At 67.4% G+C, this 54,605-nt stretch carries 47 protein-coding genes (1 of these 47 running past the window's edge); 15 read left to right on the top strand and 32 right to left on the bottom strand.

Annotated elements, in window-relative coordinates:
* On the top strand, positions 1 to 1,263 hold a 1,263-nt coding region (locus tag V9K97_RS04280; protein WP_337316463.1), incomplete at its 5' end, for an autotransporter family protein.
* Positions 1,264 to 1,287: 24 nt separating this feature from the next.
* On the opposite strand, the gene V9K97_RS04275 is transcribed toward V9K97_RS04280, so the two are convergent.
* Positions 1,288 to 1,941: an FABP family protein gene (locus V9K97_RS04275; protein WP_258501714.1), complete on the bottom strand. Its 654-nt coding sequence runs from the start codon at positions 1,939 to 1,941 to the stop codon at positions 1,288 to 1,290.
* A gap of 66 nt (positions 1,942 to 2,007) precedes the next feature.
* The gene (locus V9K97_RS04270) at positions 2,008 to 3,318 is read right to left on the bottom strand and encodes a hemolysin family protein (protein WP_337297813.1); all 1,311 of its coding nucleotides are present in this window, start codon (positions 3,316 to 3,318) and stop codon (positions 2,008 to 2,010) included.
* 23 nt (positions 3,319 to 3,341) lie between these two features.
* Between V9K97_RS04270 and V9K97_RS04265 the strand changes: the two genes are divergently transcribed.
* Complete coding sequence (locus V9K97_RS04265) at positions 3,342 to 4,184, top strand: symmetrical bis(5'-nucleosyl)-tetraphosphatase (RefSeq protein WP_337316460.1); 843 nt, start codon at positions 3,342 to 3,344, stop codon at positions 4,182 to 4,184.
* 12 nt (positions 4,185 to 4,196) lie between these two features.
* Here V9K97_RS04265 and V9K97_RS04260 read toward each other — a convergent pair whose 3' ends face one another.
* From V9K97_RS04260 to V9K97_RS04225, 8 genes are all read right to left on the bottom strand, one after another.
* Positions 4,197 to 5,183, bottom strand: coding sequence for an ABC transporter substrate-binding protein (locus V9K97_RS04260; protein ID WP_337316458.1), 987 nt, complete (start codon positions 5,181 to 5,183; stop codon positions 4,197 to 4,199).
* 34 nt (positions 5,184 to 5,217) lie between these two features.
* A complete protein-coding gene (locus V9K97_RS04255; RefSeq protein WP_337316456.1) occupies positions 5,218 to 6,381 on the bottom strand; it encodes a c-type cytochrome in 1,164 nt (387 codons plus the stop codon).
* A gap of 1 nt (position 6,382) precedes the next feature.
* A complete protein-coding gene (locus tag V9K97_RS04250) occupies positions 6,383 to 7,177 on the bottom strand; it encodes an ABC transporter ATP-binding protein (protein ID WP_337316454.1) in 795 nt (264 codons plus the stop codon).
* A complete protein-coding gene (locus V9K97_RS04245; protein ID WP_337316452.1) occupies positions 7,171 to 8,253 on the bottom strand; it encodes an ABC transporter permease in 1,083 nt (360 codons plus the stop codon). The genes V9K97_RS04250 and V9K97_RS04245 overlap by 7 nt, the downstream gene beginning before the upstream one ends.
* Positions 8,250 to 9,251 (bottom strand): ABC transporter substrate-binding protein, encoded by a 1,002-nt coding sequence (locus tag V9K97_RS04240; protein WP_337316450.1) that lies wholly within the window; start codon positions 9,249 to 9,251, stop codon positions 8,250 to 8,252. The genes V9K97_RS04245 and V9K97_RS04240 overlap by 4 nt, the downstream gene beginning before the upstream one ends.
* Before the next feature lie 25 nt (positions 9,252 to 9,276).
* Complete coding sequence (locus V9K97_RS04235; protein WP_258501721.1) at positions 9,277 to 10,101, bottom strand: class II aldolase/adducin family protein; 825 nt, start codon at positions 10,099 to 10,101, stop codon at positions 9,277 to 9,279.
* Positions 10,102 to 10,248: 147 nt separating this feature from the next.
* Positions 10,249 to 11,358, bottom strand: a complete 1,110-nt coding sequence (locus V9K97_RS04230; RefSeq protein WP_337316447.1) for an LLM class flavin-dependent oxidoreductase — start codon at positions 11,356 to 11,358, stop codon at positions 10,249 to 10,251.
* Positions 11,359 to 11,393: 35 nt separating this feature from the next.
* The gene (locus tag V9K97_RS04225) at positions 11,394 to 12,395 is read right to left on the bottom strand and encodes an ABC transporter substrate-binding protein (protein ID WP_337316445.1); all 1,002 of its coding nucleotides are present in this window, start codon (positions 12,393 to 12,395) and stop codon (positions 11,394 to 11,396) included.
* A 109-nt stretch (positions 12,396 to 12,504) separates the two neighbouring features.
* On the opposite strand from V9K97_RS04225, the gene V9K97_RS04220 reads away from it, so the two are divergent.
* Genes V9K97_RS04220 through V9K97_RS04205 form a run of 4 tightly spaced genes read left to right on the top strand, consistent with a single transcriptional unit; the run spans position 12,505 to position 16,965 of the window.
* On the top strand, positions 12,505 to 13,749 hold the full coding sequence (locus tag V9K97_RS04220; protein WP_337316443.1) for an acyl-CoA dehydrogenase family protein: 1,245 nt from the start codon (positions 12,505 to 12,507) through the stop codon (positions 13,747 to 13,749).
* Positions 13,746 to 14,729, top strand: a complete 984-nt coding sequence (locus V9K97_RS04215; protein WP_258501726.1) for an ABC transporter substrate-binding protein — start codon at positions 13,746 to 13,748, stop codon at positions 14,727 to 14,729. The genes V9K97_RS04220 and V9K97_RS04215 overlap by 4 nt, the downstream gene beginning before the upstream one ends.
* Positions 14,726 to 15,346, top strand: a complete 621-nt coding sequence (locus V9K97_RS04210; protein ID WP_337316441.1) for a cysteine dioxygenase — start codon at positions 14,726 to 14,728, stop codon at positions 15,344 to 15,346. The genes V9K97_RS04215 and V9K97_RS04210 overlap by 4 nt, the downstream gene beginning before the upstream one ends.
* The gene (locus tag V9K97_RS04205; protein ID WP_337316439.1) at positions 15,343 to 16,965 is read left to right on the top strand and encodes a rhodanese-related sulfurtransferase; all 1,623 of its coding nucleotides are present in this window, start codon (positions 15,343 to 15,345) and stop codon (positions 16,963 to 16,965) included. Before V9K97_RS04210 ends, V9K97_RS04205 begins: the two co-directional genes overlap by 4 nt.
* A 96-nt stretch (positions 16,966 to 17,061) precedes the next feature.
* Here the strand turns inward: V9K97_RS04205 and V9K97_RS04200 are convergent, their stop codons facing one another.
* The 5 genes from V9K97_RS04200 to V9K97_RS04180 form a co-directional block, all read right to left on the bottom strand.
* Positions 17,062 to 18,528 carry a DEAD/DEAH box helicase gene (locus V9K97_RS04200; protein WP_337316437.1) on the bottom strand — a complete coding sequence of 489 codons (1,467 nt, stop codon included), beginning with the start codon at positions 18,526 to 18,528 and terminating at the stop codon, positions 17,062 to 17,064.
* 131 nt (positions 18,529 to 18,659) lie between these two features.
* Positions 18,660 to 19,538, bottom strand: coding sequence for a KPN_02809 family neutral zinc metallopeptidase (ypfJ, locus tag V9K97_RS04195; protein WP_337316435.1), 879 nt, complete (start codon positions 19,536 to 19,538; stop codon positions 18,660 to 18,662).
* 149 nt (positions 19,539 to 19,687) lie between these two features.
* Entirely contained in the window at positions 19,688 to 20,254 is a 567-nt protein-coding gene (gene dcd / locus V9K97_RS04190; protein WP_018905384.1) for a dCTP deaminase, read from the bottom strand.
* A 77-nt stretch (positions 20,255 to 20,331) separates the two neighbouring features.
* Complete coding sequence (gene guaD / locus V9K97_RS04185) at positions 20,332 to 21,618, bottom strand: guanine deaminase (RefSeq protein ID WP_337316434.1); 1,287 nt, start codon at positions 21,616 to 21,618, stop codon at positions 20,332 to 20,334.
* A 133-nt stretch (positions 21,619 to 21,751) separates the two neighbouring features.
* Positions 21,752 to 22,357: a short chain dehydrogenase gene (locus V9K97_RS04180; RefSeq protein ID WP_337316432.1), complete on the bottom strand. Its 606-nt coding sequence runs from the start codon at positions 22,355 to 22,357 to the stop codon at positions 21,752 to 21,754.
* A gap of 102 nt (positions 22,358 to 22,459) precedes the next feature.
* Between V9K97_RS04180 and V9K97_RS04175 the strand changes: the two genes are divergently transcribed.
* The gene (locus tag V9K97_RS04175; RefSeq protein ID WP_337316430.1) at positions 22,460 to 23,341 is read left to right on the top strand and encodes a LysR family transcriptional regulator; all 882 of its coding nucleotides are present in this window, start codon (positions 22,460 to 22,462) and stop codon (positions 23,339 to 23,341) included.
* A gap of 10 nt (positions 23,342 to 23,351) precedes the next feature.
* On the opposite strand, the gene V9K97_RS04170 is transcribed toward V9K97_RS04175, so the two are convergent.
* Positions 23,352 to 24,452: a BMP family ABC transporter substrate-binding protein gene (locus V9K97_RS04170; RefSeq protein ID WP_337316428.1), complete on the bottom strand. Its 1,101-nt coding sequence runs from the start codon at positions 24,450 to 24,452 to the stop codon at positions 23,352 to 23,354.
* Between the two features lie 88 nt (positions 24,453 to 24,540).
* Positions 24,541 to 25,485 (bottom strand): LysR substrate-binding domain-containing protein, encoded by a 945-nt coding sequence (locus V9K97_RS04165; RefSeq protein WP_337316426.1) that lies wholly within the window; start codon positions 25,483 to 25,485, stop codon positions 24,541 to 24,543.
* A gap of 96 nt (positions 25,486 to 25,581) precedes the next feature.
* On the opposite strand from V9K97_RS04165, the gene V9K97_RS04160 reads away from it, so the two are divergent.
* Positions 25,582 to 26,892: an MFS transporter gene (locus V9K97_RS04160; protein WP_337316424.1), complete on the top strand. Its 1,311-nt coding sequence runs from the start codon at positions 25,582 to 25,584 to the stop codon at positions 26,890 to 26,892.
* Here the strand turns inward: V9K97_RS04160 and V9K97_RS04155 are convergent.
* Positions 26,853 to 27,914, bottom strand: coding sequence for an adenosine deaminase (locus tag V9K97_RS04155; RefSeq protein ID WP_337316422.1), 1,062 nt, complete (start codon positions 27,912 to 27,914; stop codon positions 26,853 to 26,855). The two genes, V9K97_RS04160 and V9K97_RS04155, sit on opposite strands and share 40 nt — an antisense overlap.
* A 116-nt stretch (positions 27,915 to 28,030) precedes the next feature.
* Here V9K97_RS04155 and V9K97_RS04150 point away from each other — a divergent pair, with 116 nt between their 5' ends.
* Positions 28,031 to 28,927, top strand: coding sequence for an amidohydrolase family protein (locus V9K97_RS04150; protein WP_337316420.1), 897 nt, complete (start codon positions 28,031 to 28,033; stop codon positions 28,925 to 28,927).
* Here the strand turns inward: V9K97_RS04150 and V9K97_RS04145 are convergent.
* Complete coding sequence (locus V9K97_RS04145; protein ID WP_337297836.1) at positions 28,914 to 30,614, bottom strand: PAS domain-containing sensor histidine kinase; 1,701 nt, start codon at positions 30,612 to 30,614, stop codon at positions 28,914 to 28,916. The genes V9K97_RS04150 and V9K97_RS04145 overlap by 14 nt on opposite strands.
* 146 nt (positions 30,615 to 30,760) lie before the next feature.
* Here V9K97_RS04145 and V9K97_RS04140 point away from each other — a divergent pair, with 146 nt between their 5' ends.
* Together V9K97_RS04140 and V9K97_RS04135 are read left to right on the top strand one after the other, a co-directional pair.
* Positions 30,761 to 31,405 carry a TetR/AcrR family transcriptional regulator gene (locus V9K97_RS04140; RefSeq protein WP_337316418.1) on the top strand — a complete coding sequence of 215 codons (645 nt, stop codon included), beginning with the start codon at positions 30,761 to 30,763 and terminating at the stop codon, positions 31,403 to 31,405.
* The gene (locus tag V9K97_RS04135) at positions 31,402 to 32,640 is read left to right on the top strand and encodes a glycosyltransferase (protein ID WP_337316416.1); all 1,239 of its coding nucleotides are present in this window, start codon (positions 31,402 to 31,404) and stop codon (positions 32,638 to 32,640) included. Before V9K97_RS04140 ends, V9K97_RS04135 begins: the two co-directional genes overlap by 4 nt.
* A 14-nt stretch (positions 32,641 to 32,654) precedes the next feature.
* On the opposite strand, the gene V9K97_RS04130 is transcribed toward V9K97_RS04135, so the two are convergent.
* Together V9K97_RS04130 and V9K97_RS04125 are read right to left on the bottom strand one after the other, a co-directional pair.
* Entirely contained in the window at positions 32,655 to 34,205 is a 1,551-nt protein-coding gene (locus V9K97_RS04130; protein WP_337316414.1) for a serine hydrolase domain-containing protein, read from the bottom strand.
* 44 nt (positions 34,206 to 34,249) lie between these two features.
* Complete coding sequence (locus V9K97_RS04125) at positions 34,250 to 35,152, bottom strand: LysR family transcriptional regulator (RefSeq protein WP_337297840.1); 903 nt, start codon at positions 35,150 to 35,152, stop codon at positions 34,250 to 34,252.
* A 139-nt stretch (positions 35,153 to 35,291) separates the two neighbouring features.
* On the opposite strand from V9K97_RS04125, the gene V9K97_RS04120 reads away from it, so the two are divergent.
* On the top strand, positions 35,292 to 36,305 hold the full coding sequence (locus V9K97_RS04120; protein WP_337316412.1) for a zinc-dependent alcohol dehydrogenase family protein: 1,014 nt from the start codon (positions 35,292 to 35,294) through the stop codon (positions 36,303 to 36,305).
* A gap of 1 nt (position 36,306) precedes the next feature.
* Here V9K97_RS04120 and V9K97_RS04115 read toward each other — a convergent pair whose 3' ends face one another.
* A complete protein-coding gene (locus tag V9K97_RS04115) occupies positions 36,307 to 37,491 on the bottom strand; it encodes an amylo-alpha-1,6-glucosidase (RefSeq protein ID WP_337316408.1) in 1,185 nt (394 codons plus the stop codon).
* Positions 37,478 to 38,476, bottom strand: a complete 999-nt coding sequence (locus V9K97_RS04110; RefSeq protein ID WP_337316406.1) for a GlxA family transcriptional regulator — start codon at positions 38,474 to 38,476, stop codon at positions 37,478 to 37,480. The genes V9K97_RS04115 and V9K97_RS04110 overlap by 14 nt, the downstream gene beginning before the upstream one ends.
* A 41-nt stretch (positions 38,477 to 38,517) precedes the next feature.
* Here V9K97_RS04110 and V9K97_RS04105 point away from each other — a divergent pair, with 41 nt between their 5' ends.
* Complete coding sequence (locus V9K97_RS04105; protein ID WP_443302554.1) at positions 38,518 to 39,663, top strand: DJ-1/PfpI family protein; 1,146 nt, start codon at positions 38,518 to 38,520, stop codon at positions 39,661 to 39,663.
* 69 nt (positions 39,664 to 39,732) lie between these two features.
* On the opposite strand, the gene V9K97_RS04100 is transcribed toward V9K97_RS04105, so the two are convergent.
* From V9K97_RS04100 to V9K97_RS04060, 9 genes are all read right to left on the bottom strand, one after another.
* A complete protein-coding gene (locus V9K97_RS04100) occupies positions 39,733 to 40,908 on the bottom strand; it encodes a BMP family ABC transporter substrate-binding protein (RefSeq protein WP_337316402.1) in 1,176 nt (391 codons plus the stop codon).
* 50 nt (positions 40,909 to 40,958) lie between these two features.
* Complete coding sequence (locus V9K97_RS04095) at positions 40,959 to 41,879, bottom strand: ABC transporter permease (RefSeq protein ID WP_337316400.1); 921 nt, start codon at positions 41,877 to 41,879, stop codon at positions 40,959 to 40,961.
* Between the two features lie 195 nt (positions 41,880 to 42,074).
* The gene (locus V9K97_RS04090; RefSeq protein ID WP_337316398.1) at positions 42,075 to 43,220 is read right to left on the bottom strand and encodes an ABC transporter permease; all 1,146 of its coding nucleotides are present in this window, start codon (positions 43,218 to 43,220) and stop codon (positions 42,075 to 42,077) included.
* Positions 43,213 to 44,742: an ABC transporter ATP-binding protein gene (locus V9K97_RS04085; protein ID WP_337316396.1), complete on the bottom strand. Its 1,530-nt coding sequence runs from the start codon at positions 44,740 to 44,742 to the stop codon at positions 43,213 to 43,215. The genes V9K97_RS04090 and V9K97_RS04085 overlap by 8 nt, the downstream gene beginning before the upstream one ends.
* A 102-nt stretch (positions 44,743 to 44,844) precedes the next feature.
* Complete coding sequence (locus tag V9K97_RS04080; RefSeq protein WP_443302579.1) at positions 44,845 to 46,128, bottom strand: NCS2 family permease; 1,284 nt, start codon at positions 46,126 to 46,128, stop codon at positions 44,845 to 44,847.
* Between the two features lie 176 nt (positions 46,129 to 46,304).
* Positions 46,305 to 47,288 carry a LysR family transcriptional regulator gene (locus V9K97_RS04075; RefSeq protein WP_258501765.1) on the bottom strand — a complete coding sequence of 328 codons (984 nt, stop codon included), beginning with the start codon at positions 47,286 to 47,288 and terminating at the stop codon, positions 46,305 to 46,307.
* Between the two features lie 226 nt (positions 47,289 to 47,514).
* Positions 47,515 to 49,965 (bottom strand): xanthine dehydrogenase molybdopterin binding subunit, encoded by a 2,451-nt coding sequence (gene xdhB / locus V9K97_RS04070; RefSeq protein WP_337316392.1) that lies wholly within the window; start codon positions 49,963 to 49,965, stop codon positions 47,515 to 47,517.
* A gap of 2 nt (positions 49,966 to 49,967) precedes the next feature.
* Positions 49,968 to 51,581 carry a xanthine dehydrogenase small subunit gene (gene xdhA, locus V9K97_RS04065; protein WP_337316390.1) on the bottom strand — a complete coding sequence of 538 codons (1,614 nt, stop codon included), beginning with the start codon at positions 51,579 to 51,581 and terminating at the stop codon, positions 49,968 to 49,970.
* Positions 51,582 to 51,774: 193 nt separating this feature from the next.
* Positions 51,775 to 52,680 carry a LysR family transcriptional regulator gene (locus tag V9K97_RS04060; protein ID WP_443302549.1) on the bottom strand — a complete coding sequence of 302 codons (906 nt, stop codon included), beginning with the start codon at positions 52,678 to 52,680 and terminating at the stop codon, positions 51,775 to 51,777.
* A gap of 128 nt (positions 52,681 to 52,808) precedes the next feature.
* On the opposite strand from V9K97_RS04060, the gene V9K97_RS04055 reads away from it, so the two are divergent.
* On the top strand, positions 52,809 to 54,008 hold the full coding sequence (locus tag V9K97_RS04055) for a PQQ-dependent sugar dehydrogenase (RefSeq protein WP_337316386.1): 1,200 nt from the start codon (positions 52,809 to 52,811) through the stop codon (positions 54,006 to 54,008).
* Between the two features lie 44 nt (positions 54,009 to 54,052).
* Positions 54,053 to 54,605 carry the 5' portion of a c-type cytochrome gene (locus tag V9K97_RS04050; protein WP_337316385.1) on the top strand. The gene runs 59 nt beyond the window's last position, so only the first 553 of its 612 coding nucleotides appear in the window; it begins with the start codon at positions 54,053 to 54,055; its stop codon lies beyond the right edge, outside the window.

Below are 54,605 nucleotides of genomic sequence, written 5' to 3'. Positions count from 1 at the left end.
CTGGCCGGTGGCCATGTGGATGCGGGGGCCTACGAGTACCGGCTGCATGCGGCCGATGCCTCGGGGGCGGGGGAGAATTGGTATTTGCGGTCCGGCATCATCATTGCGCCGCCGCCCCCTCCGCCCCCTCCGCCACCGCCCCCTCCGCCTCCTCCTGCGCCTCCTGCTCCCCCTGCGCCTCTGGGACCACCAGCGCCTGCACCTGCACCTGCACCTGCGCCGGCACCGGACGACGGCAACCCGCTGAGCGGCGACGGCGGCTCTCCCAACGCGCCGGCGGGCATCACGGTGCCTACCTACCGCGCCGAAGTGCCGCTCTACGCCGCGCTGCCCGAGCAGTTCCGCCAGTCCAACCTGGCCATGGTGGGCAACCTCCACCAGCGCGTGGGCGACGAGAACGCGGGCGGCGTCGGTATTGCCACGCCCAACCAGGGCCTGCGCCAGGGCTGGGCCCGCATCATCAGCATGGACCGCACCGTGAGCCAAGGCGGCACCGTCAGCCCCACCAGCGAAGGGCGCCTCACGGGCTTCCAGGCCGGCAACGACCTGTGGGCCGATCCGAACTGGCGCGTCGGCATCTACATCGGCCAGCTCGAGGGCGACGTGCGCGTGAGTGGCTTTGCACGCGGCGTGCAGGGCTACGCGGCCGGCTCCAACGACCTGCGCAGCCAGTACCTGGGCGCCTATGCCACCTGGAAGAACGACAGCGGCCTGTACCTGGACGGCGTGCTGCAAGCGGGCCGCCACCGCTACACCACGGCAACGGACCTGGGCGCCGCCAGTTCGGGCAAGGGCCGCAGCCTGCTGGCTTCGATCGAGGTGGGCCAGGCCTTCCGCATTTCACCGGAGTGGATCGTCGAGCCGCAGCTGCAACTGGTGCACCAGCGCGTGAGCCTGGACGACACCGGCATCGTCGGCGCCGTGGTGCAGCAGGACAGCCACAGCGGCTGGCTGGTGCGCGCCGGCGTGCGCATCAAGGGCGAGCTGACCACCGCCGCAGGGCCGCTGCAACCTTATGCGCGGCTCAACGTTTACCGCAGCAGCAGCGGCACCGACGTGACGCGCTTCACAGGGCCCGCGGCCTACACCGACATTGCCAGCCGCACGGGCGGCACGAGCACCGAACTCGCGGCCGGCGCCACGCTGCGGCTGACCCAGAACATGAGCCTGTACGGAGAGCTGGGCAAGTACTGGGCGTCAGGCGGCGGGGCGCGCACGAAGAGCGGCGTGAACGGCAGCGTGGGCGTGAAGATCCGCTGGTAGGGCTTGCCGACGCTCCTTGGGCCGTTATCGGGGAGAGACCACCACCGCAGCAGGCGCGTCGGGCATCGCCAACGGGTTGAGCCCCGGCTCCGCCACCCGCGTAAGCGTGTTGCGGTCGGTGTGATGGAAAGGCTCGGCCCGCCCCTGGATCTGCATCACGGTGTCCTGGTCGTAGGACCAGGTGCCGTCGGCGTTGATGGTGACCGTGATGTTCCACGCGAGCGTGGTGAAGGCTTCTTCGATGAACGGGTTGGACACGATGCCGTTCACCAGGCTGCCGCGCTCGGCGCTGAGCGTGAAGCGCGTGTCGCCGGCCTTGGCATGGCCGCTGGCCATGGCCACCTGGCCGCGCGGAATGGCCAGCGTGTGCATCACCGTGCCGGTGGCCGGCTCCCAGAGCCAGTAGCCCACCTGGTCGTGGTACATCTTGGTGAGGCCGGGCTTGTGGATGTAGGTGTGGTAGCGCAGGCCGTACAGCAGCTGCGGGCCGTTGGTCTGCGGATCGATGGGCTGCAGCTCGTAGCGCTCGACATAGACCTGCGTCTTGGGGCCTTCGCGCTTGGGCTTCACGTCCACGCCGCGGCTGCCCTCCCAGATGCCTGCCATGGCGCGCAGCGGCCCCAGGTTGGCAAGGGTGTCGGGGTCGGCATTCGGCTCGGTGTAGATGTCTTCGGTCATGGTGGGGCTGGCGATCAATGCGATCGCTTGGTGGTCTTCTTGAAATTCTGATGGGGCGGGCAGGCGCTAGTCGCCGTGCGCCGCCGACTTGTCGGGCGCGGCCAGCACGCGGTCGATGCGGCGGCCCTCGAGCGCGGCGATTTCGAAATGCCAGCCCGCGCATTCGATCACCTCGCCCGCCTTGGGCAGATGGCCCGAAACGGCCATCAGCAAACCTGCCACGGTGTTGTAGCGCCCGCGCTCTTCGTCGGGCAGCTCGCGAATGCCGAGCCGCGCGCGCAGTTCCGAAACCGGCATCAGCCCGTCGAGCTCCCACACGCCATCGGGCCGCTCGCGGGCCCAGGCGTCGGTAAGGGTGCCGGGCTGCAGCTCGCCGGTAATGGCCTCGAGCATGTCGCGCGGCGTCATGAGGCCCTGCACCACGCCGTATTCGTCGACCACGAACACCAGGCGGCCGCCGCGTTCGCGGAACTGCTCGAGCAGTTCCATGCCGGTAAGGGTTTCGGGCACGAACACGGCCGGAGCGGCCTCTTGCCCGAGCACGCCCGCGTGCTCGGTGCCCAGCCGCAGCAGATGCGCCACGCTGATCACGCCGACCACGTCGTCGAGCGAATTGCGGCACACCGGGTACCACGAATGCACGATGTTGAGCGCGCCCGCATCGGCCACCTTCTTCAGCGCCTGCGCCACGGTGTCCGAGGCGTCGAGCCACTCGATGTCGGCGCGCGGGATCATCAGCGACGACAGGCGCCGGTCGTCCAGGTGGAACACGTTGCGCACCATCTGGTGCTCGTGCTGCTCGATCACGCCGGCATCCACGCCCTCTTCCAGGCTGGCCGAAATTTCTTCCTCGGTCATGGAGCGGGCGGCGTTGGCGTCGATGCGCAGCAGCTTCAGCACGGTGGCCGTGGCGCCCGCCAGCAGCCACACGAACGGCTTGGCGCCCTTGGCCAGCCCGCGCATGGGGCGCGACACCCAGCGCGCCACGGGCTCTGGGTAGAGCTGGCCGATGCGCTTGGGCACCAGCTCGCCGAAGATGATGGTGAAGAAAGTGATGCCGGTCACCACCACCGCGGTCGAAACCACGCTGGCCGTGCCGCGGCCCATGCCCAGGTTTTCCATCCAGAGCGCGAGCGGCGCGGCAAAGGCCGCCTCGCCCACGATACCGCTGAGCATGCCGATCGACGTGATGCCGATCTGCACGGTCGAGAGGAAGTGGGTGGGTTCCTCCATCAACCGGAGCGCGGCTTCCGCGCCGGTATCTCCCGTCTCGGCCAGCGCGGCAAGGCGCGCGCGCCGGCTGGTTGAAAGGGCCATTTCGGACATTGCGAACAACGCATTCAGCGAAGTCAGCAAGGCCAGCAGGAGAACATCCATGAACAGGGGGTGAAAATAAGGAAATGGCACTTTACTTGATCGGCGACATCCAGGGCTGCGACGCCGCCCTCCAGAAACTGCTCGACAAGATCGGTTTTTCTCCCAGCCGCGACACCGTCGTGCTGCTCGGCGACCTGGTCAACCGCGGCCCGGATTCAGCGGCGGTGCTGCGCCGCGTGCAGGGCTACGGCGCGTCCGCGCTCAGCCTTCTCGGCAACCACGACCTGCACCTGCTGGGCGTGGCGCACGGTGCACGCAAACCCAGCCGCAAGGACACCCTGGCCGGCCTGCTCGAGGCGCCCGACAGCGAAGCCCTGCTCGAATGGGTGCGCCAGCAGCACATGGCGCTGCACATGCAAATCGACGGCGGCGACCTGCTCATGGTGCACGCGGGCGTGCTGCCGCAGTGGACGGTGGGCGACACGCTGGTGCTGGCGGCCGAGGTCGAATCGGTGCTGCGCGGCCCGGCGCTCGGCGAGTTCCTGCTCACCATGTACGGCAACGAGCCCGCGCAGTGGAGCGACACGCTCACGGGCAGCGCGCGGCTGCGCGCCATCGTGAATGCGCTCACGCGCATGCGCTTCTGCTCGGCCGAGGGGGTGTTGGAGTTCGAGAGCAAGGACGGCGCCGCCACCGCGCCCGAGGGCTTCATGCCCTGGTTCGACGTGCCCGGCCGCAAGACCGCGAACGCCACGGTCGCGTTCGGCCACTGGTCCACGCTGGGCTGGCTTTCGCGGCCCGACCTGCTTTCGACCGACACCGGCTGCGTCTGGGGCGGCTGCCTGAGCGCGGTGCGCATCGGCGCCACGCTGCATGAGCGCGAGCTGATCCAGGTGAAGTGCGAGCAGGCGCAGAAGCCGGGCTGACCGTCCGCGCGGCTAGGCGCCCGCGGCGGTCGCCACGCCAAAGCCCGTATCGAACGTGCCCTTCACATCGAGCGGCTGCTTGATGAGCCCCACCTGCCGGTAGAAATCCGCCGTGCCCTGCTGGTCTGCAATGACCTGCGCATCGATCGGTATCCACTTCTGCCGGCGGCGCTCGAACTGCAGCTTGGCCGCCTCGGGCGGAATGCCGATGATGCGGGCGAGCGCGGCCGAATAGGCATCGACGTTGCGGTACGACCAGAGCTGCGCCTTCACCACGCGCTGCAGAAAGTCTTGCAGCACCGGGCGCTTGGCGGCAATGGCCGCATCGGTGGCCGCCAGGTAGCTGAGGCCCGGCAGCAGCCCGCGGCCGCTGACGAGCACGCGCGCATGCTGGCTGACCTCCGCCATCGCGGTGTAGGGCTCCCAGGTGGCCCAGGCGTCGACTGAGCCCTGCGTGAGTGCGAGCTTGGCATCGGCTGGTGCAAGAAAGCGGATGTTCACCTCTTCGGGCTTGAGGCCGGCCGCCGTGATGGCCTTCAGCGTGATGTAGTGGCCGATGGACCCGCGGTTGGTTGCAATGCTCTTGCCCTTGAGATCGGCCGCGGTCTTGAGCGGTGAGTCGGGCCGCACCAGCACCGCCGTGCCGTACGAGTCCGAACGGTTGGCGCCGATGGCCTTGACGCGCGTGCCCGCGGCCAGCGCAAAGATGAGCGGCGCATCGCCGATGGGGCCCGAATCGACAGCGGCCGCATTGAGCGCTTCAGCCAGCGGTGCGGCCGCGGGAAATTCGGACCACTGGATGTCGTAGCCGAGGCCTTCGAGGCCGTTGGCCGCTTCGAGCAATGCACGCAGGCCGCCCTTCTGGTCGCCGGCCTTGAGCACCTGCCGGCCTTGTGCATTGGCCTGGAACGAAATGGCGGGCAAGCTGATGGCCGCGGCGGCAGCGAGGCTGTGCGTCAGCAGCCGCCGGCGCGATCGGTCGAGGTGTGGTGAGTTCATGGGTTCTCCGTGTGTATTGCGGGTAAAAAAACGGTCAGTGGATGAAGCCGCCCTTGATGAAGCGCACCGGCTCCGCGTCCATGCGGGCGATGAGCGCGCCCAATCCATCGGTGGGCGATGCCGCGCCCTGCCCTGGCTCCGCCGGTGTGCGTTCGCTGCGGCAGACCAGGTCGTCGTCGGACCAGCCGGCGTTGCCTGGCTCGCCGCGCACGCGCAGCCAGCCGTCGCGGTCGGCGATGAGTTGCGTGCCCGCGAGGCGGTCGGTCCCGGTGATCAAGGCCAGCGCCTCCCATGCGGCGGCGGACTGCACAACGCAATCGGCGCTGGCGCCCGATGCCATTGGCGACGGCGGCACCAGCAGCACCGTCACGAGCCGCGGGTCTTCAGCCGGCGCTGCATTGCCGGCGACGATGCGCACGCGCTGCCCGCGCCAGCTTGCGAGCGACCGCGCAGGCTGCGAGCCGCAACGCACCGCCATGTCGGGCAGGCCGATGGGCTGCGGCCAGTTGCCGAGCGCGCGCAGGCTCTGGCCCGCGCCCAGCGCCTTCATGTAGTCGATGAGCGCCCAGGCATCGGACACGCCGATGTTCGCGCCGAAGCCCGGCATCGTGGCCCTGCCATGCTGCGCATCGCGCGTGCCGTGAAGAATGCGCCAGAGCAGGTCGCCGTCGGCACGCCGCCACAGCAAGGGGCCGCTCAGGTTCGGCGGCCACACCGCCAGCGAGGCCGCAAGCGGGCCTTCGCCCCTGCCATCCACGCCGTGGCACGCGACGCAGTTCTGTTCGTAGAGTACGCGGCCCTTGGCGATGGAGGCGGCCGTGAAACCGGTCGGCGATGTCTGGAAACTTGTGGGCGTTGCCGGCACCAGCACCACATGCGCCGCCGGCCATGGCGCGGCGATCAGCAGCATCGGCACCACGCCCAGAAGGTAGAAGCGCGGGCGCCGCCACAGCAGCGCGAGGAGTAGCGCAAGCAGCGCTGCGGCAACAAAGACCAGCGTCCACGCGAGGCTGCGCGCCTGGCCCAGGTCGATCAGCAGGTTCTCGCCAGAGAGGCGCTGCGACCAAGGCCAGGCCGGCTGGCCGTGCACCTGCCGTGCGAGCCCGAGCGCATCGAGCACGCGCAGCAGCTGCAGCTGGGCGCCTTGCAGCAGGCCGATCAGCAGGTTGAGCCAATCGGCCTCGGGCGTGCTGTTCATGTCACCAGGTGGCGTCGAGCCCCAGGTGCCTGAGCGCCTCGTGACGCAACTCGGCGAGCCTCGCATGGCCGCGGTGGCGCGGATACGGCAGGTCGACCACGATCTCTGCCGCAACGCGCGCAGGCCGGTCGCTCAGCACGATCACCCGGTTGGCAAGGAACAGCGCTTCTTCCACATCGTGCGTGACCAGCAGTGCCGAAAAGCCCGCGCGCTGCCACAGGTTGACGAGCTCGCTCTGCATTGCGATGCGCGTGAGCGAATCGAGCTTGCCGAGCGGCTCGTCGAGCACCAGCAGCTGCGGGTCGTTGACGAGTGCGCGCGCCAGTGCCACGCGCTGCGCCATGCCGCCCGAAAGCTGGTGCGGAAAGACCTTTGCAAAGTCACTCAGGCCCACGAGCTTGAGCGCCTCGTCGACGCGCCCGCGCTGCGCCTTGAGCACGCCGCGCGCCTGCAGACCGAGCGCCACGTTGTCCCACACGCTGCGCCAGGGATAGAGCGTCGGGTCCTGGAACACGACGATGCGCGACGGGTCGGGCCGCGTGATCGGCGCATCGTCTTGCGTGATGCGCCCGGCCGTGGCGGGCTCGAGCCCGGCCACCAGCCGCAGCAAGGTCGACTTGCCGCAACCGCTCGGACCCAGCAGCGCGACAAATTCGCCCGGCCTCACGGTAAGGTCTATGTCGTCGAGCACCTGCAGCGGCCCCGCGGGCACATCGAACCAGTGGCTCACACCGCGAATGTCGATGTGCGCGCCGGCCTGGCGCACACCGGGTTCTGCGACAACGGTGGCTACCATTTGACGGTTCCCTTCTGCCACGACAGCACGCGATCGCGCACCTTGAACAGCAGCGTGATCAGGCCCGAGCACAGCACGGCCATCACGATCAGCGCGGCGTACATGTTCGAGTACGAAGCCCAGCCCTGAGCCCACGAGAGGTAGAAGCCCAGGCCGGCCTTCACACCCATCATCTCGGCCGTAACGAGCACCGAGAAAGCCGCGCCCAGCCCCATGAAGAGACCCACGAACACCTGCGGCAGCGCAGCGGGTATTGCCACGCGCAGCACCAGGAAGCGCTCGCTCGCGCCCATGGTGCGCGCCACGTCGTAGTAGTTGCGGTTCACTGTTGCCACGCCCGACCAGGTGAGCACCGCCACGGGGAAGCCCGTCGCCAACGCAATCAGGAACACCGCGGCCGCATAGCTCGATGGAAAGAAGAAGAACGCGAGCGGCAGCAGTGCCGAGGCCGGCACCGGCCCCACGAAACGCAGCACCGGATGCACCCAGTAGCCCGCAATGCGCGACCAGCCGATGGTCACGCCCGTGAGAAAGCCCGCGAGCGCGCCCAGCACGAAGCCGTGGGCGAGCAACCGGGTCGAATGCAGCAGGCTTTCGCCAAGGCGACGCCAATCATCGATGTAGGTTTCGATCAGGCTTTGCGGCGGTGCGAAGAACGGCGTGGGGAGCAAGGCAAGCTTGGCGGTCACGATCTCCCAGATGGCGAAGAGCACCGGCAGTGCGACGAGCCACGGGCCGGCGGGCCAAAGCAGGCGAGGGGCGCGGCCGGCGCGCGAGCCGAGCAATGCGATGGCAAGCAGCAGCGCACCGACTGCAATGGCGGCGATGCCGAACTCGGCGGTGTAGGCCCAGTCGCTGAAGCCCACGGCCTGGTTCGGCCAGTAGATGGTGAGCAGGCCGAGCGCAAGCCATGTCGCAGCGGCGGCGAAGCCGATGCGCCACACAGGTAGGGTTGTTGGGGTGCGGGCCGGTGTCGAAGCAGGAGCCAGCGGGCGTTCGGGCGCCGCTGCCGCCACCCTGGCCCTCCCCCGGAAGGGGAGGGAATCGAAGCCCAATGCGGGGTCGGGGGTGCTCATGCCAGCGGATCGAAGGAAACGTGTTCGGCAAAGCGCACCGGGTCGGTGGTCTTCTTGAGCACACCGACGCTGCGGAAATCGCGCGCATAGAACTCCACTTCGTCGCGCAGGTTCTTGCCAAGCGGATGGTGGCTGTGGGTGAGGGTGCCCAGCAGCGCGCGCAGGTCTTCCACCGGCACCTTGGGCGAATACTTGGCAAAGAGCCTTGCCGATTCGTTCGGGTTCTCGGCCACGTAGTCCGACGCCTGCGCAATGGCGCGCACGAGCGCCGCGACGGTCGGCTTGTCTTTGCGCACCAGCTCGCCGCGGGCGCCCACGATGCAGCAGACCTTGTCCTTGTATTCGCCGGAGAGGTTGCTTGCAATCTCCACGAAGGCGCCCTTGTTGCGCTTCTCGATCAGGTAGACGTTCGGGTCGCCGTCGGCAATCGCGTGGATCTCGCCCTTCTGCACCGCAATGTCGAGCAGGTCGGCCGGGTACTGGCGCCAGGTCACGTCCTTCTCGGCATCGATGCCGTTCTTCGCAAGCAATATGGAGAAGAAGTTCTTGCCCGGGCTTGCGATGTCCGAGACGCCGATGATCTTGCCCTTGAGGCTTGCAAGGCTGGTCGCGCCCGCGCTCTTCGCGCCCACCAGCCGCACGCAGCCGCCGTGCGAGCTGCCGACGATCTTCACGTCGAAGCCCGACTCCAGCGGCTTGAGCCAGCGGTGGATCATGCCCACCGCCGCATCGGCCTTGGCGGTGGCGAGCGATTCGAGCAGCTGGTCGGTGGAGCCGGTGTAGTTGATCAGGTCCACCTGCAGGCCGTTGCGCTCGAAGTAGCCGCGCTCTTGCGCCACCACAACTGGCGAAAGGCAGAACGCGGCGGCGTTCCAGGCAAAGGTGAGCTTGCGCGCCTGCTGCGAAAAAGCCTGCGAGGCGATCAGCCCGCCCGAGGCGACCACGGCGGCGGCACCGCCGGCGCGCAAGACGCTGCGGCGTGAAAGGGATGCGGTCATCGAGAACTCCGTTGGTTTTCTATCTTCAGTCCAGCAGCTCAGGTTCCGCTTCGACAAGGCCTTGGTAAAGACTGTCGAAGGAATGGATGGCCCCCTCCGGACCGCCGATCTGGCTGTGGGTGTGGCGTGCCGTGGCTTCGTCGATGGGCTGCGGCTTGCCGGCGGCTTCGGCCAGCAGTTGCGTGTGGCAGGCGTTGTCGAGCGCGATGTACCACCACGCGGCAGCCTCCACCGTGGGCCCCGCGGTAAGGATGCCGTGGTTCTTGAGAATGGCGCCCTTCTTGTCGCCCAGCGCCTGTGCAATGCGATCACCCTCGCTGGTGTCGACCACCATGCCGGTGAAATCGTCGAACAGCGCCACGTCTTCATGGAACACGCAGCTGTCCTGCGTGATGGTGTCGAGCTTGCGGCCCAGCGTGGACCAGGCCTTGCCGTAGGTCGAATGCGTGTGGGCCGCGGCAACGATCTTCGGGTTGTGCTCGTGGATGGCGGCGTGAATGGCAAAGGCGGCCTTGTTGAGCGGCCTGTCGCCGATCACGGTTTCGCCTTTCGAGTTGACGAGCAGCAGGTCGGACACCTTGATGCGCGAGAAGTGGATGCCTAGCGGGTTGACCCAGAAGTGATCCGTAAGCTCCGGGTCGCGCGCGGTGATGTGGCCGGCAAGCCCCTGCGCAAAGCCGAAACGTGCGAACAGGCGGAAGGCGCCGGCGAGGCGCTCCTGCCGGTGGCGGCGCTCGGCCTGCACGCTGGTGCGCGGTGGGATGGGGTCGAACCAGTATTTTTGCTGCGGGTTCGGGTTGCGCCGAAGCGCGAAGCCGGCATCCCAGTCGATCGACAGAACTGCACTCATGAAGATTTCCTCGTGTTGGGTATTGCTCCTTCCCCCTCTGGGGGAAGGCTGGGATGGGGGCAAGCGGCGCTTGAAGAGCCGCGGCGCGTTCAAAGGCCGCTTGCCCCCACCCCTGCCCTCCCCCGGAAGGGGAGGGAGAAAGTCAGGTCATGCAGCCTTTCGAACCGAGGCTGCGCGCTGCGCCACCAGCTCTCGCGTGCGCGGAATCAACTCGCGCCCATAGTCCGTCGCGTCCTCCAGCGGATCGAAGCCCCGGATCAAGAAGGTGGTCACGCCCAGGTCGTAGTAATCGAGCAGCGCATCGGCCACCTGCTCGGGCGTGCCGACCAGCGCCGTGCTGTTGGAGCGGCCGCCGATCTCTTGCGCGACGGCAGTCCACAGCCGCTTGTCCACACGCGGGCCCTTCTCGGCCGCAGCCAGCAGGCGCTTGGCGCCTTCGCTCTGCTGCGGGCCGCCGCGGTTGTAGCCCTGCACCACGCGAAGCCGCTTGGTCTCGGCCAGGATGCGGTCGGCGCGCACCCACGCGGCCTCTTCGGTCTCCGCGAGAATCGGCCGGAACGACACCGAGAAGCGCACGCTGCGCCCGTGCTTCGCCGCCTCGGCGCGCACGCGGGTGGTGAGCTCGCGCGCCTGGTCGAGCGATTCGCCCCACAGCGCATACACGTCGGCGTACTTGCCTGCGACGGGAATCGCAGCTTCCGACGCACCACCAAAATACACCGGCACATGCGGCTTGCCGTTGCGCGTCTGCACCGGCTTCACTTCCGAGAACGCATTCTGGAAGCGGTAGTGCGCACCCTCGTGGTCGAAGGGCTTCTCGCTGGTCCACACCTTGTGCAGCACCTCCAGGTATTCGTCGGTGCGGGCATAGCGCTGGTCGTGATCGAGCCAGTCGCCGTCGCGGCGCTGTTCCTCGTCGGAGCCGCCCGAGATGTAGTGCACGCCGAGCCGGCCGCCGCTGAACTGGTCGAGCGAGGCGAACTGTCGCGCAGCCAGCGTGGGCGCCACAAAGCCGGGGCGATGCGCCAGCATGAAGTGGATGCGCTCGGTGACCGACGCGGCGTAGGCCACCGTCAGCGTTGCGTCGGGGCTGGTGGAATGGTGCGGCACCAGCACGCGGTCGAAGCCCGCGTTCTCATGCGCCTGCGCGAACGCGCGCACATAGTCGCGGTCGATCGCGGGGCCCTTGGCTGCATGGATCTCCGAGACCTTCTGGCCCTGGATCATGCCGATGAATTCAACGTCGTTCTGGCTCATGGTGTCCTCGTGTTTTCAGGTGGATGCGTGGTTGTTCAGGCGGCGGGCAGGCGCAGCACGCTTTCGAAGCTGCGATCCCACAGGGGCTTCACGTCGGCCGGGCCATCGAGCACGCCGATCTTCAGGAAGGTGTCGGCCACCTGCTGGTGGCCGCGCACCACGGCATCGGTGACCGGGCCCAGGCTGTAGTCGCCGCTGCGGCCATTGAAGAGTTCGACCAGGTCGCCGACGGGCACGCGCGTCTCGGCCGATTGAGCGCGCGCATAGGCCAGGAAGTTGCCGTTGATCCATGCGAAGGAGCGCTGCAGGCGCTGAAGCAGGTCACTCAATGCCGCGCGGCGCAGTGCGTCGTCCAGCGCGCGCGGGTTGGCGTAGATGGGAAAGTTGCCCGAGAGATAGCCCACGCCGGTCTTGATGGTGCGCGCGCCGTACTGCGTGCGTGCCAGCTGGCCGTTGTAGCCGTAGATGGCCCATGCATCGAGATCGCCGCGCGCAAAGGCCGAAAGGCCGTCCGACGGCGTGAGGCTCACGGCCTGGATGTCGCTGAACGAGAGCCCCGCCTCGGCCAGTTGCCTGGCCAGGTAGTAGTGCGAAGTGGTGGCGCGCACATAGCCCACGCGCTTGCCCTTGAAGTCCGCAATGCTGCGGATCGGTGAATCCTTGCGTGCGAGCGTGGCCTGGTTGTTCAGGTCTTCATGCGTTACGGCCACCAGCTTCACGCTGGACTTCTGGCGCGCGGCGAATACCGGCGGAATCTCGCTCCCCGAGCCCAGGTCGAGTGCGTCGCCGTTGATAGCCTCGATGTGCAGCACGCCGTTGTTGAGCTCGCGCCAGTCGATCTTGTAGGGCGTGTCGGCTTGGCCCGAGGCCGTGAGCAACGGTCGCCACAGGCCCTTGTAGGTGCCCACGCGCAGGGTCACGCCGGAAAGGTCGCGTGCCGGTGCCGCGGCCTGTGCGGCGCCGGTTGCAGCCATGGCGCTCCATGCTGCGGCGGCCTGCAGCAGGCGGCGCCGATCGAGTGGGAATTCAGGTTTCATGCACCGGACCGTACCTGCGCACACGGCAAAAGCGAACGCAGAAAAACGAGTTTGCATATGCGGGATGCGTCGTTTCCGGCGCGGCACGGGGCCGGTACTGTGCGCAACCATGAGTGCACTCCCCTTGCGCCGCCCGTCGGCCACCAATGAATTCCCCACATCAAGCGCCGCTCCGGCCGCGGTCGACGGCGCCCTCTTGGCACGCCTGTCGACCCAGTTCGCGGCCACGGCAGCCGACCACGACCGAAGCGGCGCCTTGCCGCGCCAGAACTTCGAGGCGCTGCAATCGCACGGCCTCATCGGCCTGGTGGCACCTGCGGCGTACGGCGGCGCCGGTGCCAGCCTGGCCACCGCGCGGCGTGTGATTGCCGCGGTGGCGCGCGGCGAGCCTGCTACTGCCTTGATCCTGACGATGACCTACCTGCAGCACCATGCCCTTGCGCGCAGCGACAGCCGCTGGCCGCTGCATCTGCGCGAACGCGTGCTGCGCGACGCAGTGGAGCACGGCGCGCTCATCAATGCGCTGCGCGTGGAGCCCGCGCTCGGCTCGCCGGCGCGTGGCGGGTTGCCCGCGACAATCGCCCGCCGTGAAGGCAACGGCTGGAAGATCGACGGCCACAAGCTCTACACGACCGGCATCGAGGGGCTCTCCTGGCTCGCTGTATGGGGGCGCACCGATGAGGCCGCGCCGCGCACCGGCGTGTTCCTGGTGCCGCGCCATGCGCCCGGCGTGCGCGTGATCGCAAGCTGGGACCACCTGGGGCTGCGAGCCTCGGGCAGCCATGAAGTGGTGTTCGAGAACGTCGCGATCGACCTCGACCATGCGGTCGACCTGCGCGCCCCGGCCGACTGGGCACCCGACGCGGGCAGCCAGACGGACATCGACGCACACGCCACGCAGCAAGCGTGGATGACCGTGCTGCTCGGCAGCCTGTACGACGCGGTGGCGCAGGCCGCGAATGACTGGTTGACCGGCTTCCTGAACCAGCGCGCACCCGGCAGCCTGGGCGCGTCGCTGGCAAGCCTGCCGCGCGTGCAGGAGCACGTGGGAGAAATCGCCGCGCTGCTGCGCACCAACCGCGTGCTGCTCGACGATGCGGCCCGAGCCGTCGACGAAGGGCGCGCGCAGCCGGCCACCGAGAGTGGATTGCTGAAGTACACCGTGACGGGCAACGCAGTGCGCGCCGTCGAAATCGCGCTGCAACTGAGCGGCAACCACGGCCTCGCACGGCAGAACCCGCTGGAGCGGCATCACCGTGACGTGCTGTGCAGCCGCATCCACACCCCGCAGAACGACGCCATCCTGGTTGCGGCGGGCGCTCGCGCATTGCAGTCTTCGGGAGCCGCCGCATGACCGACCTTCTCTTCTCCAGGGCTTCGCGCCGAAGCTGGCTCAAGCAGGGCACCGCTCTTGCACTGGCAGCTGCCGGCTCCATGCGTGCATGGGCGCAGCAGCCGCAGACCACGCTGGTGCTCGGCGACCAGGCCGGAGGCTTGCGCGCCCTCTTCGAGGCATCGAAGGCGCTCGACGACGCGCCCTTCGCTTACCGCTGGGCCAACTTCCAGGGCGCCGCGCCGCTGTTCGAAGCGCAGCGCAGCGCGGCGGTGGACACCGCCGTGGCCGGCGACCTGCCGGTGCTGGCCGCGGCCGTCGGCCGCACGCCGCTGAAGATCGTCGCCACGCGTGTGGGCAAGGCCGATGCGCTGGGCATTGTGGTGCAGCCCGATTCACCCCTGCGCACTGTGGCCGACTTGCGCGGCAAGACGGTCATCGTTTCGTCCGCGCGCGGCAGCATCTCGCAATACCAGCTGTACGGCGCGCTCGAAGAAGCCGGCGTACCGCGCAGCGAGGTCACGGTGAAGTTTGTGCTGCCCACCGATGCGGCCGCGGCCTTTGCGTCGAAGCAGATCGATGCCTGGGCCGTGTTCGACCCCTACTACACGATCGCGCTGCAGCAGGGCGGGCGCATCTTGCGCGACGGGCGCGGCATCAACACGGCCCTGGGCTTCATCACTGCCAGCGAGCCTTCGCTGGCGGACCCTGCCAAGCGCATTGCCATCGTGCAGTTTCTCGACCGGCTGGCGCGCGCGGGCGAATGGGCGCTGGCCAACCCCGAGGCGTATGCGCAGGCCTACAGCAAGCTCACGCGCCTTCCGATCGAGTCGGCCCGCATCATCACCGCGCGTGCCTCGGTCACGGGCCGGCCGGTGGCCGAAGCCGACATCGTTGCACTGCAGGCGGTGGCCGACCGCTCGGCGCGCGACGGCATCCTGCCGGTGCGCGTGGACGTGCGCGCCATCACCGATGCGCAACTCTGGAAACGGCCCGCATGACGGCACCCGAAGTTGCCGCCATCGCACCGCTGCGTGAATTCGTCGGCGCATTCGGCCGGCTGCTCGACAGCGCACCCGACGAGCCGCGCATTCTTTCCGAAGGCCGCGCGCTGCTTCGCACGCTGGTCGCGCGAGACGACTGGCTGCCCGACGCGTTCGCGCAGCCCGACCCGGTGCACTACCGCCAGTTCCTGCTGCATGCCGACAGCACCGAGCGCTTTTCGGTCGTGAGCTTTGTGTGGGGGCCGGGGCAAGCCACGCCGGTACACGACCACACGGTGTGGGGCCTGATCGGCATGCTGCGCGGTGCCGAATACAGCCAGGGCTATGCGGTCGGCAGCGACGGCCGGGCACGGGCGCAAGGCGATGCAGTGCGGCTCGACGCCGGCGACGTGGAGGCCGTGTCGCCCACCGTGGGCGACCTGCATCGCGTGCACAACGCGCATGAAGACCGCGTTTCCATCAGCATCCACGTCTACGGCGCCAACATCGGCGCCGTGCGGCGGCATACTTACCCGGCCGAGGGCGGACGCAAGCCCTTCGTTTCGGGTTACTCCAACACGCTTCTTCCCAACCTCTGGGACCGCTCCGCCGAACTCCGATCGACATCCGCATGACGACCACCGCCTTTCCCCTGCTGCCCTTTGCCGCCGTGCGCGAGCGCCTGCTCGCACGCGAAGAAACCGCGCTGCTCGACGTGCGCGAAGAAGATCCCTTCGCGCAGGAACATCCGCTGTGGGCAGCGAACCTGCCGCTTTCGCGCATCGAGATCGAGGCGTGGCGGCGCATTCCGCGGCGCAGCACCTTCATCGTGCTCTACGGCACGCACGACGGCATCGACCTGGCGCCGCTCGCCGCGCAAACACTGGCCGCGCTCGGCTACACCAACGTGCACCTGCTCGAAGGCGGCCTCGAAGGCTGGCGCGCGGCCGGCGGCGAGCTGTTTCGCGACGTGAACGTGCCGAGCAAGTCTTTCGGCGAACTGGTCGAGCATGAGCGGCACACGCCATCGCTTTCCGCGCCCGAAGTGAAGGCACTGGTCGAGGGCAAGGCGAACGTGGTGGTGCTCGATGCGCGCCGCTTCGACGAATACCAGACCATGAGCATTCCCTCGGCCACCAGCGTGCCCGGCGCGGAGCTGGTCCTGCGCGTGCGGGAGCTCGCGCCCGACCCGGCCACGCAGGTGATCGTCAACTGCGCGGGCCGCACGCGCAGCATCATCGGCACGCAATCGCTGGTGAACGCCGGCATTCCGAACCCGGTGGCTGCCCTTCGCAACGGCACCATCGGCTGGAAGCTCGCGGGGCAGGTGCTCGACCATGGCGCGAGCCGCCGCGCGCCCGGCGCGGTGACCGATGCGACCCGCGCACAGGCACAGGCCGATGCGCGCCGCGTGGCCGACAAGGCCGGCGTGCAGCGCATTGCGCTCGGTGCGCTGCACACGCTCGAAGCACCGGATCGCACGCTCTACCGCTTCGACGTGCGCACGCCCGAGGAATACGAGGCCGGCCACCTGCCCGGCTTTGCGAGCGCGCCCGGCGGTCAACTGGTGCAGGAAACGGATCACCAGGTGCCGGTGCGCGGCGCACGCATCGTGCTGGCAGACGACGACGGCGTGCGCGCATCGATGAGCGCGTCATGGCTCGCGCAGATGGGCTGGGAGGTGTATGTGCCCGATGCGGTGCCCGCGGCTTCGGCGTTCACTGAAACCGCGGCGCCTGCGCCCGTCTATTCACCTCTTGCGTCAGCCGTTGCCGAAGTCGAACCGAAGGCGCTGGCAGCGCTGCTTTCGCGGCCCGGCACCGCGGTGATCGACGTGACCACCAGCGCCAACTACGTGAAGCGGCACATTCCCGGCGCCTGGTACGCCATTCGCGCGCAACTGGCACAGGCCATCGGCACTGCAATTCCGCCATCGCAGCGCTATGTGCTCACCTGCGGCAGCAGCCTGCTCGCGCGCTATGCCGCGGCCGATTTGCGCGCCTTGCTCGATGCGCGCGGCCAAGGCGATGCCGAAGTGCTGGTGCTGGCCGGCGGAAACGCGGCATGGTTTGCCGCGGGCCTGGCGGCCGAGTCCGGCGAGACGCGGCTGGCGACGCCGCGCACCGATCGCTACCGCCGCCCCTACGAAGGCACGGATGCGCCCGCTGAAGCGATGCAGGCGTATCTGGATTGGGAATTCGGGCTGGTGGCACAACTGGCACGCGACGGTACGCATCACTTTCACGTGGTCTGAGCGTTTGCGCTCGGGCCGATGGGCCCAAAGAAAAAGCCGGCATTGCCGGCTTTTTTGTGAACGGGAGAACTCGCCGAAGCAGGCCCCTGTGCTTTGTCAGCTCGTCTCGGCGCTCTTGAACAGCGCCGCAACCTTGCGCTTGGTCTTGATGTTGCTCGAGATGCCGCGCGCGGGCGCAGCCTTGGCGGCGGCTTCCCAGTCGGGAGCGGCTTCGCGCTCGCCCGGCTCATACGGCTTGTCGAAGAACGGATCGCGCGGGGCGGAGGGTGCGCGATGCGGGCGTCCGCCGCCGCGGCGCGCATCGGCGCCGATGTTGCTGCGCTCGCGCGGCTGGTCGAGCACGTCGCGTGCGTCGCCGGCCTCGCCCTCTTCGCGCCAGTGACGGCGGCCGTCGTTGATGCGGCCACGTGGCTTGTCTTCTTCGAATTCGACGGGTTCGAGCTCGATCTTCTTCTTGATCAGCTTCTCGATGTCGGCCACCAGGCGCGCATCGTTGCCGCCGCTGGCAAAGCTCACGGCCAGGCCCGAAGCGCCGGCACGGCCCGTGCGGCCGATGCGGTGCACGTAGTCTTCGGCGTTGAACGGAATGTCGAAGTTGAAGACCGCCGGCACGTCCTTGATGTCGAGGCCGCGGGCCGCAACGTCGGTGCACACCAGCAGGTCGACTTCGCCCGCCTTGAACGAGGCAAGCGCCTTCAGGCGTTCGTCCTGGCTCTTGTCGCCGTGCAGCGCCGTGGTGCGAAGACCGTCGCGCTCCAGCGAGCGCGCGAGGCGTGCGCAGCCGAGCTTGCTGTTGACGAAGACAAAGGCCTGCGTGATGCCGCGCTGCTTCACGATCTGCTTGAGCGCGCGGCGCTTGTCGTCGTCGCTCACGCTGTAGAAGTGCTGCTCGACGGTCGACGCCGTTTCGTTCGGCCGCGCCACTTCGATGGTGACGGGGTTCTGCAGGTAGCTGCTGGCCAGCCGCTTGATTTCGGGCGAGAAGGTGGCCGAGAACAGAAGCGTGGTGCGCTGCTTGGGGAGGTAGCTCAGGATGCGCTGCAGGTCGGGCAGAAAGCCGATGTCCAGCATGCGGTCGGCCTCGTCGAGCACCACGTACTCCACCTGGTTGAGCACCGCGTTCTTGGCTTCGATGTGGTCGAGCAGCCGGCCCGGCGTGGCCACCAGCACTTCGACGCCCTTCTTGAGCTCGAGTGTCTGCGGCTTCATGTCGATGCCGCCGAACACCACCGTGCTGCGCAGGTTGGTGTACTTGGCGTACAGCTTGACCTGCTGGGCCACCTGGTCGGCCAGTTCGCGCGTGGGCAGCAACACCAGTGCACGCACCGGGTGCCGCGCGGGCGAGGTGGACGAGTTCTCGTGCTTGAGCATGCGCTGCAGCAGCGGCAGCGAAAACGCTGCGGTCTTGCCGGTGCCGGTCTGCGCGGCCCCCATCACGTCCTGCCCCGAAAGCACGACCGGAATGGCCTGCTCCTGGATGGGAGTCATGGTCTCGTAGCCCATTTCGGCTACGGCGCGCGCCAGCGGTTCCGCCAGCGATAGATTGGAGAAGGAGCTTGTCATTAAGCCTTCTATTGTCGCATTGCCGCAAAAAATGGCAGTGACGGCGCCGTGACAACGTCCGCGCCGGCCGTATTGCTATTTATTTTATAGCATCATGCGAAGCAACCACGCGCCCTGCGGCGCGCCAAGGCTCAAAGGGTGCGCGCGTTGAAGGTGTCGCAAGACTTGATATCGCCGCTCTGGTACCCCGCGCCGAACCAGCGTTGGCGCTGTGCGCTGGAGCCGTGGGTGAAGCTGTCGGGCACCACCGCACGGCCTGCGGAACGCTGCAAGGCGTCGTCGCCGATCTTCTGCGCGGCGTTCATGGCGGCCTCGATGTCGCCCGGCTCGAGCCACTTCTTCGACTCTTGCGAATGGTGCGCCCAGATGCCGGCAAAACAGTCGGCCTGCAGTTCGACGCGAACGCTCAGCGCGTTGTTCTGCGACTGGCTCAGCCGTCCGCGCATGCCGTCTACCTTGGCGGTCACGCCGAGTTCGTCCTGCACGTGGTGGCCTACCTCGTGCGCAATGACATAGGCCTGCGCAAACTCGCCCGGCGCGCCGAGCTGGTTCTTGAGCGTGTCGTAGAAGCTCAGGTCGATGTACACCTTCTTGTCGCCCGGGCAGTAGAACGGCCCCATGGCCGATTGCCCGGTGCCGCAGGCCGTAGGCGTGGCGCCGCGAAACAGCACGAGCCGGGGCGGCTGGTAGGTGCCACCGTTCTGCCGGAAGATGTTGGTCCAGACCACCTCGGTGTTCTTGAGCACCGTCGAGACGAAGGCCGCCTCGCGGTCGCCCGATGGCGGCTTGGGTGCGGGCCCTTGTTGCTGCTGCACCTGGACGGGATCGCCACCGCCGCTCAGGAGGCTGAGCACCGTGAGCGGGTTGATGCCGAAGATCCAGCCGGCAATCAGCGCGACCGCGATGGTGCCGATGCCGATGCCGCGGCCGCCGATGAAGCCGCCACCGCCGCCGCCCCCGCTGCGCCTGTCTTCGACGTTGTCCGATTGTTCGTTGCCTTCCCATCTCATCGCAGTCTCCTTGCCGGGCAGTTGTGCCGGAGCGTCGCTGGATGGTACTTTGTCCGCGCCGGTGCCTTGTAAGCAAAACAGGCATTTGCATGCCTGTGGTGACGCCGTCGGAAGCGGAGGAACGCGAGGGGTACCCCCCGCGAGGCCTCTCAGGTCTTGGGGAGCGTGACGCCGCGCTGGCCCTGGTATTTGCCGCCGCGATCCTTGTAGCTGGTTTCGCAGACTTCGTCGCTCTCGAAGAACAGCACCTGCGCGCAGCCCTCGCCCGCGTAGATCTTGGCGGGCAGCGGGGTGGTGTTGCTGAACTCGAGCGTCACGTAGCCTTCCCATTCGGGCTCGAACGGGGTCACGTTGACGATGATGCCGCAGCGCGCATAGGTGCTCTTGCCCAGGCAGATGGTGAGCACGTTGCGCGGGATGCGAAAGTATTCGACCGTGCGCGCCAGCGCAAAGCTGTTGGGCGGAATGATGCAGTAGTCGCCGTGCATGTCGACGAAGCTCTTCTCGTCGAAGTTCTTCGGGTCGACCACGGTGCTGTGGATGTTGGTGAAAACCTTGAATTCAGGCGCGCAACGGATGTCGTAGCCGTAGCTCGAAGTGCCGTAGCTGATGATCTTGTGGCCGGCGGCCTCGCGCACCTGGCCGGGCTCGAAGGGCTCGATCATGCCGGTCTGCTCGGCCATGCGCCGGATCCATTTGTCGCTCTTGATGCTCATATGCGGTCGCTGATGCTGCTGCGGGGAGGAATGGCACGAATTGTGGCATGTGCCACCCAGCCATCCCACTCCCGCATCTATCCCGCCTGCGAGATCACCGTCCGCTCGATCAGCCGGTCGTCGCCCAGCACGATCATCGAGAACAGCAGCTCCTCCAGGTTGTTCGCGCGGGCGCCCTTGCGGGCCATCAAAGGCGTGGCCTGGGGGTTGAGCACCAGAAAGTCGGCTTCGCAACCGGGCTGCAGGTTGCCGATCACGCCTTCGAGCCCCAGCGCGCGCGCCGCGCCGCCGGTGTGGCGCCACCACAGCTGCGAAGGCGCAATGCTCAGGCCGGTCTTGGTTTGCCCCTCGCGGCCCACGTAGTAGGCCGCCATCATCGTGTGGAAGGGGCTGAAGCTGGTGCCGCCGCCCACGTCGCTCGCCAGGCCGTAGGGGTACCCGACACGGTCGGCCGCGCCGAAGTCGAAGAAGCCGCTGCCCAGGAACAGGTTGCTGGTCGGGCTTACCGCGGCAGCCGTTTTGGTGTCGCGCAGCAGCTCGCGGTCGGTGTCGTCCAGGTAGATGCAGTGCGCGTATACGGCGCGTTCGCGCATCAGCCCGAAGCCGGCATACACATCGAGGTAAGAGCGCGCCTGCGGGTACAGCTCGCGCACCCACGCCACCTCGTCGCGATTTTCGGCCACGTGCGACTGGATCCATGTGTCGGCGTACTTCGCGGCCAGCTCGCCGGCGCCGCGCATCTGCGCGTCGGTGCTCGCGGGCGCAAAGCGCGGTGTGATGGCGTAGCCCAGGCGGCCCGTGTTGTGCCACTTGCGGATCAGCGCTTCCGAGTCGATGAGGCTCTGCTCCGTCTCGTCGCGCACGCCGTCGGGCGAATGCCGGTCCTGCAGCACCTTGCCGCTGATCATGCGCAAGCCCCGGCGCTGGGCGCCTTCAAAAAAGGCATCGACCGACGCCACGTGCGACGTGGCAAAGGTCAGCGCCGTGGTGACGCCGTTGCGCAGCAGCTCGTCGAAGAACACGTCGGCCACTTCGTTCGAATGCGAGGGGTCGATGAACTTGGCTTCCGCCGGGAAGGTGTAGTTCTCCAGCCAGGGCAGGAGCCCCGGCGAGGGCGAACCGATGATGTCCGTTTGCGGAAAGTGGATGTGCATGTCCACGAAGCCCGGCGCGAGGATGCGGCCCGGCAGGTGGGTCAGCTCGGCATCCGGGTGGCACGGCGACACCGCGGCATGGCTGCCGGCGTCGAGCACGCGCTGGCGGCCGGCGCTGTCGGGGGCGACGACCAGCAGGCCGTCTTCATCGAAAACGGGCAGTCCGGCATCGTCGAATCGCAGGAGGGAGGCGCGGTAGGCTTTTTTCATCGTTGCTGCGGAGGGTAAACCAGCCCGGCAGCGCCGCAATTTCCATGCGCGTATGAGTGCTATATGGCGAACGTACTCCCCTCCGACGCGGTGACGAGCGCGAGCAGCGCGCCGGCAAGTCGCGTGCGCGTGCTCATTGCCACACCCGAAACACGCGCCCCGTCAGCGGACCTTCAATGCTGCGCACATAAGCCAGCGCCACGCGCGCGGCCGGTACGGTTTCGACGCCCGGAAAGAGCGCGCCATATGCCGCCAACGATTCGGTCAGCAGCGTCGGACTGACCGCATTGATGCGCAGGCCGCGGCCCAGCTCGATGGCTGCGCCTTTCACGAAACCCTCGACCGCCGCATTCACTGCCGCCGCATTGGCTCCGCCGCGAACCGGATCGTCGGCCGCCACGCCCGTGGTCAGCGTGATCGAGCCGCCATCCGCCAGAACGTGCTGGCCCAGCAGCGCAAGGCGCACCTGGCCGAGCAGCTTGTCCTGCAGGCCGATGTTGAAATCGGCCGGCCGCATTTCAGCGAGCGGCCCGAAAAACAGCCCGCCGGCCGCCGAGACGATCGCATCGACCCGCCCTACATCGGCATACAGCGCCTCGACGCTCGCGTTGCTCGTGATGTCGACCTGCCGGTCGCCGCGCGTGCGGCCCGCACGCACCACCTGGTGCCCGCGATCGGCCAACGCCTGCGCCACGGCACTGCCCACTGCGCCACTCGCGCCCACAACAAGAACCTTCATGAAAACCTCGACAAATGAATCAGGAAGGCTGCATTGTTTTGCGAATCGATAGTTTGATAAATTGCCATCCGGTTCTGCAATTCGAAACTCTGAGTTCTCAATATGGACAAGCTGCGCGCGATGGAAGTCTTCGTCGCCACGGTGGACGCGGGCAGCTTTGCCGCGGCCGCCGAGGCGCTCGATCTCTCGGCCGTGATGGTCGGCAAGCACATCCGCGCACTTGAGGATCAGCTCGGCGCCCGCTTGCTCGAGCGCACCACGCGGCGCCACGCACTCACGGAAATCGGCGCCGCCTACCTGGAGCGTTGCCGCGACGTGCTCGCGAGCGTGCACACGGCCGACGGCGTGGCCGAGTCGCTGCGCGCCATGCCGCAGGGCGTGCTGCGCGTGACAGCGCCCGTCGCCTATGGCGCACACCGGCTCACACCCGTCATTGCCGAGTACATCGGGGCCTATCCGCAGGTGAAGGTGGACCTGAACCTGAACGACCGCGTGGTCGATCTGGCCGAAGAGGGCTTCGACTGCGGCATCCGCTCGGGCGCCGCGGTCGATGAACGCCTCATTGCGCGGCCGCTCGCATTGGCGCGCATGTTCGCGGTGGCAAGCCCCGCCTGGGTTGCCCGCCACGGGCTTCCGAAGCACCCGTCCGAGCTGGAAGCTTTCCCGCTGCTCGGCTTCGCGGCGTGGGGGCCGAACCATTCATGGCGCTTCACGCGCAACGGGCAGACGGTGCAGGTGCCCGTGCGCGGCCCGCTCAGCACCAACAACGGCCAGGCGTTGTTGGCCGCGGCGATTGCGGGCGTCGGGGTGATCGTGCAGGCCGACGCGCTGCTCGGCCCTGCCCTGGCCTCGGGCCAGGTGGTTCGGTTGCTGCCCAGGTGGGAGCTGCCGACACGGCAGGTTCACATCATGCGGCTGCCCGAAGCCCGGCCCAGCGCCAAACTTCGGACCTTCGTCGACTTTGTGGTCGAGCGGCTGGGCTAACGCGACCGGGCTAACGCGTGACGCGCCCCTGCACGCCTTCGGCCAGCCAGTTCATCCTCAGGATCTGCTCGTCGTTCAGCTGCGCACCTTTCGCGATGACGACACGGCCCTCGTTGTCGCGCACATCAGCGGCCACTGTGCGAAACGGCTGCAGCTTGCCCGCGGCAATGTCCTGCTGGCGCGCCAGCACCTCCTGCTGCACGGCCTTGGGCACCTTGGTGCCGAAGTCGCCGACGCGGATCATTCCTTCCTTTACGCCGCCCCAGACGTTGCCGCTCTTCCAGCTGCCATCGAGCACCGCCTGCGCGCGCTGCGTGTAGTAGCCGCCCCACTGATGGGTAACGGCGACGATCTGCGCATCGGGCGCAATCTTGCGCATGTCGGAGTGGTAGGCCACGGCCATCTTGCCGCGCTCCTGCGCCGCTGCCATCACCGCGGTGGAGCCGGTGTGAAAGGCGACGACGTCGGCGTTCTGGTTGAACAGCGCCATGGCCGCGTCGCGCTCCTTCGGCGGGTCGAACCATTCGTTGAGCCACACCACGACCACCTTGGCATTCGGGTTGATCGAACGCATGCCGAGCGTGAAGGCGTTGATGCCTTGCAGCACTTCAGGAATCGGAAAGCCCGCGACGTAGCCAGCCACGTTCGTCTTCGTCATGCGCCCGGCCGCAATGCCTGCGAGGTAGCGGCCTTCGTAGTAGCGCGCATTGGCCGTTGCCACGTTGGGCGCGGCCTTGTAGCCGGTGACCGATTCGAACTTCACATCCGGAAAGTCGCGCGCCACCTTCAACGTCGGTTCCATGTAGCCGAAGCTGGGCGTGAAGATCAGCCGGTTGCCCTGCTGCGCAAGATCGCGGATCACGCGCTCGGTGTCGGCCCCCTCGGGCACGTTCTCGACGAAGGTGGTCTTAACCTTGCCGCCGAGTGCCGCATCGACGGCCTTGCGGCCCTCTTCATGCTGGCGCACCCAGCCGGCGTCGGTGACCGGCGTCACGTAGACGAAGCCGATCTTCAGCGGCTCCTTGGGAGCCTGCGGTTGCGAAAAGGCGGGAGATAAAAAACAGGCGGCTGCCCACGCCAGAACGGCGCGGCCCGCGAGGTTTTTGTACATGGTGGTCCTCTACATGGCCCCGGAAAAGCAAAAACCCGCAGCCGGCCGGGACGCCCTGCTGCGGGGTGCGGATTCTAGCGGGGGCCGTTCAGTGAAGCTGCGCGGGCTCCAACTGCACATGCTGGCGCACGGCCTCCAGCAGCAGCGTGGCAAGCCGCTCCACCGGCGTCTCGGCCGCAGCCTGTGCGCGGTAGAGCATGAGCGACATCTGCGGCAGCGCCGGAAGGCCCACAGCCGTGCGGTCGATGGGGCGCACATGCGCAGGCAGGCCGAAGGGCGTGCGCACCGAAAGGCCGAGGCCCGCCGAGGTGGCCGCCCACAAGGCCGCAAGGCTGGCGCTGGTGAATGCATGCCGCCACGGCGTGCCCGCGCGGTCGAGCGCGGCGGTGACAATTTCACGCAGCGGGCACGGTGCATCGAGCAGCACCAGCGGCAGCGGCTCCCTGGTCTTGCGGGCGCCGCTGCGGCGCTCGCGCTCTTTCCACCAAGTCGCGTCGAGCGCATCGGGCGCCCGGGGGCCGATCCACTGCAGCGGCAGCCGCGCCACGCGCTCGCCGTGCGGTGTCATCTGCTCGCCGGTATCCCACACCAGCGCCAGGTCGAGCTGCCGAAGCTCGAGCCGCTCGCGCAGTTCGGCACTGCGCGCCACGCAGGCTTCGATGCGCACCTTGGGGTGCGCGCGCGAAAAGCGCCCGAGCACGGCGGGCAGCAGCGTCTCGCCGAAGTCTTCCTGCAGGCCGAGCCGCACCCAGCCTTGCAAGTCGGCCCCCCGCATGGCGGCGCCGGCCTCCTCGTTGAGCTCGAGCATGCGGTGGGCGTAGGCAAGCAGCGTTTCGCCCGCATCGGTGAGCTCCAGGCCGCGGCCGGCCTTGCGGAAAAGCGCCGTGCCTGCCTGCGCCTCGAGCTTCTTGAGCTGCGCGCTCACTGCCGATGTGGAGCGGCCCAGCCGTTCCGCCGCGCGCGCATAGCTGCCGAGCGCGATGCCGGTGGAAAAACTGCGCAGCACATCGAGATCGAACATCACCTGAGACATGGATTCACCCTTCAGCAATCGTCCTGTTTTTTTGAACGGTTGCACCATTATTTTCTGATTTTCAAAACCTTTGCAACGGCGGAAACTCCGCCGCAAATGAACCCATCGACCTCCTCTTCTTCATTCTCGCCCAGTCATCGCTGGAAGGTGCTGGCCGCGGGCGTGGCCGCCAACGCAGCCTTCTCCGTGGCTTTCAGCGGCATTCCAATGACCGCGGTGCTGATGCGCACCGGCTACCAGCTCGACAATGCCACGCTCGGCCTCGTGCTGGGCCTCATGGGCCTGGGCATTGCGGTGAGCGAGCTGCCCTGGGGCCTGTTGACCGACCGCTGGGGCGACAGGCCGGTGCTGCTGACGGGTTTGGGCAGCACTGCCGTTGCACTCACGGCAATGGCGCTCTGGGCCGCGCCCAGCGCGCAGCACATTCCCGGCCTGGGCTGGCTGGGGGCAGGGCTGCTGCTGGTGGGCCTGCTCGGCGGCAGCGTCAACGGCGCGAGCGGCCGGGCGGTGATGACGTGGTTCGATGCCGGCGAACGCGGGCTTGCCATGAGCATCCGCCAGACCGCCGTGCCGCTGGGCGGCGGCATCGGCGCGCTGGTGTTGCCCTTTGTGGCGCTGCACTTCGGTTTTGCCGCGCTCTACGGCCTGCTGGCGGTGCTGTGCCTGCTGAGCGCGGTGATGAGCTGGGCCTGGGTGCATGAGCCGCCGATTGCGCCGCGCAGCCAGGCCGGGGCTGCACAAGCCTCGGCTTCACCGCAGAGCGGCCCGCTGCGCGATGCGCGCGTCTGGCGCATCGTGGCCGGCATCGGCATTCTGTGCGCGCCGCAGTTCGCGGTGCTGTCTTTCGGCACGGTGTTCCTGCACGACTTCGGCCATGCCGGGCTTGCAACCATCACCGCCACGATGGTGTTCATACAGATCGGCGCAATGGTCATGCGCGTATGGAGCGGCCGCTGGACCGACCGCCGCCGCAACCGCCCCGCCTATCTGCGCGCCTGCAGCGCACTGAGCGTGCTGCTGTTTGCAGGGCTCGCGGGCCTGGTGGTGGCGGCAGGCACGCACGCGGCCGACTCAGCGGCCCTGCGCGTGGCGCTGGTGGTGGTGCTGGCCACGAGCGGTGTCTGCGTATCGGCCTGGCACGGCGTGGCCTACACAGAGCTGGCCACGCTGGCCGGTGCGGCCCGTGCCGGCACCGCGCTGGGCATGGCGAACACCAGCGTGTTCCTGGTGTGCTTTGTCACGCCCTTTTCCATTCCGCACCTGCTCGCGCTGCAAGGCTGGGCGCTGGTGTGGCTTGCGGCCAGTGCCTGTGCGCTGGTGGCAATGCCGCTGCTGGTTCCGCGGCAACGTGCCGCCGCGGATGCCGGTCAGAAGGTTGCGAAGACGGCGTTGAGCCGGTCGACGTAGGCGCGCTTGGCGCTGGCGTCGATGAAGCTGCCTTCGAAGCTGTTGGCCGCAAGCTGCCAGGCCTGCTGCACATTCAGCCCGGTGGCCGCGAAGGTCTGCGTGAAATTCTGGTTCATGTAGCCGCCGAAGTACGCCGGGTCGTCCGAGTTGACGGTCGCGACCAGCCCCGCATCGAGCAGCGCGCCGAGGTTGTGCTGCGCCAGGTCGGGGAACACGCAGAGCTTGAGATTCGACAGCGGGCACACGGTGAGCGGAATGCGCTCTTGCGCGAGCCGCTTCATCAGCGCCGGGTCTTTCGCGCTCTGCACGCCGTGGTCGACGCGCTCTACCTTCAGCACGTCGAGCGCGCTCCACACGTACTCTGGCGGCCCCTCCTCGCCCGCATGCGCGACAAGATGCAAGCCCAGCTCGCGGCAGCGCGCGAACACGCGCGCAAACTTTTCGGGCGGATGGCCCACTTCACTCGAATCGAGCCCCACGCCGATGAACTTGTCACGGTAAGGCAGGGCCTGCTCCAGCGTCTCGAAGGCTTCTTCTTCGCTCAGGTGGCGCAGGAAGCACAGGATGAGCGCCGCGCTCACGCCCAGCTTGGGCAGCGCGTCGAGGCAGGCCCGATGCAGGCCGTTCACCACCACCTCCATCGGCACGCCGCGCGCCGTGTGCGTCTGCGGGTCGAAGAACATCTCGGTGCGCACCACGTTGTCGGCCGCGGCGCGCTCCAGGTAGGCCCAGGCCATGTCGTAGAAGTCTTGCTCCTTGAGCAACACGCTGGCGCCGGCGTAGTAGATGTCGAGAAAGCTCTGCAGGTTGGTGAAGGCATAGGCGCGGCGCAGGTCTTCCACGCTCGCGTAGGGAATGCTCACGCCGTTGCGCTGCGCGAGCGCGAAGATCAGCTCGGGCTCGAGCGAACCTTCGATGTGCATGTGCAGCTCAGCCTTGGGCATGGCGCGCAGCAGCTCTGGCAGGCGGTCGGCGGCGATGTTGCCGAAGCTCTTGTCGAAGACGGGTCGGTAGTCGGTCATGGTGGGGCAAATCAGGCGTTGTGATTGCGCACAGCATAAGCGCTGCTGCGCCCGTGCGCCGATGCGCGAGGCCGCCGCGGCCCGGATAATCGCGCTTCCACCCGCATGAGGATTCCATGAGAGCCATTGCGCCTATTGCAGCCCTGCTTCTGGCCGCCTGCTCGGCGGTTGCCGTGCCTTCCGCCCTTGCGCAGACCCCATACGCCGGCCCGCTGTTCGACACGCACCTGCACTACAACCAGGAAGCCTGGGACGGCAATACCGGGCCGTATCCGCCGGCCGAGGCGCTCGCGCGCATGCAGCGCAACAATGTGAAGGCGATCATCGCCAATTCGCGGCCCAACGCCGGCACGCAAACCCTGGCGGCGGCGCGCGAAACCCGCGAGGCGGGCGTTACCGTGGTGCCCTTCGTGCGCCTGTACCGCAACCGCGACGACTACAGCAACTGGTTCCGCGACGAAACCATCCACGAGATGGTGCAGACCGAACTGGCGCGCGGCACCGCAAGCGGGCCTTACCGCGGCATCGGCGAATTCCACCTGTACGAGAGCGCCAATGCCAACGGCCCCGTCGCCAAGAAGCTCATTGCACTGGCGGAACGGCAAAAGCTCGCGGTGCTTGCGCACGTCGACGACGTGGCGATCGACCTGCTGATGGCCAACGCACCATCGAAGGGCCAATCGCTGCGCCTCATCTGGGCACACACGGGCATAGGCGGCGCGCCGATCGAACGCGTGCAGGCGCTGCTGGAACGCTACCCGCTGCTGATGGGCGAGCTCTCTTATCGGCCGGGGCTCACCTGCGAGGGCGGCAAGCTGTGCCCCGATTGGCGCGCGCTGCTGCTCAAGTACCCCGACCGCTTCGTCGTCGGCTCCGACACCTGGGTCAACCAGCGCTGGAGCGCCTACGACGAGATCATGCGCGGCTACCGCACCTGGCTTGGCGACCTGCCGCCCGACGTGGCGCAGCGCATTGCGTGGGGCAACGCGGCCGCGCTGTTCAGCCTGCGCTGAGCGGGGCCGCTGCCTTGGCCTCGACCGGCAGCTCGAGCGTGAACGCCGCACCGGTGCCGGGCCCGTCGCTGTGCGCCGTGAGGGTGCCGCCCATTTCATGCGCGGCAATCACCGCGCTGTGCAGACCGAACCCATGGCCGGTTTTCTTGGTGGTGAAGCCGTGCACGAACACCTGGGTCAGCGCCTGCGTCTCTATGCCCACCCCGTTGTCCGCCACGCAGATACGAAGCCGCTGGCCCGGCAGCAGCTCCACCCGCAGCGTGAGCCTGGGCTCGCGGTCGGCCACGCCGTCCATGGCCTGCTCGGCGTTGCTGATGAGGTTCACCAGGATCTGAAGTATTCGCCCGTGATCGAGCATCAACTCGGGAACGTCGGCAATCTCTTTTTCGATCACCATCTGGCGCCGCTTCAAAGCCTCTTGGTTGATGCGCAGCGCATCCTCGACCAGATCGCGGATTTGCACCTTCTCCAGCAGCCTCGAAGCCCCGGCGTGGGCCTGCTGCGCGGCAATGATCTCCTTGATGTGTTCCACGTTCTTGCTCAGCGCCGCAAGCTCCTTGATGGCGTCGTTCTGCTCCGTCACCAGCGCCGAGGCCAGCTGGCGCAAATAGCCGGGAAGCATCTTGCCCTTGGGGTCCGACTCCAGGAACGCGCCCAGGTCATCCGCATGCTCGTCCAGCAACTGCACCGCCCGCGCGAGCCCGGCCACCTTGGAGGCACGAACGCGCGAAAGAATGAGCGCTGCGGAGACGTTCACGCTGTTGAGCACGTTGCCCACGTTGTGCAGCACATTGGTGGCTATGCGGGCCATGCCCGCCAGGTGCGAGGCCTCGACCAGTTGCTTGTGCACCTCGGCAATCTGGCGCTCGGCCTCCTTCAGGTCCGAGATGTTCTTGGTGATGCCGAAGGTTCCGACGATCTCGCCCGCGCGGTTGCGCAGCGGCATCTTCGTGGTCAAGGCCCAGGTGTCAGGCCGCCCGTCGATCCAGGTTTCTCTTTCCACCTTGCCGATCATCGGCAGGCCCGTGCGGATGATCTCCTGCTCGTCCTCGAAGGCCGGCCGTGCATGGTCTTCGGAGAAGACGTCGAAATCGGACTTTCCCACCAGCCCCTCGGGCGTGGACATTCCGAATTCAAGGGCCTGGGCCGTGCTGGTCTTGATGAAGCGGGATTGCGCGTCCTTGAAGTAGATGTGGTCCGGGGAGTTGTCCAGGAGCGCGCGAAGAAGCTCGCGCTCGTTCGCCAGCATCTCGTCTTCCCGGTGGCGCCGGGTCACCTCGAGCATGACCCCCTGGCTGCCGATGACCGCCCCGCCCGGCCCCAGCACCGCGGATTCGACCACCTGCCAGGTCTGCGGCTGCCCGCCCGCGCCAGAAAGAACTTCTTCGCGCTCGAGCTGCTGCCCCGTCTGCACGATCTGCGCGTGCTGCCTGTCTTCCCTCTCTGCGAGTTCCAGCCGCCAAGGCGAGTCCGGCTGTTGCGCCGCTTCGGAAGACGCGATCTCGGCGGCCGTGCGGCCCAGGATCCGGTCCGCCGGCGTGCGCTTGAGCTGGCTGAACCGCTCGTTCACGAAGACGAACCGCCCCGCGGCGTCCTTGCGAAAAATACCGGCGGGCAACTGCTCGATGATCGGCGCCGTGTCCTGCAAAGGGGTTGCGCTTGCGACAGAGTCGGTTTGGCTTGGCATGGCGGTGCGGCTCCCGAGAAAAAATGTCTTATATCCCGGGCCGCGGGCGGACACCAGCCTTTGCTCTCCCGCCCGCCCGTCTCGATCCGCGCCAATTGTGAACATCGTATAAACTTGAACGACGTTCATATTTCAATGGCTGACCTTTGGCAGACGCAGAACCTTCAGGCAGGCGCGAGCGGCGCCGCGCCCAAACGCTCGACAGCGTGGCAACCATTGCCATGCGGCTCTTCGAAGCCAATGGCTACAACGCCACCACCATGGAGCAGATCGCGCTGCAGGCCGATGTGGCCAAGGGCACGCTGTACAACCACTTTCCGACCAAGGAGGCGATCCTTGCGCACTGGGTGCACAAGGAGCTGGCCGAGGACACGCAACGGCTGAGCCGCCTGGCCGAGAAGCCCGGCAGCTTCGAGTCGCGGCTGATGCAGCTGCTCGACGCGTCGGCCGAATGGTCTGAGCGCTACCGGGCCTACCTGCTCGACTACTTCCGGTTTCGCTTTCTCAACATCGAGGACGAGCTCGACGCCGGCGATGCCCAGGGGCGCCCGCGCGACCTCGCAGGGCTCTTTGCGCTGCTGATCGCGCAGGCGCAGCAAGACGGCACGCTGCGCGCCGATCTGCCGGCCGAGCACCTGGCTTCGCTGCTGCACCACCTGTACTTCGGCGCGCTGATGCGATGGCTCACGCAGCCGGGCCTGGTGCTCGGCGACGAGTTCGCGGTCATTGTCGAAATCTTTGCCGGCGGCGCCCGTGCCGCCGGCAAGCCACTGCGGAGAAAGCGCGCATGAAGATCGCCGTCGTTACCTATGGCACCGAGGGCGATACCCGCCCGCTCGCGGCGCTTTGCCATGCGCTCGACAACGCGGGCCACGCCTCGGTGCTGCTGGCGGACGCGTCGACGCTGGGCACCGCGCAGCGGCTCGAGGTGCACTCGCATGCATTGGCAGGCGACATTCGCGGCGCGCTGGGCTCCGGCGGAGCCATTGCCAACGTCGTGGCGCAGAGCGACCGGCCCGGCGCGGCCGCCAAGGCGCTTGCGGACATTGCCAACGTGCAAGCCGCGGCCTGGCTGCGGCAAACGGTCGAGACCGCGCGCGGCTGCGACGCCATCGTGTGTGCGGGGCTCGCCGCTTTCGTGGGGCTGTCGGCGGCGGAAGCACTCGATGTGCCCGCGATTGGCGCCGGCATGTTCCCGCTCACCCCCACGCGTGAGTTCGCATCACCCTTCCTTCCGCCTTCGCGCGTGCCGCGCTTTCTGAACCGCGCCAGCCATCACCTTGTCACTGCGATGCTGTGGCGTGCATTCCGGCCGGCGCTGAATGCGGCACGTGCCGAAGTGTGCGGCCTGCCGCCGCGCCGCCGCATGTGGACCGCGCACCCGGCGCTCTACGGCTTTTCGCCCAGCCTTGTGCCGCGGCCGGCCGATTGGCCCGCGAACGCCGCCGTGTGCGGCCAGTGGATTCCGCCGGCACCTGATTGGCAACCGCCGCAGCCGCTGAGCACCTTCCTCGCCGCGGGCGAGCCACCGGTCTACATCGGCTTCGGCAGCATGACCGGCTTCGACGCGAGCCGCCTGCGCCAGGTGGTGGTCGATGCCGTCGCGGGCCGGCGTGCCGTGCTCAACCCCGGGTGGAGCGGCATCGACGTGCAGCAGCTCCCCGCCAACTTCCATGTGGTGGGCGACACGCCGCACGACTGGCTGTTTCCGCTAATGTCGGTGGTGGTGCATCACGGTGGCTCGGGCACCACGCATTCGGCCGCGCGCACGGGCGTGCCGTCGGTGGTGGTGCCCTTCGCGGGCGATCAGTTCTTCTGGGCGCACCGGCTGGCGCTGGCAGGCGTTGCGCCCGAGGCTGTCGCCGGTAGCCGCCTGGGCGCGGACCAACTGGCGCGGGCCATTGCATTTGCAGATCGCCCGGAGGTGCGTGCCAAGGCGCATGCCTTGGGCGAGCAGATGCGTGCGGAAAACGGATTGGCGCGCGCGGTGGAGGCCATCGAAAAAATCGTGACGGCTACGGCCTGACCCGATGGTTGCCGCTAATCTGCGGCCCTGCCCTGCACCTGGGTCTTGAAGCCTCGGTTGTTTTCGAAAGCCACGTTCAGCCTGGCGCCATCGAAGCGCAGCAGGTACATCGACACGTCGCCGTCGCTCAGCGAACGCGAGAAGATGCGAAAGCTCTGCGGGTCCGTCCAGTCGCCCCTGACCGCGACCGGTGCGTCCGCAACCTTCTCGTTGATGCGGTAGTAGCCGTCGAGCCCCAGCGGTCCGGTCACCGGCTCGGCAGGCGCATCGGTGCGGCCGTTGTCGAAGAGTATTTCGTAGCTTGGGTTGGCCGCCGTGAGATCGAGCATCAGGCGTCTCACACCCAGCAGATTGCGGTCGAATTGCCAGACCTTGCGCGAGACCGTTGCCGCAAGCTCGGGCGCAGGCGCCACGGGGCTTTGCTTTTCTACAGACGCGGCGCGAATGCGATCGGCCAGCAAGGCCTGCGCAGGGCCGTCTTCAGGCAGCGGCCGGGCCGAACGCGCAGAGGCCGCGATCATGTCGATGAACGGAGGCAGCAGGTAGTTGCGCCTTCCCGTGACGACCGCAACCACGTCGATGTCCGGCAGCACGATGATGAGCTGCCGGTTCATGCCCGCCGCAATGTAGGCGCGCTTTTCCGGAATGGTCCACCAGCCGTTCGCATAGCGGAAGACGGGCCCATTCTTGAAGCCCATGTCCACCGATGCTTGAAAGACCTGCTCCACCCACGCGGCGGGCAGCAGCTGGCGCCCTTCCCATTGGCCCTTGCGCAAGTAGAGATAGCCGATCTTCGCCATGTCGCGCGGATGCAGGTAAAGACCGAAGCCGCCGGTCTCGATACCCTGCGGGTCCTTGCGCCAGCGAACGTCGCCGATGCCCAGCGGCTGGAACAGCCTGCGCTGCGCATAGGCCAGCGTGCTGCCGCCTGTTTTCTTCGCAAGAATGGCCGACAGCAGATGCGTGTTGCCGCTGTTGTAGTTGAAGCCGCCGCCGGGCGGCTGCGCCATCGGGCGGTCGAGCACAAAGCCTTGCCAGTCGCGACTGCGCCCGAACTGCAGTGCTGTCTCGGGCACCGAATCGTCAAGCTTCTCCTTCCAATCGATGCCCGAGGTCATGTCGAGCAGGTGCCCGATGGTCATCGCCTTCTTCGACGCATCGAGATTCGCAATGCTGCGCTCGGGAAAGAGGTCGATCACCGGCTGGTCGCGCGAAGCCAGCAGCCCGTCCTGGATCGCCATGCCGGTGAGCGTTCCGACGACGGCCTTGGTGGTGGAGTTCACCGCATGCTTGAGATTGGCGCGGTAGGGTGCGTAGTAGGCCTCGGCAACCAGCCTTCCATGGCGCGTGACGAGCAGGCTGTCCATCGCGTTCGCGGCGCCAAAGTCGACCAGCCTGGCGACGGCGGCGGAATCCATGCCTTGCGCCTCGGGTGTGCTTGCCAACCACCCGGCGGTCGGCCAGACGGCCGGCTCGTCCGCCGGTGCGGCCCTGAGCGGCAAGGCTGCAAAGAGCAGCGAGGCCGCCATGGTGGCCAGGAGGCTTGTCTTGCCGTGCACTCGCATACCGGTCTCCCAGTGAGTTTCGCGCCGATCATATCGGCGCTGCTTCAATCGCCAAAGGCGCGCAGCATCGCCTTGCGCAGCCACGCCTCCGCCGGGTCCTTGTCGGTTACGGCGCGCCATGCCAGCTTGATCTGGTAGCTCGGGCTTTCGAACGGCAAGGCCTCGTAGCGAAGCCCGCCCTGCGCAGACAGCGCCTGTGCCACATGCTCGGGCACCGTGGCCAGCAACTCGGTGCCGGCCAGCACCGCGGGCAGGCTGCCGAACTGCGGCACCGAGAAGGCCACGTCGCGCTGCCGGCCGAGTTCGCTCAACGTCTCGTCGACCGTGCCGCAGAGGTCGCCCGCGTAGGTCACGAGCACATGCCGGCGGCGGCAGTAATCGTCGAGCGAAATTTTTCCGGCGGCGGTGTCGGCGCGCAGCAGCGCGAAACGCGCCGTGCGAACCTTGCGGACCTTCGCGCCCGCGGGCAGGTCTTTCAGGAAGCTCATCACCGCACTGACCTGCCCGTCGTCCAGGTGCTGCGCAGCGTTGCGGTAGCAGACGGTGAGCGTGACCAGCCTGGCGCGCGGCGCCTCGGCACCGAGCGCGCGAAGCAGCCGCGGCAGCATGGCGATCTGCAGGTCGTCCGTCAGGCCGATGCGAAACACCGGCGCGGCGCGACCGGGCTCGAACTCCGCCTGCGCGCGCAGCGTCGCCTCGATCTGCTCGAGTGCCGGCCCAAGCCCCTGCATCAGCGCCAGCGCGCGCTCGGTCGGCTCCATCACGCGTCCCTGGCGCACCAGCAGCGGATCGCCCGTGAGCTCGCGCAGCCGCGCCAGCGCATGGCTCACCGCGGGCTGCCCCAGGTTCAACCGCTCGGCGGCGCGGCTGACGTGCCGCTCGCGCATGAGCGCCGCCAGCACAGTGAGCAGGTTCAGGTCGATACGGCTGAGTTCGATCGGTTTCATCCGGGCGCTATGGAGTTATCGATTAAGTGCATACCGAATATCGTCTCAATCGATTTCCTTGATTGCCGCAAGGCCACTAGATTGGCTTGGTCGGTTGCTTCAGTCGTGCAGCCTTCGTTCTATCAAGGAGTGTTTTCGTATGAGCAAGATGGTTCGCTTTCACGAGTTCGGCGGTGCCGAGGTGCTGAAGATCGAACAGGTGGCAACGCCCTTGCCCGGCGCCGGCGAGGTGCGCATTGCGGTGCAGGCCATCGGCCTGAACTGGGCCGATGCGCTGTGGCGGCAGAATTTGTACATCGAAGACGCGACCCTGCCGGCCGGGCTGGGCAACGAGGCGGCCGGCACCATCGAGGCGGTCGGCGAGGGTGTCAGCGGCTTCTCCATCGGCGACCGGGTTGCGGTTCTGCCGGGAGCCAATCAGGGCCGCTACCCTACGTATGGCGACAGCATCCTGTTCCCCGCGACCCACGTGGTCCGCTACCCGGAGCAGCTCTCCCCCGCGCAAGCCGCCGGCGCCTACATGGCCTACCTGACGGGCTACTTTCCGATGTTCGAGATGGCGCGGCTGCAGCGCGGGCAAACGATGCTCGTCACAGGCGCTTCATCGGGCACGGGCATCGCGGCGCTGCAGATGGCGCGTGCGGCCGGCATCATTGCCATTGCAACCACCCGCACGGCGGCCAAGCGCCAGGCGCTCTTCGATGCGGGCGCGGCGCATGTGGTGGTCACGCAAGACGAAGACGTGGTCGAACGCGTGCTGGCGCTCACCGATGGCCGCGGCGTCGACCTGGTGTACGACGGCGTGGGCGGTGCGCAGCTGGAGCGGCTCGGCGGCGTGGTCGCGCAGCGCGGTTGGTATGTGCTGTACGGGCTCTCCGGCGGCGCGGAGCTCAGGTATCCGGTTCTTGCGCAGTTTCGCAAGAGCTGGCGCTTCCACGTCTACACGGTTCTGGAGTTCATCGGTTCACCCACCATGGGCCTTCCGCGCGACGAGGACGCGTTCGGCCGCGGGCTGCGCTTCGTCAACGAGGGCCTGGCCAGCGGCGCCTTGCAGATGCGCATCGACCGCAGCTTTGCGCTCGACGATGTGGTGAAGGCTCACCAGTACCTCGAACGCGCGGGCCACATCGGCAAGATCGTTCTCACGGTCTGAGCTACCAGGCCGCCTCGCCGCCCTGCAAGGCGCGCTGCGCAAGCAGGAAGGTGGCGGCGTTCCAGCTCTGGCCCGCCATTCCCATCGGCACCAGGGTGCGGCCGTGGAACCACTCGGTAAAGCGCCAGCCGCCGAGTTCGTTCACATGCGCCAGGCGGGCGAGCTCGGGCCAGGCGAGATCGTGCAGGCCCATGCGCGCGAGCGCCATCACCCAGAAGCCGCCGACGAAGGGCCAGATGCCGCCGTTGTGATACTGGTGCACCACGTTCTGCTGATGGCGCGCCATGTACGGCCGCCACAGCGCATGCTCGCGCGTGAGCGGATGCAGCACCACGCGCACCGGGTAAGGCTCGCAGGCGCGCGCCGCCGCAATGGTCTTGACGATGCGCCGCGCCATTGAAGAATCCGCCAGCCCGCTCTGTATGGCCAGCACGTTGCCGAACACGTCGCCCTCGTTGCCCACGAACGAAAGGTTGACGAAGCTGAGATACAGGCCCGGGTCGTCCCGCCCGCGGCGCGCGTAGTGGCGCAGCAATCTTGCGCGGTGGTACTCGGGCAGGTCTTGCTGGAACGGATTGAACAGATGGTTGAAGTGATGTTCGGTCGCTTCGGCGTGCTCCAGCGCGAAGCGGCGCTTCACGTCGTACCAGAGCGCGTTGGTGTACAGCACATAGCCCGAGCGGGGCATGATGTCGGCCCAGTCGCTGGCCTCGTTCTGCTGCAGCAGCCTGAAGTGCTGGTGCTCCTGCGCGAGCAGCCAGCCGACGGCGCGCTCCACCTCGCCGCTCCATTGCGAGGCACCCACCTGGCCATGGCGGCGCACATGGTCCACCGCAATCAGCCACCACAGCGTGGCATCGATGCAGCCCAGGTACCAGAAGTCGGCGTCCAGGCCTTCGGGGTCGACGTATTTGGGAATCTGCCCGTTGGCGGCCTGCTGCGCCGCGAGCGCATCTAGGCTGGCGACGGCGCCCGCCTCCAGCGCGGGCACGCCGCTGCCGCACATCGCCATCACGCAAATGGCGGCATCGCGCCCGAAGATGCGCGTGTAGCGCCGCGCCACGGCCGCCTCCGTGGGGCTGGCGGCCAGGATGCCGTGCGGCGTCAGGTTGCGCTCCAGGAGCTGGATGGAAGCTTGGGCGCAGTTGTCGATCAGTGCAAGGGTGCTGGCGTCAAGTTTGGTCATGGGTTCGATAGGCTTGCGGCGTCAGGCCGTGCTGCCGCGCGAAGGCGCGCTGCAGTGCATCCACCGATCCGAAGCCGCTGAGGCTCGCGATCCGGTCTTGCGGCCACTGCGTCTGACGCAGCAGTTGCGCGGCGGCTGCCACGCGAATCTGTTCAACAAAGCGCGCCGGCGTGCGGCCGGTCTCGGCCGAAAAGGCGCGCGCGAAATTTCTCGGGCTCATCTGCACACGCCCGGCCAGCGCCTCCACCGAGAGATCGTCCTGCGGATGCGTGCCGATCCACGCCACCAGTTCGCGCAGCCGATGGCTGGCCGAAGCCTGCGCCTCGAGCGCCTGGCTCAGCTGCGGCTGCTCGGCGCCGCGCAGCATGGGCAGCGCCAGTGTGCGGGCGATCTCCATCGACACGGCATGGCCGAGGTCGTCCTCCACCAATGCGAGCGCCAACTCGATTCCGGTGGTGACGCCGGCCGATGTCCACACCGGCCCATCATGCACGTAGATGCGTTCGCGCTGCACCCGCACCAGCGGCCACAGCGCCTGCAGCTGGTCGCAGGCGCGCCAGTGCGTGGTGGCCTCGCGGCCGTCGAGCAGGCCGGCCGCGGCAAGCGCGAATGCCCCGCTGCACACGCTGGCAATGCGGCGTACGCCGGGCGCAACCTCCGCAAGCCATGCGCCGATGCGCTGCTCCACGATGACCGCGCGCACGCCCGGTTCGTCGCCACCTGCGACGACGAGCGTATCGATGACAGCGGGCAATTGCCGCAGGTTGCAGGTTCCGGCAAAGCTCAGGCCGCCATTCGTCAGCACATCGCCGCCCGATGGCGAGGCGATGTGCAGCCGGTAGCTGCCGGGGCGCAGCAGCTCCGCCTTGCTGAACACGCTTGCGGGGCCGGCCACGTCGATGGCCTCGACACCGTCGAACGCGACAAGCACCACATCGCTGGCAGAAACCGCGGCTTCTTCGTCCTTGTGGGTCAGGGTCTGCATTCGTAGTCTCAGGGCATCGTCACGTCGACAAGGGTATGGCCATGTGGAGATGGGTTGGGGCGCTGATCGGAGCAAGTATTGCAGCCTTTGTGCTAGCAGGCTGCAGCGGGGGCGCGACACCGCTGCCGCCCGTGCACGCGGACGCGGACGCGTCCCGAAGCGAGCGCGAGAAGCAGGCCTTTGTCGAGGCCCTGAAGCCCCGCCGTGCCGGCAGGCCCGTGATCGCCGTGCTCGCGCTGAACGAAGGTACCGAAATGACCGACCTGCTGCTGCCGCATGCGGTGCTCAGGCGTGCCGATGTGGCCGACGTGCGCATCGTGGCTCCACGCAGCGGACGGGTGAGCCTGTATCCCGCACTGGCGATCGACGGCGCGCAGGACTTTGCCGGCTTCGACCGGCAGAACCCTTCGGGCGCCGACTACGTGATCGTGCCCGCGATGATCACGGACGACGACCCCGCCGTCTCCGCATGGTTGAAGCAGCAGGCGGCGCGGGGCGCGCGCGTGATCGGCGTCTGCTCCGGCGCGCTGGTGGTCGGCCGCGCCGGCCTGCTCGACGGGCGTCGCTTTGCGGGCCATTGGTACGACCGCGGCACGCTGCCAAAGCGCCACCCCGGCGCCACCTACGTGCCGCACCAGCGCTACGTGGTGGACCGCGGCGTTGCCACGACCACCGGCATCACAGCCTCGGTGCCGACCATGCTCGCACTGGTCGAAGCCATCGGCGGGCCCGAGAAGGCAAAGGCAGTCGCCACCGAGCTGGGCGTGCCCTCCTGGAGCCCCGAGCACGACAGCACGCCGTTCTATCTCGACGCAGGCCGCAGAGCCGACTTTCTGCTGAACAAGGCTGCGTTCTGGCGCAACGAGCGGCGCAGCATCGAGGTGCGCAACGGCAGCGACGACATCGCCCTGGCGCTGGTGGCCGATGCCTGGTCGCGCAGCGGGCGCGCCAGCGTGGAGGCGGTGTCGGATTCAGGGCCGGTGACGCTGCGCAGCGGGCTGGTGCTCATGGCGCAGCCCTCCAGCAGCGGGAAAGCGCCGCCCCTGCCCCTCTCGGCAACGCTCAAGCCCGTGCAGCAACTGGACCGCACGCTGTGCGAGATCGGCGCGCGCCACGGCATGGCGCGGCGCAACTGGGTCATGCTCGAGATGGAATACCCCGGGCCGGTGAGCGGCTGCCCAAGCTGAACTTCAGCCGCTTGAAACAAAAAGGGCCGCCCGCAGGCGACCCTTTTCTGGATGCAACGCTCGAAGCGATTACTTCTTGTCGCCGCCCGGCACCTTGCCTTCCACGCCCTTGACGTAGAAGTTCACGCCAGAGAGAAACTTGTCGTCGGCCACGGCGTCCTTGGCGACCACTTCCTTGCCGTCCTGGCCGAGGATCGGGCCCTTCCAGATCACGAAGCTGCCGTCCTTCAGGCCCTTCTTCACTTCTTCGACCTTGGTCTTGATGTCGGCCGGCACGTCTTCGGCAATGGAGACGATGTCGATGGCACCTTCCTTCACGCCCCACCAGCTTTGGCCGGTGGCCCACTTGCCGTCGAGCGCGTCTTGCGTGGCCTTGATGTAGTACGGCGCCCAGTTGATGGTGGCCGAGGCCAGGTGGGCCTTGGGGCCGTAGGCGGTCATATCCGAATCCCAGCCGAAGGCGCGCTTGCCTTTTTCCTGTGCGGTCTTGAGCACGGCCGGCGAGTCGGTGTTCTGGAACAGCACGTCGGCGCCGCCGTTGATGAGGGCGGTGGCGGCTTCGGTTTCCTTCGGTGGGCTGAACCATTCGTTCACCCACACCACCTTGGTGGTGATCTTCGGGTTGACCGACTGCGCGCCCAGCGTAAAGCTGTTGATGTTGCGCAGCACCTCGGGAATCGGCACCGAGCCCACCACGCCGAGCGTGTTGCTCCTGGTCATGGCACCGGCAATCACGCCGGCCATGTAGGCGCCTTCATAGGTGCGGCTGTCGTAGGTGCGCATGTTCTCGGCGGTCTTGTAGCCGGTGGCATGCTCGAACTTCACGTCCTTGCTGTCGGTGGCCACCTTGAGCATGGGCTCCATGTAGCCGAAGGTGGTGCCGAAGATCAGCTTGTTTCCCTGCCCGACCATGTCGCGGAACACGCGCTCGGCGTCGGCGCCTTCGGGCACGCTCTCGACGAAAGTGGTCTTGATCTTGTCGCCGAATTCCTTTTCGAGCGCCTTGCGGCCGTTGTCGTGCGCGAAGGTCCAGCCGCCGTCTCCCACCGGGCCGATGTATGCGAATGCGATGTTGAGCGGCGCGGCCGGTGCCGGTGCGGCGGCAGCAGGCGCCGGGGCGGGCGCGGGGGCCGCAGCCGGTGGCGCTGCCTCTTCTTTCTTGCCGCAGCCGATCAGGGCTGCCGAAGCCACCGCGGTCAGGGCGGCGAGCTTGAGCAGGGAAGAGCGCTTGTTCAGATCATTCATTGTCGGAAATCCTCAAAAAAGGACAGGTTGGCGGAAAACGAAAAACGAGATTATGAGCCGGGGTAGAACGGCTTTCCGATGGATGCCGGCATGTTGATGCGAATGAACGCCGGGTTGCGCGAAATCAGGGCCAGCACGACGATGGGCGCGATGTACTGCAGCATGCTGAGAAACTGCGGCGGCACGTCGACGCCGCTGCTCTGCAGGTGAAAGCCCAGCATCGAGACGCCGCCGAAGAGATAGGCACCCAGGAGCACGCGAATGGGGCGCCAGGTGGCAAAGGTGGTGAGAGCGAGCGCGATCCAGCCGCGGCCCGCGACCATTCCTTCGACCCACAGCGGCGTGTAGACGGTCGAGAGGTATGCGCCCGCCAGCCCGCACAGCGCGCCGCCCGCAATCACCGCCATCAAGCGGATGCGCCGCACCGGGTAGCCGAGCGCATGCGCCGATTCGGGCGACTCGCCCACCGAGCGCAACACCAGGCCGGCGCGGGTGCGGTACAAGAACCAGATCAGGCCGACCGTCAGCACCACGGCAAAGTACACCATGGGGTGATGCCGGAACAGCGCGGGCCCGACGAGCGGAATGTCGCTGAGCACCGGCACGGCGTACGACACGCTTTCGGGCAGCTTGGCCTGCACGAAGTTGATGCCCACGAAGGCGGAGAAGCCGACACCGAACAGGCTGAGGGCGAGCCCGGTGGCGTACTGGTTGGTGTTGAGCCAGATCACCAGCACGCCAAAGAAGGCCGCGAGCAATGCGCCGGCCGCCATGCCGGCCAGGAAGCCGAGCCAGGGGTTGTGCGTGATGACCACCGTCGCAAAGCCGGCGATGGCGGCGCAGAGCATCATGCCTTCGGCGCCGAGGTTGACGATGCCGGCTTTCTCGTTGATGAGGAGGCCCAGTGCCGCAATGGCGAGCACGGTGCCGGCGCTGAGGGTGGAACCCAGCAGGAGTGCGTAGCTGTCCATTTTTCAGTTGCTCCGGCGTGGGGTACTGTTGTTCGATAGGGCGCGTTCTTGGCGCTCTTGTTCAGGGCGGGTGCACAGGCCACCGGGTACTCCCCTCCGCGAATGTCCCCCGCCTTCGGCTCCTCCTTTATTTCGCTGCGCGGAGCACCCGATGCCCTGTGCACTGGGGCGCGCTGCTGGTGTTCGGCGGTTCATTCAGAGCGCTCCTTCGGTCGACCGCGCGGCCGGGGCAGTCAACGGCGTGCTGGCTTGCAGCGAGCTCGTCGTGTGGCTAGCGGCCTTGGCGGCTGCCTTGCGGCGGATGCGGTACGCAATGAGCGTGTCGCACGCCAGGAGCGTGAAGAGCAGGAGGCCCTGGAAGACGCCGGTGAGCGACTTGGGCAGGCCGAGACGCGACTGCGCCAACTCGCCGCCGATGTAGAACATGCTCATGAGGATGGCCGAGAACACCATGCCGACCGGATGCAGCCGCCCGACGAAGGCCACGATGATGGCCGCGAAACCGTAGCCCGCCGGCACGTACGGCGTGAGCTGGCCTAGGGGGCCCGCCACTTCGAGTGCGCCGGCCAGGCCTGCTGCGCCGCCCGAGGTGAGCAGCGCGATCCAGATGGCGCGCCGTGCCGAGAAGCCCGCATAGCGCGCGGCCGCTGGCGCAAGCCCGCCGACCTGCTGCGCGAACCCTGCACGCGTGCGAAACAGGAACACCCACAACGCGCCCACGCCGAGCAGCGCAATGATCAACCCGATGCTCACGCGCGAACCCTTGAAGAGGCGCGGGATCTGGGTCACGGCCTCGAAAGTTTTCGACTGCGGAAAGTTGTAGCCCTGCGGATCCTTCCAGGGGCCGAACACCATGTAGCCGAGCAGCAGCGTGGCCACGTACACCAGCATCAGGCTCACGAGGATTTCGTTGGCGTTGAACCGGTCGCGCAGGAAGGCCACGATGCCGGCCCACACCATGCCGCCGACAGTGCCCGCAACGAGAATGGCCACGACGATCCAAGAGCCCGTGGTCTTGTCGGCCATGAGCGCGACGCCGCCCGCGGCAATGGCGCCGAACACGAACTGCCCCTCGGCACCAATATTCCAGACGTTGGAGCGAAAGCACACCGCCAGGCCGAGCGCGATGATGAGCAGCGGTGTCGCCTTGATCGTCAGCTCGCCGATGGCGTAGCCGCTCTTGATGGGTTCGTAGAAGAACACCAGCAGGCCCTTGACCGGGTCCTTGCCGAGCGCGGCGAACAGCGCGACGCCGATCAGCACGGTGATCAGCAGCGCGAGAATCGGCGAGGCAAAGGTCCAGAAGCGCGAAAGCTCCGGGCGGGGTTCGAGCTTAAGCATGGGCCGCCTCCTTGTTGTTGTTCTTCTTATCCCAAAGGCCGCTCATCCACTCGCCGATCTGCGGCAGCGTGGCGGCTGCGCGGTCGATGGATGGCGAGAGGCGGCCCTTGGCAATCACATGCAGCCGGTCGCTGATGTCGAACAGCTCGTCGAGCTCTTCACTCACCACCAGCACGGCGCAGCCCGCATCGCGCAGGGCGAGAATTTCGCTGCGAATGAGCGCGGCGGCGCCCACGTCCACGCCCCAGGTCGGCTGCGCGACGATGAAGAGCTTGGGGGTGGCGTCGATCTCGCGGCCGACGATGAACTTCTGCAGGTTGCCGCCCGAAAGCGAACGCGCCGCGGCATTCGGTCCGCCGGCCTTCACATTGAAGCGCTCGATGATGCCGCGGGCATGTTTTTCGAGCGCCCCGGTGCGTATCCAGCCGCCCTTGCCCACCGCATTGCCGCGGGTGAGCAAAAGGTTGTGCGCAAGGCCGAGCGTGGGCACCGCGCCGCGGCCCAACCGTTCTTCGGGCACAAAGTGCAGGCCGAGCGCGCGCCGCGCGCGGGGCCTGAGCCGGCCGGCCGGCTTGTCGAACACCCGCACCATGGCTGGCTCGGCGCGCACGTCTTCGCCCGAGAGCGCGTAGAGCAGTTCCTTCTGGCCGTTGCCGGACACGCCCGCAATGCCGACCACCTCGCCGGCGCGCACCTCGAACGAAATGCCATCGAGGTCGACGCCGAACTGGTCTTCACGCGCAAGAGAAAGCCTGTCGACATGCAGCGCGACCGCGCCCGCATGCACCGGCCGGTGCTTGAGCGGCGGCGGCTCGGCGCCGATCATCAGCCGCGAGAGCGACTCGTTGCTCTCGTGCTGCGGATTGCACACCCCCGTGACCTTGCCGCCGCGCAGCACCGTGCATGCCGTGCACAGCTCACGGATCTCGTGCAGCTTGTGGCTGATGTAGAGGATGCTGCAGCCTTCGGAGGCCAGCTTGTTGAGCACCGTGAAGAGCTTGATGACCGCCTGCGGCGTGAGCACCGAGGTGGGCTCGTCCAGGATCAGCAGCTTGGGGTTGGTGAGCAGCGCGCGGATGATTTCGACCCGCTGCATCTCGCCGACCGAGAGCGTGTGCACCGGGCGAGAAGGATCGATGTCGAGCCCGTATTCGCTCGCCTTGGCCGTGATGCTGCGGGCCACCTCGGCCAGCTGCAGCGACTTGTCCAGGCCCAGCCACACGTTCTCGGCCACGGTGAGCGTGTCGAACAGGCTGAAGTGCTGGAACACCATGCTGATGCCCAGCGCCCTCGCCTGCTGGGGGTTGCGCAGGTTGACGGCCTGGCCGTCGAAGACGACCGTGCCTTCGTCCGGCTTGACCGAGCCGTAGATGATCTTCATCAACGTCGACTTGCCGGCGCCGTTCTCGCCGAGCACGGCATGGATTTCGCCGGGCGCCACGGCCAGCGAGATGTCGCTGTTCGCCACCACCGCAGGGTAGCGCTTGGTGATGTTCGCGAGCTGGAGTCTGGGGGTTGTCATGCCGGGTTTCGTGGGTTTGTCTCGTTCAACAGCAACAAGCGGAAAACATAGCTACAAGTTTAATAGCGTCCCCGCAACCATCGGCGCCCGACGGCGCTTTGCTCAGTGTCCGCCGATGTAGGTGAACTTGAACAGGAAAATTGCTGCGATCACCCAGACCATCGCATGCACTTCCCGTGCCCGGCCCGTGAAGAGCTTGAGCACCGCATACGTGATGAAGCCGAAGGCCAGCCCGTTCGCAATCGAGTAGGTGAAGGGCATGGCCAGCGCGGTCACGGCCGCGGGAATCACCTCGGTGGTGTCTTCCCAGTCGAGCTCGACCAGGTCGCGCAGCATCAGGCAGCCCACGAACAGCAGCGCCGGCGCGGTGGCATAGGCCGGCACCGAGCCCGCGAGCGGCGAGATCATGAGGCAGGCGAGGAACAGCCCCGCCACCACCACGGCCGTGAGGCCGGTGCGGCCACCCGCCTGCACGCCGGCCGCGCTTTCCACGTAGGCCGTGGTGCTCGAGGTGCCGAGCAGCGAGCCCGCGAAGATGGCGCCGCTGTCGGCCAGCAGCGCCTTGTTCATGCGCTCCATCTTGCCGGGCACCAGCAGGCCGGCGCGCTTGGCGACGCCCATCAGCGTGCCGGTGGCGTCGAACATTTCGACCAGGAAGAAAACCAGCACCACGTTCAGGATGCCGCCCTTGAGCGCGCCCATGATGTCGAGCTGCATGAAGGTGGGCGCGATCGACGGCGGCGCATCGAACACGCCGTGGAACTTGTTGCCGCCGAAGAAGAACGACAGCACCGTCACCAGCAGGATGCCGATCAATATGGCGCCGCGCACCTTGAGCCGGTCGAGCGCCACGATCACCAGGAAGCCCAGCGTGGCCAGCACCACCGGCGCCGAATGCAGGTCGCCCAGCGTGACGAAGGTGGCCGGCGAGGCAGCGACCACGCCCGCGCTTTTGAGCGCGATGAGCGCCAGGAACATGCCGATGCCCACGGTGATCGCCGTTCGAAGCGACTGCGGTATGCCCTGTATGAACAGCTCCCGCAATCCGGTGACCGTGACGATGAGGAACAGGCAGCCCGAGATGAACACCGCGCCCAGCGCCACCTGCCACGTGTAGCCCATGCCCAGCACCACCACGTAGGCAAAGTAGGCGTTCAGGCCCATGCCCGGCGCCATGGCAATCGGGTAGTTGGCATACAGGCCCATGATCAGCGTGCCCAGCGCCGCGATCAGGCAGGTGGCCACGAACACCGCGCCCTTGGGCATGCCCGCGTCGCCGAGGATCGATGGGTTCACGAAGATGATGTAGGCCATCGTCAGGAAGGTGGTGAGCCCCGCGATGACTTCGGTGCGCACGGTGGTGTTGTGCTCGGTGAGCTTGAACATGCGTTCAAGCAAGCCCGCATTCCGCGGCGCGGTGCGCGCGGCTGTCCCCGAGGCGTGGGGATCGGTGACCTTGGGCACCTCTTCAAACCTGTTCATGTCGCTTGTCTCCAGCTGTTGTATTTGGCGGTTCGTTCATCGTCGCCCCGGCCGCGACGCCGGCGCGGCCGAAGGATTCGTCAGGGCGGGTCGGGAGCCTCCGCTGCGACGGCCCGCTGGGCCTGCGTGGTGAAGGCGGGCCGCAGCGAGGCGGCCACGTCCTTGATGCATTCGCGCAGCCAGCGCGCGGAACTCGACGAATGGGTGCGCTCGTGCCAGAGCTGGTAGTACATGAGGCGCGGCAGCGCCACCGGGCAATCGAGAATCTTCACCGGCAGCCGCGCGGCAAAGCGCTCGCAATACTGGCGGCCGGTGGTGAGCACCAGGAGGCTCGAGGCCACCATGTCCGGAATGAGGCTGAAGTGCGCGCAGCGCGCCGTGATGTTGCGCTGCCTGCCCAGTTCGTCGAGCATCTGGTCGATGATGCCGCGCCCGCCCGGGTGCATGGGCGTGGGCGCAATATGTTCGGCTGCGAGCCAGGTCTCCAGGTCCCAGCCGCGGCGCACGGCCGGATGGTCCTGGTTGACCAGCGACACCACCTCGTCGCCGAAGAGCCGCGCCATGTGCAGGTCTTCGGGCGGCTTGAGCCAGTTGCCTATCACCAGGTCGACCTGCCCGAGCGCAAGATGGCCGTGGTAGTCGGAATCGGGCGTGAGCGCGTGGATCTCGATCTGGCACAGCGGCGCCTCGCGCTTCACGTGCGCCACCAGCATCGGCAGGAACAGCGGGTCCATGTAGTCGCTGGCCGCAATGCGGAAGGTGGTGGCCGCCGATTGCGGCTCGAAGCCGCGCGCATCGGAGAAAAGCATTTCGGCGGCACGCAGGATGCTCGCCGCGGGCTCGATCATGCGCAGCCCCGCATCGGTCGGCACCATGCCCGAACCCGAGCGCACCAGCAGCGGGTCGCCCGAGAGTTCGCGCAGGCGCTTCAGCGCGGCCGACACGGCCGGCTGGTACATGCCCAAGCGAATGGCGGCGCGCGACACGCTGCGGTCGGTCAGCACGGTGTGCAGCACCCGGATGAGGTGCAAGTCGATCTTGTCGAACAAGGCCTGGTCACGCATGGCTTGGCCCCCCGGCGGTGGGCCGCACCCGCGGCCCGGCAAGGCCGGTTCCGCGGTAAGGATTGGGCTCGCCCCCAGTCTTCGCGCACTTCGTGTCGCTTTGCCAACCCCCTACCGGGGGCAACACCAGCAGCCCGGCGAAGCCGGTTCCGCGGTGTTTCGCGAAGGAGATCAGGGAATAGGGCATTGGAAGGACCTTGGACATGCGCCAAAGTCTACGAGTGGGCTATGCGGACTGGACGGCCGTGATGGCGCGAAGAATCGATTCGCTTGTGGCCGGCGCCTTCAGCGGCGGATCGACCCTGTGGCCGCCCGCGGCGGAAACCGCGTCGCGGATGGCGAAGAACACCGAGAACGGCAGCAGTAGCGGCGGTTCGCCCACGGCCTTGCTGCGGTGGATGGAGTCTTCGAAGTTCTGGCCTTCGAACAGGCGCACGTTGAAGATCGGCGGGCAGTCGTTGGCCGTCGGAATCTTGTAGGTGCTGGGCGCGTGCGTGGTGAGCTTGCCGCTTTGCGGATGCCACACCAGCTCTTCGGTGGTGAGCCAGCCCATGCCCTGGATGAAGGCGCCCTCGACCTGGCCGATGTCCACGGCCGGGTTCAGCGACTTGCCCGCATCGTGCAGGATGTCGGCGCGCAAGAGCTTCCATTCGCCGGTGAGCGTGTCGACGACCACCTCGCTCACCGCCGCGCCATAGGCGTAGTAGTAGAACGGGCGGCCCTCCATCTTTTCCTTGTCCCAACTGAGGCCGGGCGTGGCGTAGAAGCCGTCGGACCACAGCTGCTTGCGGTCGAGATACGCCTCGCCCACCACGGTGCTGAAGGCCAGCGTGCGGCCGTTGACTTCGACCTTGTCGTTGGCAAAACGCACTTCGCCCGGCTTGCCGCCATGGCGTTCGGCCGCGCTTTGCGCAAGCCGCTCGCGGATCTGACGCGCCGCATCTTGCGCGGCCTTGCCGTTCAGGTCGGCGCCGGTCGATGCGGCGGTGGCCGAGGTGTTGGCCACCTTGGTGGTGTCGGTGGCGGTCACGCGCACGCGCTCGAAGCTCACGCCCAACTCGTGCGCCACCACCTGCGCCACCTTGGTGTTGAGGCCCTGCCCCATCTCGGTTCCGCCGTGGTTCACGAGAATGGAGCCGTCGGTGTACACATGCACCAGCGCGCCGGCCTGGTTGAAGTGCTTCACGTTGAACGAAATGCCGAACTTGAGCGGTGCCAGCGCAAGGCCGCGCTTGAGCACCACGCTCTTCCGGTTGAACGCGGCGATCTCCTCGCGCCTGGCGCGGTAGTCGCTGCTCGTTTCGAGCTCGGCCACCAGTTCGTGCACGATGTTGTCGGTCACGGTCTGGCGGTAGGGCGTGACGTTGTTCTCCGCCTTGCCGTAGAAGTTGACGCGCCGAACGTCGAGCGGGTCTTTCTTCAGCTCGCGCGCGACCGAGTCGAGGATGTTCTCGACGGCAATGGCGCCCTGCGGGCCGCCAAAGCCGCGGAAGGCCGTGTTGCTCTGCGTGTTGGTCTTGCCCGAATAGCCGTGCATCGCCACGTTGGGCAACCAGTAGGCGTTGTCGAAGTGGCACAGCGCACGCGTCATCACGGGGCCCGAAAGATCGGCCGAGTGGCCGGCGCGCGAGACCATGGTGATCTCTGCGCCGAGGATGCGTCCCTCGTCGTCATAGCCCACGTCGTACTCGTACCAAAAGCAGTGGCGGCGGCCGGTAATCATGAAGTCGTCGTCGCGGTCGAGCCTGAGTTTGACCGGGCGGCGCAGCTTGCTGGCCGCCACCGCGGCCACGCAGGCGAACAGCGCCGATTGCGATTCCTTGCCGCCGAAGCCGCCGCCCATGCGCCGGCATTCGACATGCACCTCGTTCGACTGCAGGTGCAGCGCATGCGCCACCAGGTGCTGCATCTCGCTCGGGTGCTGCGTGGAGCAATGGATGTGCAGCGCGCCGCCCTCCTTAGGAATGGCGTAGCTGATCTGGCCTTCGAGGTAGAACTGCTCCTGCCCGCCCACGTCGAGCGTGGCCTTGTGGCGGTGCGGCGCGGTGGCAATGGCGGCGCGCACCGCCGCCTCGTCGCCTTCGTTGGCCGCGCCGCCGCTGCGCACGATGTGCATTGGCGGCACCACATACTGGCCGCGCGCGTGCGCATCCTGCGGCGTGAGCACGGGCGGCTCGGCTTCGACGGCGATGGCGTCCTTGGCCTTTGCGGCGGCGCGGCGCGCGGCATCGCGGCTTTCGGCAATCACCGCGAACACCGGCTGGCCCAGGTAGCGGATCTGGCCGCCGTCTTTCAGCGACAGCAATATCGGGTCGTCGTGCACGATCGAGCCGCAGTCGTTGGTGCCAGGAATGTCGTCGGCCGTCAGCACCGACACCACGCCCGGCATGGCGCGAATCGCATCGAGCGACAGCGCCGTCACCCGGCCGTTGGCTGCGGGCGAGAGGCCCAGCGCGCAATGCAGCGTGCCGGCAATCTCGGGAATGTCGTCGATGTAGGTGGCTTCGCCGGCCACGTGCAGGTGCGCGGATTCGTGCGGCCGGCTGATGCCGACTCGCGCGCCGAGTTCGTGCGCCACCGCCTCGGCCGCGGGGTCGATGCGCGCGGCGGTGTTCTTCAGGTAGTCGGCAAAGGGCTCGGCGGGCTGCAGCAGGCGGGCGTCGATGGGCTTGTTCATGGTCAGACTCCTTCCGCCGCGGCCTTGGCCGAGGCATGGGGCATCACGCTCCAGACGCTGGTCTCTTCGAGCGAGAGTGCGTCGTCGGCGCGGGTTTCGAGCCAGAGGCGCTGGATGAGGTTCTGCGCCACCTGCAGCCGGTAGTCGGCCGAAGCGCGCATGTCCGACAGCGGCTTGAAGTCTTGCGCGAGCGCGAGCTTGGCGGCGTTCACGCTGGCTTGCGTCCAGGGCTTGCCCACGAGTGCGGCCTCGGCCTGGGCGGCGCGCTTCACGGTGGCGGCCATGCCGCCGAAGGCCAGGCGCACGGCCTTCACCGTGTCGCTGCCCTCTTCCAGCTCCACCGCAAAACCGACGCACAGCGCGGAAATATCGCAATCGAAGCGCTTGCTGATCTTGTAGGCACGCACCTGGCGGCGCATGGCCGCGAGCGGAACCGCGAGGCCCTGCACAAATTCGCCGGGCTGCAGCTGGTTCTTCATGTAGTCGACATAAAAATCGGGCAGCGGCATGCGGCGCACCGCATCGCCACGGCGCAGTTCGATCTCCGCGTCGAGCGACATCAGCACCGGCGGCGAATCGCCGATGGGCGAACCATTGGCCACGTTGCCGCCCATGGTGCCGGCATGGCGGATGGGCGGCGACGCAAAGCGCAGCCACACGTCCTGCAGGCTGGGCACGCGCTGCACCAGGGCTTCGAATGCGGATTCGAGCGATGCGCCGGCGCCGATGTAGAGCTCGTCGGCACGCGCCTCGATGGTCTTCATCTCAGCCACGTCGCCCACGTAGATGATGTCGCCCAGGTCGCGAAACTGCTTGTTGACCCACAGGCCGACGTCGGTGGAGCCCGAGAGCAACTGTGCGCCGGGCTTCTGCACGCGCAGCGCCGCAAGCTGCGCAAGCGTTCTGGGCGCATGAAAGTGGTCGATGCGGGCGCCGAGCGGCGCGGCGTAGTCGAGGCCCTCTTGCTGCAAATTCCCTTGCAGGGCCGTGAGCGCGGCCACCACCGGCTGCGCATCGAGCCGCACCGGAGGCAGGTCGAACATGCGTTGGCCGGCGTCGAGAATCGGCCGGTAGCCGGTGCAGCGGCACAGGTTGCCTGAAAGATCGTCGGCCAGCTGTTGGCGCGTGGGCAGGGTGCCCTCGGCTTGGTGGTGCTCGTAGGCGGACCACAGCGACATCACGAACCCCGGGGTGCAAAAGCCGCACTGCGAGCCGTGGCAATCGACCATGGCCTGCTGCACCGGGTGCAGGCGGTGCACGGGATGCGGGCGCTTGTCCTGCGCCTGAACTTCGGTCTCGCCCGCCGCATGGGCCTGGCACTGGTCCTTGAGGTCTTCGACCGTGAAGAGCGCCTTGCCGTGCAAGGTGGGCAAAAACTGGATGCAGGCGTTGACGGTCTGCAGCTTTAGGCCGCCGGCCTCACCCAGTTCGCCGACGACCACGGTGCAGGCGCCGCAGTCGCCTTCGTTGCAGCCTTCCTTGGTGCCTGTGCAGTGCGCGTCCTCGCGCAGCCAGTCGAGCACGGAGCGCGTGGGGTGGACGCCGCTGACGTCGACGGTTTTTCCGCGGTGGAGAAACCGGATGGGTTGGGTCTTGTTGCTGCTCTCGGTGCTCATGCTCTTCGTGCTCGTGGGCGGCTCGTTTCGGCCAAGCGTTGACGTTAGCGGCTTGCGCCGCCGGGTACATACCGCAGCGCCCATATTGCGTATGTGGGGGCTGGTATGCAAGCTACGGGGAAACCCTTGAGCCAGTGAGCAATTCCTGGGCCACATCGGGCGTCATCCGCCCCGGCGGGTGCCGCTTTTTTCATCAAGCGCCCTCCGCGAACAGTTCGGTGATCACCTGCCGCAGCCAGCGGTTGGCCGGATCGGCCTCGAAGCGCTTGCTCCAATGCAGCGAAACCGTGAAGTCGCGCAGCGGAAACGCGGGCTCCACGATGGCGTAGCCGCCCTCTTCTGCAAACCCGCGCGCAATGTTGCGCGGCATCACCACCGCAAGGTCGGTGGCGCGCACGATGGCGGGCAGCACCATGAAGTGCTCGGTGGTCAGCCGCACCCGCTCTTCCAGGTTGAGCAACTGCAATATGCGCAGCGTTTCCGCATGCGTGCGCACCGCCACGTATTCGAGCGTTTGCAGCGCCTCGATGAGCGCTTGGCTGTTGCGCCGCCCGCGAGCAAACGGATGGCCCTTGCGCAGCAGCACGATGTAGCGGTCTTTCAGCAGGTGCTTGCGCTGCGTGTCGCGCACCTTGGGCAAAAAGCCGAACGCAAAGTCGATGCGGCCGCTGTCGAGCGCGGGCGCTATGTCGGTCGGCAACAGCGGCAGGGTCTCGATGCGCACACCTGGCGCCAGCTCGCCAAGCCGCGCCATGAGCGGAGGCAAGAAGCGGCCTTCGCCGATGTCGCTCATGTGAATGCGAAAGGTCTTGCGCGATGCCTGCGGCTCGAATCGCCCGGGCTCCTGCAGCGCTTCTTCCAGCGTGTTGAGCGCGGCCTGCACCGCAACGGCCAGCCGGTCGGCGCGCGGTGTGGGCGCCACGCCGCCGGGCGCACGCGTAAAGAGCGCGTCTTTCAGCAGCAGGCGCAGGCGGCCCAGGCCATGGCTGGCGGCGGGCTGCGTGAGGCCCAGCTCTTCCGCGGCGCGGCTCACGCTGCGTGCGCGATAGACCGCATCGAACAGTCGCAGCAGGTTGAGGTCTATCGTTTGTATATGCATGGTGTGCATATTACTTAGCTCGATTATTTTATTGAAGACCCGGCGCAGGGCTCGCACACTGGCCGCCGTTGCCGATCGACCCAAGGTCGGCCAACACGAAGAGCCCACCCACGAGAAGGAGACAAGACATGGCCAGACTGCGTCCGCATGCGGCAATTGCCGCCCTGCTTTGCGTTGCCACCACTGCCGCATGGGCCCAGCAGCCGCCGGCCGAGGAGCCGGGCTGGGCCAAGGGGCGCCCCAAGACCGAGGCGGCCACGCGCATGGCGCCGGTTCCTTCCTTCCCTATTCCCACCGCGGCCGACCAGTTGCCCACCGCCAAGTTCAAGCTGCCGCCGGGCTTCAAGGTGGAGACCTGGGCCTCGGGCGTGCTCGACGCGCGGTCGCTCCGCCAGGGCGACAAGGGCACGGTGTTCGTGAGCACGCTCTTCGTGGGCAACAAGGTCTATGCCATCGCGGAGAAGGGCGACCGCAAGCCCAAGACCATCGTCGACAAGACCGAGTTCGCCACCGGCATCGAATATCACAAGGGCGCGCTGTACCTTGCCACGCACAAGCAGATCGTTCGCTACGACGGCATCGAGGACAAGCTGGACAACCCCGGCACGCCGGCGGTGCTCAACGACAAGCTGCCCGGGGGGCAAGACCACAGCTGGCGCTACCTGCGCGTGCGTGACAACAAGCTGTACTACGCAGTGGGTGCGCCTTGCAACATCTGCGACCCCGACGAGGCGCATGCGCGCATCTTTCGCATGAACCTGGACGGAAGTGGCATCGAGACGGTGGCGCGCGGCGTGCGCAACACGGTGGGCTTCGACTTCGATCCGAAGACGGGCAACCTCTGGTTTACCGACAACGGGCGCGACTGGCTCAGCGAAGACCTGCCGAACGACGAACTGAACGTGGTGACTGCGCCCAACCAGCACTTCGGCTATCCGTATTGCCACCAGGGCAACATCGCCGACCCCGAGTTCGGCTGGGGCAAGAACTGCGGCGAGTTCACCAAGCCCGCGGCGCTGCTCGGCCCGCACGCGGCCGGCCTGGGCCTTGCGTTCTACAACGGAAAGATGTTCCCGAGCAAGTACCGCGGCGCCATGTTCATCGCGCGCCACGGCCCATGGAACCGCACGGTGAAGTACGCAGACATTGCCGTTGCATGGCCCGACGGCAAGGGCGGCGCGAAGGTCGAGCCGTTCATGACGGGCTTTGTCGAGAACAACAACTATCTCGGGCGGCCGGTGGACTTCCTGGTGCTGAAGGACGGCTCCATGCTCGTGAGCGACGACCACGCGGGCGCGATCTACCGCATCAGCTACAGCGGCCGATGAGCAGGGGTTTCGTTCTTGCGGCTTTCATGCAGGCAGGCGTAGCCATGGCCATGATGCTCCTCGCTTCGGCAGCGCCTTCCGCCAGTGCGCAAGGCACGCAGGCCGCGCAGGGCAGCTATGCGCAGCGCTATGCGGCGGTGTGCGCCTCGTGCCACGGTACCAACGGGCGCAGTGACATGGCGGGAACACCGGTGCTCGCGGGCCAGCATTCGTTCTATGCCATCACGCAGCTGTTCCTGTTTCGTGAAGGCCGGCGCGACAACCCCGCGATGACGGCGGTGGCAAAGACCATGAAGGACGAAGACCTGCGCGGCTTCTCGGAGTTCATTGCCACGCTGCCGGCCGTGCCCGCACCGCCCCCGACCACGCCGCCCGATGCCGCCCGCATGGCGCGTGGGCAGGCGCTGGCGCAAACGCACCGCTGCGTGATCTGCCACGGCGCCGACCTGAGCGGCGGACAGCAGGTGCCGCGCATCGCACAGCAGCGCGAAGACTACCTGCAGATGACGCTGCACGGCTTTCGCACCGGCAAGCGGCCTGGCTACACGCAGGCGATGACGGAGGCCGTGAGCGGCATTCCGCCGGAGGACCTGGACA

This window comes from Variovorax sp. CCNWLW186, from assembly GCF_037203865.1.
Lineage (GTDB): Bacteria > Pseudomonadota > Gammaproteobacteria > Burkholderiales > Burkholderiaceae_C > Variovorax.
This window is presented reverse-complemented; position numbering and strand designations above follow the sequence as displayed.

Bases quoted from the DNA above. Each gene is read 5' to 3' on its own strand.
- V9K97_RS04150 (WP_337316420.1), top strand. From the start codon at position 28,031: ATGAGAGCCATTGCGCCTATTGCAGCCCTGCTTCTGGCCGCCTGCTCG.
- V9K97_RS04090 (WP_337316398.1), bottom strand. From the start codon at position 43,220: ATGCTTAAGCTCGAACCCCGCCCGGAGCTTTCGCGCTTCTGGACCTTT.
- V9K97_RS04245 (WP_337316452.1), bottom strand. From the start codon at position 8,253: ATGAGCACCCCCGACCCCGCATTGGGCTTCGATTCCCTCCCCTTCCGG.
- V9K97_RS04130 (WP_337316414.1), bottom strand. From the start codon at position 34,205: ATGCGAGTGCACGGCAAGACAAGCCTCCTGGCCACCATGGCGGCCTCG.
- V9K97_RS04095 (WP_337316400.1), bottom strand. From the start codon at position 41,879: ATGGACAGCTACGCACTCCTGCTGGGTTCCACCCTCAGCGCCGGCACC.
- V9K97_RS04160 (WP_337316424.1), top strand. From the start codon at position 25,582: ATGAACCCATCGACCTCCTCTTCTTCATTCTCGCCCAGTCATCGCTGG.
- V9K97_RS04265 (WP_337316460.1), top strand. From the start codon at position 3,342: ATGGCACTTTACTTGATCGGCGACATCCAGGGCTGCGACGCCGCCCTC.
- ypfJ (WP_337316435.1), bottom strand. From the start codon at position 19,538: ATGAGATGGGAAGGCAACGAACAATCGGACAACGTCGAAGACAGGCGC.
- dcd (WP_018905384.1), bottom strand. From the start codon at position 20,254: ATGAGCATCAAGAGCGACAAATGGATCCGGCGCATGGCCGAGCAGACC.
- V9K97_RS04255 (WP_337316456.1), bottom strand. From the start codon at position 6,381: ATGAACAGCACGCCCGAGGCCGATTGGCTCAACCTGCTGATCGGCCTG.
- V9K97_RS04145 (WP_337297836.1), bottom strand. From the start codon at position 30,614: ATGCCAAGCCAAACCGACTCTGTCGCAAGCGCAACCCCTTTGCAGGAC.
- V9K97_RS04240 (WP_337316450.1), bottom strand. From the start codon at position 9,251: ATGACCGCATCCCTTTCACGCCGCAGCGTCTTGCGCGCCGGCGGTGCC.
- V9K97_RS04060 (WP_443302549.1), bottom strand. From the start codon at position 52,680: ATGCATATACAAACGATAGACCTCAACCTGCTGCGACTGTTCGATGCG.
- V9K97_RS04215 (WP_258501726.1), top strand. From the start codon at position 13,746: ATGACCGACCTTCTCTTCTCCAGGGCTTCGCGCCGAAGCTGGCTCAAG.
- V9K97_RS04115 (WP_337316408.1), bottom strand. From the start codon at position 37,491: ATGACCAAACTTGACGCCAGCACCCTTGCACTGATCGACAACTGCGCC.
- V9K97_RS04085 (WP_337316396.1), bottom strand. From the start codon at position 44,742: ATGACAACCCCCAGACTCCAGCTCGCGAACATCACCAAGCGCTACCCT.
- V9K97_RS04180 (WP_337316432.1), bottom strand. From the start codon at position 22,357: ATGAAGGTTCTTGTTGTGGGCGCGAGTGGCGCAGTGGGCAGTGCCGTG.
- V9K97_RS04120 (WP_337316412.1), top strand. From the start codon at position 35,292: ATGAGCAAGATGGTTCGCTTTCACGAGTTCGGCGGTGCCGAGGTGCTG.
- V9K97_RS04105 (WP_443302554.1), top strand. From the start codon at position 38,518: ATGTGGAGATGGGTTGGGGCGCTGATCGGAGCAAGTATTGCAGCCTTT.
- V9K97_RS04225 (WP_337316445.1), bottom strand. From the start codon at position 12,395: ATGAAACCTGAATTCCCACTCGATCGGCGCCGCCTGCTGCAGGCCGCC.
- V9K97_RS04230 (WP_337316447.1), bottom strand. From the start codon at position 11,358: ATGAGCCAGAACGACGTTGAATTCATCGGCATGATCCAGGGCCAGAAG.
- guaD (WP_337316434.1), bottom strand. From the start codon at position 21,618: ATGAAAAAAGCCTACCGCGCCTCCCTCCTGCGATTCGACGATGCCGGA.
- V9K97_RS04135 (WP_337316416.1), top strand. From the start codon at position 31,402: ATGAAGATCGCCGTCGTTACCTATGGCACCGAGGGCGATACCCGCCCG.
- V9K97_RS04175 (WP_337316430.1), top strand. From the start codon at position 22,460: ATGGACAAGCTGCGCGCGATGGAAGTCTTCGTCGCCACGGTGGACGCG.
- V9K97_RS04100 (WP_337316402.1), bottom strand. From the start codon at position 40,908: ATGAATGATCTGAACAAGCGCTCTTCCCTGCTCAAGCTCGCCGCCCTG.
- V9K97_RS04055 (WP_337316386.1), top strand. From the start codon at position 52,809: ATGGCCAGACTGCGTCCGCATGCGGCAATTGCCGCCCTGCTTTGCGTT.
- V9K97_RS04110 (WP_337316406.1), bottom strand. From the start codon at position 38,476: ATGCAGACCCTGACCCACAAGGACGAAGAAGCCGCGGTTTCTGCCAGC.
- V9K97_RS04275 (WP_258501714.1), bottom strand. From the start codon at position 1,941: ATGACCGAAGACATCTACACCGAGCCGAATGCCGACCCCGACACCCTT.
- xdhB (WP_337316392.1), bottom strand. From the start codon at position 49,965: ATGAACAAGCCCATCGACGCCCGCCTGCTGCAGCCCGCCGAGCCCTTT.
- V9K97_RS04260 (WP_337316458.1), bottom strand. From the start codon at position 5,183: ATGAACTCACCACACCTCGACCGATCGCGCCGGCGGCTGCTGACGCAC.
- V9K97_RS04080 (WP_443302579.1), bottom strand. From the start codon at position 46,128: ATGTTCAAGCTCACCGAGCACAACACCACCGTGCGCACCGAAGTCATC.
- V9K97_RS04235 (WP_258501721.1), bottom strand. From the start codon at position 10,101: ATGAGTGCAGTTCTGTCGATCGACTGGGATGCCGGCTTCGCGCTTCGG.
- V9K97_RS04205 (WP_337316439.1), top strand. From the start codon at position 15,343: ATGACGACCACCGCCTTTCCCCTGCTGCCCTTTGCCGCCGTGCGCGAG.
- V9K97_RS04210 (WP_337316441.1), top strand. From the start codon at position 14,726: ATGACGGCACCCGAAGTTGCCGCCATCGCACCGCTGCGTGAATTCGTC.
- V9K97_RS04155 (WP_337316422.1), bottom strand. From the start codon at position 27,914: ATGACCGACTACCGACCCGTCTTCGACAAGAGCTTCGGCAACATCGCC.
- V9K97_RS04125 (WP_337297840.1), bottom strand. From the start codon at position 35,152: ATGAAACCGATCGAACTCAGCCGTATCGACCTGAACCTGCTCACTGTG.
- V9K97_RS04170 (WP_337316428.1), bottom strand. From the start codon at position 24,452: ATGTACAAAAACCTCGCGGGCCGCGCCGTTCTGGCGTGGGCAGCCGCC.
- xdhA (WP_337316390.1), bottom strand. From the start codon at position 51,581: ATGAGCACCGAGAGCAGCAACAAGACCCAACCCATCCGGTTTCTCCAC.
- V9K97_RS04075 (WP_258501765.1), bottom strand. From the start codon at position 47,288: ATGCGTGACCAGGCCTTGTTCGACAAGATCGACTTGCACCTCATCCGG.
- V9K97_RS04250 (WP_337316454.1), bottom strand. From the start codon at position 7,177: ATGGTAGCCACCGTTGTCGCAGAACCCGGTGTGCGCCAGGCCGGCGCG.
- V9K97_RS04200 (WP_337316437.1), bottom strand. From the start codon at position 18,528: ATGACAAGCTCCTTCTCCAATCTATCGCTGGCGGAACCGCTGGCGCGC.
- V9K97_RS04165 (WP_337316426.1), bottom strand. From the start codon at position 25,485: ATGTCTCAGGTGATGTTCGATCTCGATGTGCTGCGCAGTTTTTCCACC.
- V9K97_RS04220 (WP_337316443.1), top strand. From the start codon at position 12,505: ATGAGTGCACTCCCCTTGCGCCGCCCGTCGGCCACCAATGAATTCCCC.
- V9K97_RS04270 (WP_337297813.1), bottom strand. From the start codon at position 3,318: ATGGATGTTCTCCTGCTGGCCTTGCTGACTTCGCTGAATGCGTTGTTC.